The 56,900-nt window shown below is 50.2% G+C and carries 59 protein-coding genes and 1 other RNA gene (2 of these 60 only partly in view); 47 read left to right on the top strand and 13 right to left on the bottom strand.

From position 1 onward, the window contains the following. The 22 genes from SYN6312_RS15935 to SYN6312_RS15845 form a co-directional block, all read left to right on the top strand. A protein-coding gene (locus SYN6312_RS15935; protein ID WP_015125925.1) for an IS630 family transposase crosses the window boundary here: on the top strand, positions 1–58 show its 3' end. 788 nt of this gene lie to the left of the window's left edge; only the last 58 of its 846 coding nucleotides appear in the window; its start codon lies beyond the left edge, outside the window; the stop codon is at positions 56–58. A 52-nt stretch (positions 59–110) separates the two neighbouring features. Then, positions 111–716 carry a hypothetical protein gene (locus SYN6312_RS15930; RefSeq protein ID WP_015125924.1) on the top strand — a complete coding sequence of 202 codons (606 nt, stop codon included), beginning with the start codon at positions 111–113 and terminating at the stop codon, positions 714–716. A 38-nt stretch (positions 717–754) separates the two neighbouring features. Next, positions 755–2,650 carry a type IIL restriction-modification enzyme MmeI gene (locus tag SYN6312_RS15925; RefSeq protein ID WP_051021057.1) on the top strand — a complete coding sequence of 632 codons (1,896 nt, stop codon included), beginning with the start codon at positions 755–757 and terminating at the stop codon, positions 2,648–2,650. Further along, on the top strand, positions 2,643–3,551 hold the full coding sequence (locus SYN6312_RS20410; protein WP_051021056.1) for an Eco57I restriction-modification methylase domain-containing protein: 909 nt from the start codon (positions 2,643–2,645) through the stop codon (positions 3,549–3,551). Before SYN6312_RS15925 ends, SYN6312_RS20410 begins: the two co-directional genes overlap by 8 nt. 41 nt (positions 3,552–3,592) lie before the next feature. Continuing rightward, positions 3,593–3,802, top strand: coding sequence for a DUF2281 domain-containing protein (locus tag SYN6312_RS15920; RefSeq protein ID WP_041430902.1), 210 nt, complete (start codon positions 3,593–3,595; stop codon positions 3,800–3,802). Beyond that, entirely contained in the window at positions 3,799–4,182 is a 384-nt protein-coding gene (locus SYN6312_RS15915; RefSeq protein ID WP_015125922.1) for a type II toxin-antitoxin system VapC family toxin, read from the top strand. Before SYN6312_RS15920 ends, SYN6312_RS15915 begins: the two co-directional genes overlap by 4 nt. Before the next feature lie 6 nt (positions 4,183–4,188). Further along, positions 4,189–4,533, top strand: a complete 345-nt coding sequence (locus SYN6312_RS20405; RefSeq protein WP_051021054.1) for a hypothetical protein — start codon at positions 4,189–4,191, stop codon at positions 4,531–4,533. A 273-nt stretch (positions 4,534–4,806) separates the two neighbouring features. After that, on the top strand, positions 4,807–5,478 hold the full coding sequence (locus SYN6312_RS20400; protein WP_051021053.1) for a hypothetical protein: 672 nt from the start codon (positions 4,807–4,809) through the stop codon (positions 5,476–5,478). Positions 5,479–5,516: 38 nt separating this feature from the next. Then, positions 5,517–5,753, top strand: a complete 237-nt coding sequence (locus SYN6312_RS15905; protein ID WP_015125921.1) for a hypothetical protein — start codon at positions 5,517–5,519, stop codon at positions 5,751–5,753. Beyond that, positions 5,750–6,157, top strand: a complete 408-nt coding sequence (locus tag SYN6312_RS15900; protein ID WP_015125920.1) for a type II toxin-antitoxin system VapC family toxin — start codon at positions 5,750–5,752, stop codon at positions 6,155–6,157. The genes SYN6312_RS15905 and SYN6312_RS15900 overlap by 4 nt, the downstream gene beginning before the upstream one ends. A gap of 43 nt (positions 6,158–6,200) precedes the next feature. Then, complete coding sequence (locus tag SYN6312_RS15895) at positions 6,201–6,449, top strand: DUF433 domain-containing protein (RefSeq protein ID WP_015125919.1); 249 nt, start codon at positions 6,201–6,203, stop codon at positions 6,447–6,449. Continuing rightward, positions 6,446–6,832 (top strand): DUF5615 family PIN-like protein, encoded by a 387-nt coding sequence (locus SYN6312_RS15890; protein ID WP_015125918.1) that lies wholly within the window; start codon positions 6,446–6,448, stop codon positions 6,830–6,832. The genes SYN6312_RS15895 and SYN6312_RS15890 overlap by 4 nt, the downstream gene beginning before the upstream one ends. Continuing rightward, on the top strand, positions 6,829–10,236 hold the full coding sequence (drmA, locus tag SYN6312_RS15885) for a DISARM system helicase DrmA (protein ID WP_015125917.1): 3,408 nt from the start codon (positions 6,829–6,831) through the stop codon (positions 10,234–10,236). The genes SYN6312_RS15890 and drmA overlap by 4 nt, the downstream gene beginning before the upstream one ends. Next, complete coding sequence (locus tag SYN6312_RS20395; RefSeq protein WP_216594157.1) at positions 10,233–10,904, top strand: hypothetical protein; 672 nt, start codon at positions 10,233–10,235, stop codon at positions 10,902–10,904. The genes drmA and SYN6312_RS20395 overlap by 4 nt, the downstream gene beginning before the upstream one ends. Before the next feature lie 30 nt (positions 10,905–10,934). Continuing rightward, the gene (gene drmB / locus SYN6312_RS20390; protein WP_371257408.1) at positions 10,935–12,125 is read left to right on the top strand and encodes a DrmB family protein; all 1,191 of its coding nucleotides are present in this window, start codon (positions 10,935–10,937) and stop codon (positions 12,123–12,125) included. Further along, entirely contained in the window at positions 12,125–12,925 is an 801-nt protein-coding gene (gene drmC, locus SYN6312_RS15875) for a DISARM system phospholipase D-like protein DrmC (protein WP_015125916.1), read from the top strand. The genes drmB and drmC overlap by 1 nt, the downstream gene beginning before the upstream one ends. Before the next feature lie 869 nt (positions 12,926–13,794). Further along, positions 13,795–14,205, top strand: coding sequence for a hypothetical protein (locus SYN6312_RS15870; RefSeq protein WP_015125914.1), 411 nt, complete (start codon positions 13,795–13,797; stop codon positions 14,203–14,205). A gap of 244 nt (positions 14,206–14,449) precedes the next feature. Beyond that, positions 14,450–14,785: a hypothetical protein gene (locus SYN6312_RS15865; protein WP_253276374.1), complete on the top strand. Its 336-nt coding sequence runs from the start codon at positions 14,450–14,452 to the stop codon at positions 14,783–14,785. 370 nt (positions 14,786–15,155) lie between these two features. Beyond that, positions 15,156–15,371, top strand: a complete 216-nt coding sequence (locus tag SYN6312_RS15860; protein ID WP_015125913.1) for a hypothetical protein — start codon at positions 15,156–15,158, stop codon at positions 15,369–15,371. 363 nt (positions 15,372–15,734) lie between these two features. After that, positions 15,735–16,904, top strand: coding sequence for a GNAT family N-acetyltransferase (locus SYN6312_RS15855; protein WP_015125912.1), 1,170 nt, complete (start codon positions 15,735–15,737; stop codon positions 16,902–16,904). Positions 16,905–17,052: 148 nt separating this feature from the next. Beyond that, a complete protein-coding gene (locus tag SYN6312_RS15850) occupies positions 17,053–17,436 on the top strand; it encodes a hypothetical protein (protein WP_015125911.1) in 384 nt (127 codons plus the stop codon). 96 nt (positions 17,437–17,532) lie between these two features. Further along, positions 17,533–18,261 carry a peptidylprolyl isomerase gene (locus SYN6312_RS15845; protein ID WP_015125910.1) on the top strand — a complete coding sequence of 243 codons (729 nt, stop codon included), beginning with the start codon at positions 17,533–17,535 and terminating at the stop codon, positions 18,259–18,261. Positions 18,262–18,848: 587 nt separating this feature from the next. Here the strand turns inward: SYN6312_RS15845 and ychF are convergent. Next, positions 18,849–19,940 (bottom strand): redox-regulated ATPase YchF, encoded by a 1,092-nt coding sequence (gene ychF, locus SYN6312_RS15835; protein ID WP_015125909.1) that lies wholly within the window; start codon positions 19,938–19,940, stop codon positions 18,849–18,851. A 61-nt stretch (positions 19,941–20,001) separates the two neighbouring features. Beyond that, positions 20,002–20,697, bottom strand: coding sequence for a Crp/Fnr family transcriptional regulator (locus SYN6312_RS15830; RefSeq protein ID WP_015125908.1), 696 nt, complete (start codon positions 20,695–20,697; stop codon positions 20,002–20,004). 554 nt (positions 20,698–21,251) lie between these two features. On the opposite strand from SYN6312_RS15830, the gene SYN6312_RS15825 reads away from it, so the two are divergent. The 4 genes from SYN6312_RS15825 to SYN6312_RS15810 are packed head-to-tail and all read left to right on the top strand — an operon-like array spanning position 21,252 to position 26,651. Beyond that, positions 21,252–21,716 (top strand): hypothetical protein, encoded by a 465-nt coding sequence (locus tag SYN6312_RS15825; RefSeq protein ID WP_015125907.1) that lies wholly within the window; start codon positions 21,252–21,254, stop codon positions 21,714–21,716. A gap of 14 nt (positions 21,717–21,730) precedes the next feature. Then, positions 21,731–23,026 (top strand): sensor histidine kinase KdpD, encoded by a 1,296-nt coding sequence (locus SYN6312_RS15820; protein WP_015125906.1) that lies wholly within the window; start codon positions 21,731–21,733, stop codon positions 23,024–23,026. Further along, positions 23,020–24,240, top strand: coding sequence for an anion transporter (locus SYN6312_RS15815; protein ID WP_253276373.1), 1,221 nt, complete (start codon positions 23,020–23,022; stop codon positions 24,238–24,240). Before SYN6312_RS15820 ends, SYN6312_RS15815 begins: the two co-directional genes overlap by 7 nt. Positions 24,241–24,251: 11 nt before the next feature. Further along, positions 24,252–26,651, top strand: a complete 2,400-nt coding sequence (locus tag SYN6312_RS15810; RefSeq protein ID WP_015125904.1) for an NAD-binding protein — start codon at positions 24,252–24,254, stop codon at positions 26,649–26,651. Between the two features lie 50 nt (positions 26,652–26,701). On the opposite strand, the gene SYN6312_RS15805 is transcribed toward SYN6312_RS15810, so the two are convergent. Further along, positions 26,702–27,337, bottom strand: coding sequence for a response regulator (locus SYN6312_RS15805; protein ID WP_015125903.1), 636 nt, complete (start codon positions 27,335–27,337; stop codon positions 26,702–26,704). Positions 27,338–28,040: 703 nt separating this feature from the next. Here SYN6312_RS15805 and SYN6312_RS15795 point away from each other — a divergent pair. From SYN6312_RS15795 to dacB, 11 genes are all read left to right on the top strand, one after another. After that, positions 28,041–29,714 carry an alpha/beta hydrolase gene (locus SYN6312_RS15795; protein ID WP_015125902.1) on the top strand — a complete coding sequence of 558 codons (1,674 nt, stop codon included), beginning with the start codon at positions 28,041–28,043 and terminating at the stop codon, positions 29,712–29,714. An 89-nt stretch (positions 29,715–29,803) separates the two neighbouring features. Beyond that, complete coding sequence (recR, locus tag SYN6312_RS15790) at positions 29,804–30,406, top strand: recombination mediator RecR (protein WP_015125901.1); 603 nt, start codon at positions 29,804–29,806, stop codon at positions 30,404–30,406. Beyond that, complete coding sequence (locus SYN6312_RS18500) at positions 30,403–30,711, top strand: FAD-dependent oxidoreductase (protein ID WP_051021052.1); 309 nt, start codon at positions 30,403–30,405, stop codon at positions 30,709–30,711. Before recR ends, SYN6312_RS18500 begins: the two co-directional genes overlap by 4 nt. 107 nt (positions 30,712–30,818) lie before the next feature. Continuing rightward, positions 30,819–31,649, top strand: a complete 831-nt coding sequence (locus SYN6312_RS15785; RefSeq protein ID WP_051021051.1) for an FAD-dependent oxidoreductase — start codon at positions 30,819–30,821, stop codon at positions 31,647–31,649. A gap of 172 nt (positions 31,650–31,821) precedes the next feature. After that, positions 31,822–32,319 carry a hypothetical protein gene (locus SYN6312_RS15780; protein ID WP_041430899.1) on the top strand — a complete coding sequence of 166 codons (498 nt, stop codon included), beginning with the start codon at positions 31,822–31,824 and terminating at the stop codon, positions 32,317–32,319. 118 nt (positions 32,320–32,437) lie between these two features. Beyond that, the gene (locus tag SYN6312_RS15775) at positions 32,438–33,334 is read left to right on the top strand and encodes an ROK family protein (protein WP_015125899.1); all 897 of its coding nucleotides are present in this window, start codon (positions 32,438–32,440) and stop codon (positions 33,332–33,334) included. A gap of 60 nt (positions 33,335–33,394) precedes the next feature. After that, positions 33,395–33,578: non-coding RNA, 6S RNA (gene ssrS / locus SYN6312_RS19170), on the top strand. Positions 33,579–33,680: 102 nt separating this feature from the next. Then, positions 33,681–34,310 carry a hypothetical protein gene (locus tag SYN6312_RS15770; RefSeq protein WP_015125898.1) on the top strand — a complete coding sequence of 210 codons (630 nt, stop codon included), beginning with the start codon at positions 33,681–33,683 and terminating at the stop codon, positions 34,308–34,310. Positions 34,311–34,370: 60 nt separating this feature from the next. Beyond that, the gene (locus SYN6312_RS15765; RefSeq protein WP_015125897.1) at positions 34,371–34,808 is read left to right on the top strand and encodes a DUF29 domain-containing protein; all 438 of its coding nucleotides are present in this window, start codon (positions 34,371–34,373) and stop codon (positions 34,806–34,808) included. A gap of 134 nt (positions 34,809–34,942) precedes the next feature. Then, positions 34,943–35,497, top strand: coding sequence for a pentapeptide repeat-containing protein (locus tag SYN6312_RS15760; RefSeq protein ID WP_015125896.1), 555 nt, complete (start codon positions 34,943–34,945; stop codon positions 35,495–35,497). A 60-nt stretch (positions 35,498–35,557) separates the two neighbouring features. Then, positions 35,558–36,931, top strand: coding sequence for a D-alanyl-D-alanine carboxypeptidase/D-alanyl-D-alanine-endopeptidase (gene dacB / locus SYN6312_RS15755; RefSeq protein WP_172636063.1), 1,374 nt, complete (start codon positions 35,558–35,560; stop codon positions 36,929–36,931). On the opposite strand, the gene bioD is transcribed toward dacB, so the two are convergent. Continuing rightward, complete coding sequence (bioD, locus tag SYN6312_RS15750) at positions 36,899–37,633, bottom strand: dethiobiotin synthase (protein ID WP_015125894.1); 735 nt, start codon at positions 37,631–37,633, stop codon at positions 36,899–36,901. The genes dacB and bioD overlap by 33 nt on opposite strands. A 238-nt stretch (positions 37,634–37,871) precedes the next feature. Between bioD and SYN6312_RS19165 the strand changes: the two genes are divergently transcribed. From SYN6312_RS19165 to SYN6312_RS15715, 7 genes are all read left to right on the top strand, one after another. After that, positions 37,872–38,198, top strand: coding sequence for a hypothetical protein (locus tag SYN6312_RS19165; RefSeq protein WP_015125893.1), 327 nt, complete (start codon positions 37,872–37,874; stop codon positions 38,196–38,198). Between the two features lie 162 nt (positions 38,199–38,360). Beyond that, entirely contained in the window at positions 38,361–38,675 is a 315-nt protein-coding gene (locus SYN6312_RS15740) for a DUF760 domain-containing protein (RefSeq protein WP_015125892.1), read from the top strand. 122 nt (positions 38,676–38,797) lie between these two features. Beyond that, positions 38,798–39,925 (top strand): A/G-specific adenine glycosylase, encoded by a 1,128-nt coding sequence (mutY, locus tag SYN6312_RS15735; protein WP_015125891.1) that lies wholly within the window; start codon positions 38,798–38,800, stop codon positions 39,923–39,925. A 135-nt stretch (positions 39,926–40,060) separates the two neighbouring features. Beyond that, positions 40,061–40,768, top strand: a complete 708-nt coding sequence (locus SYN6312_RS15730) for a sigma-70 family RNA polymerase sigma factor (RefSeq protein WP_015125890.1) — start codon at positions 40,061–40,063, stop codon at positions 40,766–40,768. A gap of 43 nt (positions 40,769–40,811) precedes the next feature. Beyond that, positions 40,812–41,408, top strand: a complete 597-nt coding sequence (locus SYN6312_RS18495) for an anti-sigma factor (RefSeq protein ID WP_172636062.1) — start codon at positions 40,812–40,814, stop codon at positions 41,406–41,408. Between the two features lie 455 nt (positions 41,409–41,863). Next, on the top strand, positions 41,864–43,078 hold the full coding sequence (gene speY, locus SYN6312_RS15720; protein WP_015125888.1) for a deoxyhypusine synthase: 1,215 nt from the start codon (positions 41,864–41,866) through the stop codon (positions 43,076–43,078). Between the two features lie 71 nt (positions 43,079–43,149). Then, positions 43,150–43,731, top strand: a complete 582-nt coding sequence (locus SYN6312_RS15715) for a DUF924 family protein (RefSeq protein ID WP_015125887.1) — start codon at positions 43,150–43,152, stop codon at positions 43,729–43,731. 15 nt (positions 43,732–43,746) lie between these two features. Here the strand turns inward: SYN6312_RS15715 and SYN6312_RS15710 are convergent, their stop codons facing one another. The 5 genes from SYN6312_RS15710 to SYN6312_RS15690 all read right to left on the bottom strand — a co-directional run bounded on the left by SYN6312_RS15710 (position 43,747) and on the right by SYN6312_RS15690 (position 51,146). Next, a complete protein-coding gene (locus tag SYN6312_RS15710; RefSeq protein WP_015125886.1) occupies positions 43,747–44,376 on the bottom strand; it encodes a tetratricopeptide repeat protein in 630 nt (209 codons plus the stop codon). 349 nt (positions 44,377–44,725) lie between these two features. After that, positions 44,726–47,344 carry a trans-splicing intein-formed DNA polymerase III subunit alpha N-terminal partner DnaE-N gene (locus tag SYN6312_RS15705; protein WP_015125885.1) on the bottom strand — a complete coding sequence of 873 codons (2,619 nt, stop codon included), beginning with the start codon at positions 47,342–47,344 and terminating at the stop codon, positions 44,726–44,728. Positions 47,345–47,438: 94 nt separating this feature from the next. Continuing rightward, complete coding sequence (locus tag SYN6312_RS15700; protein WP_015125884.1) at positions 47,439–49,082, bottom strand: AarF/ABC1/UbiB kinase family protein; 1,644 nt, start codon at positions 49,080–49,082, stop codon at positions 47,439–47,441. A gap of 110 nt (positions 49,083–49,192) precedes the next feature. Continuing rightward, on the bottom strand, positions 49,193–50,791 hold the full coding sequence (locus SYN6312_RS15695) for a diguanylate cyclase (RefSeq protein ID WP_015125883.1): 1,599 nt from the start codon (positions 50,789–50,791) through the stop codon (positions 49,193–49,195). Between the two features lie 49 nt (positions 50,792–50,840). Continuing rightward, positions 50,841–51,146: a hypothetical protein gene (locus SYN6312_RS15690; protein WP_015125882.1), complete on the bottom strand. Its 306-nt coding sequence runs from the start codon at positions 51,144–51,146 to the stop codon at positions 50,841–50,843. A 167-nt stretch (positions 51,147–51,313) separates the two neighbouring features. Between SYN6312_RS15690 and SYN6312_RS15685 the strand changes: the two genes are divergently transcribed. Then, positions 51,314–51,955, top strand: a complete 642-nt coding sequence (locus SYN6312_RS15685; protein ID WP_015125881.1) for a DUF305 domain-containing protein — start codon at positions 51,314–51,316, stop codon at positions 51,953–51,955. On the opposite strand, the gene SYN6312_RS20800 is transcribed toward SYN6312_RS15685, so the two are convergent. The 4 genes from SYN6312_RS20800 to SYN6312_RS20670 all read right to left on the bottom strand — a co-directional run bounded on the left by SYN6312_RS20800 (position 51,952) and on the right by SYN6312_RS20670 (position 54,171). Continuing rightward, positions 51,952–52,077 (bottom strand): hypothetical protein, encoded by a 126-nt coding sequence (locus tag SYN6312_RS20800; protein ID WP_256377481.1) that lies wholly within the window; start codon positions 52,075–52,077, stop codon positions 51,952–51,954. The two genes, SYN6312_RS15685 and SYN6312_RS20800, sit on opposite strands and share 4 nt — an antisense overlap. Positions 52,078–52,154: 77 nt before the next feature. Then, positions 52,155–52,751: an ATP-dependent Clp protease proteolytic subunit gene (locus tag SYN6312_RS15680; protein ID WP_015125880.1), complete on the bottom strand. Its 597-nt coding sequence runs from the start codon at positions 52,749–52,751 to the stop codon at positions 52,155–52,157. A 115-nt stretch (positions 52,752–52,866) separates the two neighbouring features. Beyond that, positions 52,867–53,676: a 4-hydroxy-tetrahydrodipicolinate reductase gene (gene dapB, locus SYN6312_RS15675; protein ID WP_015125879.1), complete on the bottom strand. Its 810-nt coding sequence runs from the start codon at positions 53,674–53,676 to the stop codon at positions 52,867–52,869. Positions 53,677–53,844: 168 nt separating this feature from the next. Further along, positions 53,845–54,171: a DUF3146 family protein gene (locus tag SYN6312_RS20670; RefSeq protein ID WP_015125878.1), complete on the bottom strand. Its 327-nt coding sequence runs from the start codon at positions 54,169–54,171 to the stop codon at positions 53,845–53,847. Between the two features lie 126 nt (positions 54,172–54,297). Between SYN6312_RS20670 and SYN6312_RS15665 the strand changes: the two genes are divergently transcribed. Continuing rightward, the gene (locus SYN6312_RS15665; protein ID WP_015125877.1) at positions 54,298–55,773 is read left to right on the top strand and encodes a hypothetical protein; all 1,476 of its coding nucleotides are present in this window, start codon (positions 54,298–54,300) and stop codon (positions 55,771–55,773) included. Positions 55,774–55,979: 206 nt separating this feature from the next. Beyond that, positions 55,980–56,900 carry the 5' portion of an argininosuccinate synthase gene (locus tag SYN6312_RS15660; protein WP_015125876.1) on the top strand. 285 nt of this gene lie beyond the right edge of the window, so only the first 921 of its 1,206 coding nucleotides appear in the window; the start codon lies at positions 55,980–55,982; its stop codon lies beyond the right edge, outside the window.

The raw sequence follows: 56,900 nt of genomic DNA, 5'->3' as shown, positions 1-56,900 counted from the left end.
AACGCCAGACACCGCCATTGATGACATTATTCGAGACTATGCCAACCGCAATCTCTAAGACTTATTTGTAATTACTATACTTCTGGGATACAACAAGCCAAGAAAACTGGATGGAACCCTTCGCAGTATCCTTAGGCATAGACAAGGCATCCTTTGAAGAATGGAAAGAAATTATCTTTAAGAACTCAGATGAGTTGCTTCTGGTTGAGGGTGAAATTGATAAAGAGTATTTTCATCTTCTGTCTGAAGGTATGCATGCGGAAAAGAAACTTGACTTAAACGGAGAAGTATTTGTATATGGAGGAGTTGGCTTCTTTGACAATTTAATTCTTCTTAAATTTTTGCTCAATCGCTTTACGCGCATAATCATTACGTATGATCTGGATGCAGACGACAAAGTCTCTAATGCACTTTCAAAGCTTCAATTAAAACGTAATGAAGACTATTTTTCTGTTGGCAAGAATGAATCCGGCAAGAAAGATATAGAAGGATTATTGCCAGATTCTGTGAATAGTGAAGTATTTTCAGAGTTTCCTGACCTTGCTGTTCAGGCAATGGGAAGCGAAAAGAATTTGGCAAAAAGTGCCAAGCAAAAGCTTAAAGCAGAAAGGCTAAAAAAGTTTAAAGAGAAGGCGACCATCGAAAATGGCTACTTTGATGAGTTCTACGTTTTGGTTAGCAAGATCAATAAAGCGATGAAGAAAAAACGTAAATAGCTTTAAATCTACTTAAGTCGCACATTGAAGTAACGCTAATGCCCTCCACCGATCTCGACACCTTTAGACACCAAGAATGGCTTGGACTACTGCAACCCGTTGGCTTAGTCGTTTCGCCGCCGGCCCTCATCAAAGCTCAGGCTGTGATCGATCGCGCCAAGCTTGTAGATATTCAAGAGCGCTTGCAGGCCATTGTTTCCACTGAGGCTATTTCTCCCCAGCGAGATGAAGGCATTGCTTGGATTAAGGACTTCCCGGCTTTTACCCAGCAGGTGCTCAACTGGATGCCCCAGGACTTGGTGGCCACAGCAGACCTCCCAGACAACCTCTCGGCGGTGTTACCCAGTTATGGGGAGACTCTGCGGCCGACCTATGGTGTTAAAGACCCCGACAGCGACCAGTGGATTTTGCTGATTCAGGAACTGTCTCCAGGCCTGCCCTTTGACGAGGATGACCCAGCGGCAGTTTCAGGGCAAGGGTGGCAGGCAAGTTTCCAGGCCAAGTTTGAGCGGCTACTGCGGGAAACGGGCATTGCAGCAGGGGTACTGGTGAATGCCACTGAGATTCGGTTGGTGTATGCGCCCAGTGGTGAGTCGTCGGGATACCTAACGTTTCCAGTGCAGGCGATGACAGAAGTACCGGGGCGGCTAATTCTGGGAGCGCTGGACTTACTCTTAGGGGCTGATCGCCTGTTTAATGTGCCGGAAAACCAGCGGTTAGGTCGCCTGCTTGTGGAGAGCCGCAATTACCAGGCCCAGGTGTCAACCCAACTAGCACAACAGGTACTCGATGCCCTGTGGGAACTGCTGCGGGGTTTTCAAGCGGCTGATGCGGCGGTGAATGGGAATCTGCTGCGAAAGCTAGCGGAAAATGACCCGCAACATATCTACGGGGGCCTGATTACCACCTTGATGCGGTTGGTGTTTCTCCTCTATGCCGAAGACGAGGGGTTGATGCCAGATGATGAGGTTTACCAGCGTCACTATGCTGTCTCTGGTCTCTACGAAAAGCTGCGGGAGGATGCAGGCAACTACCCCGACACGATGGATCAACGTTATGGGGCTTGGGCTACACTGCTGAGTTTGTTTCGGCTGGTCTATGACGGGGGTGGGGCCGACGCAGCATATCTCCCCGCCCGTCATGGGCAACTGTTTGACCCGGATGAGTACCCGTTTTTAGAAGGACGACCCCAGGCCAGCCAGTTTCAGTCCTATGGCCGGGTAGCCGCGCCTCGTATTCCCGATGGCGTGATTTACCGGATGCTGGACAAGCTGTTGATGCTGAATGGCGAACGCCTCTCCTACCGCGCTTTGGATGTGGAGCAGATCGGCTCGGTGTATGAGGCGATTATGGGCTATGAGGTGGAGGTAGCTGAGTCCCTCTCGATTGCGGTGAGGCCAAAGGATGTGGTGGTGAATTTAGAGGCACTACTGGCCGAGAAGCCGGGAAGTCGGGACAAGGTTCTGAAAAAAGAGGCTGACTGCGAGCTGACTGCCAAGGGAGCAACGGCACTGAAGCAAGCCAAGACGGTTGACGACATCATGGAAGCGCTGGGCAGTCGGGTGTCATCGAGAACCCCCAATCTTTTGCCACCGGGGTCTCTTTATCTTCAGCCGGGGGAAGAACGCCGCCGGACAGGGTCGCACTATACGCCTCGGAAGTTGACTCAGCCGATTGTAGCGACGACACTGCGCCCCATTTTTGAGCAGTTGGGTGACCATCCCACGCCAGAGCAAATTTTGGAGTTGAAGGTGTGCGACCTAGCGATGGGTTCGGCTGCATTTTTGGTGGAGGCCTGTCGCCAACTAGCGGAGAAGCTGGTGGAGGCGTGGGATACCCATGGCCAGCCCGCCGATCTACCTGCCGAGATCGAACCCCTCCTCTATGCCCGTCGCCTGGTGGGTGGCCCAGCGGTGTCTATATGGGGTGGATAAGAACCCTTTTGCGGTAAATCTGGCAAAGTTGTCGCTGTGGTTGGTGACTCTGGCGAAGGATCAACCCTTTACCTTTGTCGATCATGCACTGAAGTGTGGGGATTCACTGGTGGGGCTGACGCGGGCAGAGATTGGCAGCTTTGGCAAAGACCCGACGCAAGACCTACCGCTGTTTAAGTACTTGAAGGAGAAGGTCGATCGGGCGAAGGCGTATAGAACGCAGATTCAAGCGCTGGATACGCGGACGGATGAGGATGCCGAGGCAAAACTGTCCCAATGGCAGCGGGCAGAACTGGAGCTAGAGGAAGCCAAGCTGATTGGCGATGTGAAGATTGCGGCGTTTTTTAATGGCAGCAGCAAGAAGGAGCGTGATGCCAAGCTCTCGGAGTACACTGCACTTGTCCGTAACTCCCGGCAAGCAATCGATACTGAAGACAACGAAGCCTCTATCCAACTCAAAACTATTTCTAATGCTCTCCGCCAGGCCACCAAACCGATCACGCCGTTTAGTTGGGACATTGAGTTTCCAGAGGTGTTTGATCGAAAGAATCCGGGGTTTGATGGGATTGTGGGAAATCCACCGTTCGCGGGTAAAAATACCACCATCAACGGTAATCCTGAAGGCTATATCGATTGGCTCAAAATCGTGCATCACGAATCCCATGGCAACGCGGACGTGGTGGCGCACTTTTTTAGGCGATCCCACACGCTTCTACGGTCTGGCGGCACTATGGGACTCATCGCCACCAACACCATTGCCCAGGGCGACACCCGCAGTACAGGGCTCCGGTTTATTTGCAACAATGGCGGCATGATTTACAACGCGACCCGCCGTTATAAATGGCCCGGATTAGCGGCAGTGGTTGTGAGTTTAGTGCATATTATGAAAGTCACTCGCTGAATGCCAGTGTGCTAGGTTTTGGCTACTTAGGTAAAACGGTCATGATTGTTCTTACTGCAACGTGTCAAAACGGCACGATTACCTTAAATACTCCCTTGCCGGAAGCGCTGGAGGGTAAGCAGATTCAAATCATCGTACAAGAACTGCCACCCACCAAGAAACGCCGTCAGAGTGGTAGTGCCGCAGGACAAATTTGGATAGCTCCTGACTTTGATGCTCCTCTAGAGGATTTTCGAGAGTATATGGAATGAGAATTCTACTGGACACACATACATTTCTATGGTTTGTGAACAACGATCCTCAATTGAGTTCAGTCGCGAAATCTCTGATCGAATCTGATGTGAATATTTGGGTGAGTGTGGCCAGCCTTTGGGAAATCGCCATCAAAGTGAGTATTAGCAAACTCACGCTACCGAAGCCATTTAACGAATTTATTCCGTTGCAACTCCAGAACAATGAGATGGATATTTTACCTATCGCGATTCCGCATCTCAACGCGATCTCAACTCTTCCCTCTCAGCACCGTGATCCCTTCGACCGATTGCTCATCACTCAATCCCTGGTCGAGCAAGTTCCTTTAGTTAGTGCCGATGTTGTATTCGATCTCTATGGTATCAATCGGATTTGGTAAATTATTATGCCTTACAGACCCTGGATCATTCTCGACGGCAAACCTGTTGAAAAAATTACGGCGTTTTTGTTTGCCAAAGGCGGAAATGATGATCCACAGGTTTTGTTAGCAAATCAAGGTAAGAGTTTTATCGGTAGCTATGTGCTGGGCATGGGCTTTACCTTTGATGACACCAACCCAGAAGCGACCCCCATTGCCGAAATGCACCGTCTGATTGAAAAAGACCCCTGCAATGCCGAGCGCATTTTTCCCTACATTGGCGGTGAGGAGGTGAACAGTAGCCCGACCCACGCCCATCGTCGTTATGTGATTAATTTTGGGGAGATGACCGAGGCAGAGGTGCGACAGTAGCCAGATTTGATGGCGATTGTTGAGGAGAAGGTTAAGCCAGGAAGAATTACATTGCCACCCAAAAATAACTGGAATCGCACTGTAGCAGCTAAGTGGTGGCTATTTGGAGCAGATAGAAGAGAACTTGCTAGAGCGATAGCGGAGTGTAATCGAGTTTTAGTTATACCTGCTGCCGCTACAAAATATCTGAACTTTGTTTTTTTACCTTCCAAATTAGTTTTCAGTCACAAGCTGGTTGTTTTTTCACTTGATCAACATTCATACTTTGCATCAATGCAGTCTCACGTTCATGAAATTTGGACACAATTCTTTAGTGCAACATTAGAGGACCGATCTACTTACAACCCCTCTGACTGCTTTGAGACCTTCCGCTTTCCTGCCAACTGGGAAAACAACCCCGCCCTCGAAGCCATTGGCAAAACCTACTACGAATACTGCGCCAACCTGATGATTCGCAATAATCAGGGTCTCACCGACACCTACAACCGCTTCCACAACCCCACCGAGAACAACCCCGACATTCTCCATCTCCGTGACCTGCACGATCAAATGGATCGCGCCGTCCTCGCTGCCTACGGCTGGGATGACATTGACACCACTTGCGGTTTTGCCCTCGACTATCTCGATACAGACCCCGATGACCTACCCGCCACAGCCCAAGACCGCATTGCCTCCGGTGACCTCTTTTTCCCGACCGCCGCAGAAGCCACCGCCTTCGATGCCCTCGTCAAAACTGGCAACCGCAAACTTCCCTGGCGCTACAAATGGCCTGAAGCCACCCATGATGAAGTCCTCGCTCGCCTCCTTGAACTTAACCAGCAGCGGCATTTAGAAGAAGTGTGGGGGCATAAAGCAGCCCAGAAAGCTAACACCTCAACCGCTAGAGGCACCAAAAAGGGTAAGTCCAAGGCAGAACCTTCCACAATCCCTGGCCTGGAGATGTAGCCCCATCAGTAAATCTATGATGGGAGAGGAATCCCAGTATGCAACGAGCAGAGCAAATGGAAGGAACACCCATTGTTTTACCCAAGCCCCTCCAGGATAATTTGGAAGCCATTGCTAAGAATCAAGACAAAACCGTCTCCGATTTAGTACAAGAAGCCCTAAATCTCTATGTTTTTGCCCTACAGAGAGTACAGGCTAAGTCAGTCGGCCTGGGCGAGAGTGAATATTCTGACTTGTCTGAACGGGTGGATGATTTGCTGTGGCAAGAACCATGAAAATGCTGGCTGACACAAGTGGTGTTATAGCCCTTATCAATCGAAAGGATCGTCACCACGCCGATGTCGTTAGACTTGTTAGCCTATTTGAATTGGTTGTTCCTGTTTCTATTTTGCCGGAAGTAGACTACATGGTCACTAAATATTTAGGAGAAAGAGTGTCGAGAGCCTTTTTTGAAGATGTCAACTCAGGTGCCTTCAGCTATTTAGGTATGGATGCGTCAGATATCAGCAAGGCAATAGAAGTTATGAGGGCTTATTCTGACATCCCCATTGGATTTGTAAATGCCAGTCTCGCTAGTCTTGCAGATCAACACAAAATTCAAAATATTTTGACGTTAGATCGGAGGCATTTTGACATCATTCAGTCAAATCAGTTTCCATATTTTGCTCTCTTACCTTGATAGCAGACTCTGATTAAACACTAAATTGCGAAGAATTTGACATATGAACCGACAAGAACTACTACAACGTATTTCCGTCAACCCCAACATTTGCTTTGGCAAACCCTGCATCAAGGGACATCGGATTTGGGTGTCGTTGATTTTAGACTTTATGGCGAGCGGTATGACCACCTCAGAAATTCTAGAAGAATATCCGCAGTTGACCACAGACGATGTTTTAGCCTGTCTAGCCTACGGAGCCGAAATGGCGAGAGAACGATTTGTAGATGTACCCATTGAATCAGCCGCATGAAGTTTAAGCTAGACGAAAACATTGGTTATCGTGGGCAAAATCTATTGCGACAAGCCGGGTATGATGTGGCGACCATTGTTGAGCAAAATCTGATCAGTGCTCCTGACACGAAAGTGATCTCGGTATGCCAGCAGGAGCAACGATGCTTGGTAACACTAGATTTAGATTTTAGTAATCCACTTCAATTTAAGCCCTCACTCTATAGCGGCATTGCCGTCCTACGGTTACCCAAACAACCCAGTCACTCGGATTTGTTAGAGGCGATACAAACCTTAGTGAATGCCTTAAAGACAATGGATATCACTGGGAAATTGTGGATCATTCAGAAAGGGACTGTTCGCATTTATCAAGAAGAACCCGCCCCACAAGAGCCTTTGCCATGACTACCTCCGCTGAAATTCGCGCCACCCTAGTAGATGCGCTCAACATTGACCTGGTTGGCCCTGCCCCCAATGACACCAAGCACGCTAATGAAGTCCTCACGCAGGCCCCTTCCAAGTGGTACCTCACAGGTTTCTTAGCCCCCTATGGCGCACCACCCGATATTCGCTCCGACGATGATGCCGACGATAACATCCCCGAAGAAGTCACCCAGAGCGATTCCAGCGAAGACAGCAGTAATCCCGAAAAGCCCGCTGCCCGCAAGGCCCTATTTCCATCTTCTATGGGACTCAGCGTTCTAGTCTCCAGCAAAACTGAAACCGTCGAAGCTAATGTGACTTGGGGCGACTATCTGCCCATGTCAACCAACCTTGAAGAGCATTTTGAGGAAGACCCCCAGGAGCGGGGTAAAAGCAAGAAAAAGCCTGACCGCTGGCAGCGTGTCCCTCAGAAAGCGGTTGTTCCTGTCCGTATTGAAGAAAGCTCAGAACCCTACGCCATTGATCTTCCTGGTGGTAGTGGCCTCAACCTAGTGGTCATCTGCCGGCCTGTGCTAGACGATCGTTTTCCCTACGGCACTAAGGCAGTATCAATCTTTTTAGTCAACTATCGCCAGCTTACCTCTGGAGACCGTGACTCTACCTTTGCCTTTCAAACCCATCTCAACATTCGTTGCCCCGAAGGATTTGTGCCCCGACCCGACCCTCGAAGCGTTAGCACCGACGATTGGGATGAGGCTGTGGCTGCTCTTCAGTACCGTGACGACTACGAATTTGCCGTGGGCCACAACGTTTCGGCTTTAGCTATAGAGCCTGATGGCAGTCACTGCACCGAGGTTTGCACCACCTGGATTCCTACCGCTGAAGTGCCCAGGGTGGCCCCAACAGCACCCAAAGGGGTACAACTCGGCATGGAATCTCTCGCTCTAGCCCGCGATGCTGCCACCATTCGAGGCATGGTAGGGCCATTAGTCACCGAGTACCGGGCCTGGATTGCAACCCAGCGGGCCATGGCCATTAGTCCCCAGGAAGCCGCTGACGTAGCTAGAAATCTACTGGATCGGGCAAATGGGGTTTGCGATCGCATTGAGTCCGGTCTCAACGCCCTGGCTGACCCCCAGATACTAGAGGCTTTTCAGGTGGCCAACCGGGCGATCGCCACCGCTCGTCGCCACCAACTCAGCCAAGAAGAGGGTAAACCCCCTGAGAGCTTTTTAGAACCCACATGGCGGCCCTTTCAGGTAGCCTTCATTTTGCTCAACCTAGTCGGGTTGGCCAATCCAGAGCATGATGATCGCAAGACAGTAGATCTCCTGTTCTTCCCTACCGGCGGTGGTAAGACTGAGGCCTACCTGGGCCTGGCAGCTTTTACCCTGATTTTGCGGCGGCTCAAGTACCCCGGCATTCAAGCTGCTGGCATGAGCGTGCTGATGCGCTACACCCTACGCCTACTCACTCTCGACCAGCTAGAACGGGCCTCGCGTCTGATCTGCGCCCTGGAGTTAGAACGACAAAAAGTACCGGACAAGCTGGGTACCTGGCCCTTTGAAATCGGCCTCTGGGTTGGCCAAAGCTCCACCCCCAACCGCATGGGTAAACGGGGCGATAAAGATGAGCATTCGGCTCGCCAGCGTACTCTGGACTTTAAGCACGACAGCAAAAGCAAACCTTCACCCATCCCCCTAGAGCGCTGCCCCTGGTGCGGCGAAGGCTTCACCACCAACTCCTTTCAGCTCTTACCTACAGAAGATGCTCCCAAAAACCTTAAGGTCGTATGCGTCAAACGAGATTGTGACTTCCGTAGCCATAATCCCTTACCGATTCTGGCTGTAGACGAGCCGATCTACCGCCGTCTGCCCCGCTTTATTATCGCCACGGTCGATAAATTTGCTGGATTGCCCTGGGTCGGACAAACTGGAGCTCTGTTTGGCCGCGTTACTCACTACCAGGAAAACGAAGGCTTCTACAGCCCTGGCGACACGACCCTGGCTGGACATCCCCTAGAAGGCTATCTGCCCCCGCCTGACTTAATCATTCAGGATGAGCTGCACCTGATCTCTGGCCCCCTAGGTACCATGGTGGGACTCTATAAAACAGCGATAGATACGCTGTGCTGTCGCGAAGAAAATGGCCAAACTATTAGACCTAAGGTAATTGCCTCCACCGCCACCGTGCGCCGCGCCAGCCGCCAGATTCAGTCCCTGTTTGGCCGCAACCATGTGGATATCTTTCCGCCTCCAGGCCCAGATCGCCATGATTCCTTCTTTGCTAAAACTGACTTTTCAAGTCCCGGTCGGCTCTATGTAGGGGTTGCTGCCCAGGGCCGCAGCTTGAAAGTAATTTTGCTCCGGGTTTATCTGGCTCTGTTAGCTGCCGCCCAGAAACAATGGGTTGAGGCCGGAGGTAAACGTAAGAAAGACAACCCTGCTGACCCATACATGACCCTGATGGGGTACTTCAACTCCTTGCGGGAGCTAGGGGGTAGCCGGCGCATTGTTGAGGACGAGGTCAACTCTCGCCTCAATAAGTACGGTGAGCGCCTGCGGGAGGGGGAATCAGTTGGCCCATTCTATAACCGGAAGATTGATGAGGTGCCTGAAGAACTAACTTCACGGGTGAGTACTAACAAAATTGCGAACACAAAACGCCGCCTCTCCAAATCCTTTCATGAAGATGAGCGAGTCGATATTGCCCTGGCCACCAACATGATTTCGGTTGGTCTCGACATTGTACGCCTGGGTCTAATGGTAGTGCTGGGTCAGCCTAAGACTGCTGCTGAATACATTCAGGCCACCAGCCGGGTTGGGCGGGCTCAGAATAAGCCCGGTTTAGTCGTAACGCTGATGAATATTCACCGGCCCCGCGATCGCTCTCACTACGAGCGCTTTCAAAGCTGGCACAACAGTTTCTACCGGGCAGTAGAGGCGACCAGTGTTACCCCATTTTCCCCTCGGGCGTTAGATCGGGGGCTGGCTGGTGTCACCGTTGCCCTTGCCCGCCTCGGAGTGCCAGAGATGACCTCCCCCCTAGGAGCCTCTAACCTAACTGACCAACGGGCAGCGGTAGCTCCTATGGTCGAGGCCATTGCCCGTCGGGCCGAAGGTCACAGCTCTGACCTAGATGGTGAAACGGCAAATGACCTGCGGATAAGAGTGCGAGCGCAAGTTACCGACCCCCTCGATACCTGGGAACGAATTTTGACCCGCGACCCCCGGCTACAGTACCAAAAAGAAGCAGACCTAGCTCCTGCCCTTCTGGTCGATGCCCTAGATTTATCTGCGGATCAGCGCCCTATCGATGAGCAAAAGTTCAAGGCCCAGCGTAGTCTGCGCGATGTGGAAGCCACCGTCAACCTCTGGATTCGAGACCCGTACACCATGGAAGGAGTTAAAGGAGACGACGAATGAGCCAGCTCAAGAAGGCCAGTGGCGAACTTCGCCAGAGCCAGATACTCACTACCTTTGGCCCCGGTTCGATGGTAGATTTGCCCGCCCGGTCGGTGATTATTTCAGGACTCAGTTACTGGAAAGGCGAAAAACAATTCATCCGAGAAGACTGGCTAAAGTACAAGGTTGCAAGGAGCCTGAACCTTCCCGACGGGCATGACATTAAACTATTTGCCCCCCCTTGCAAAGCCAGTGACCCAAAAGTGCCCTTCAGTGGCGTTGATGCCTTGGTCTTCCCCATCTGGTTTCTCGCTCAGATTGATCGCACGATCGAGCGGGCTGGCAAATCCTACCGCACCCGCCCCTTGATTTCCTGGAGTTCCGTGAAGGGAGGAGCGAAATTTGAAGGCAAACGAGTGCAGGCAGTTCCAGTACGGTTTGTGCAGGACTGCACCAATGGCCACCTTAGCGACATTAACTGGAATGCCTTTGTCCACAATGATTTCCAGTCTAGGTGCCGGGGTCAGCTCTGGTTAGATGAAGCTGGTTCAGGCAACGATTTTGAAGAAATTTTCGTGCGCTCTGAGCAGTGCGGGAGCCTACGTCCCTTATCCCAGGCTAAAGTCACGGATTCTAAGGTACTGGGTGTTTGTGAAGGACACCGCCCCTGGCTTGGCCCTCAAGGATAAGAACCCTGCCGTCGCCATCGAGTCACCAACATCGGCGAGATTATCGCCACAGACCAGCCTGAGTACAACCGACTCTTAGTGCGATCAGCTAGTAACGCCTACTTTAGTCAGATTCTTAGTGTCATCTCGATGCCCGATAAGGACGCTGATCTGAAGAAGGCGGTTGACCGCTTCTATGTAGAAGACCTGCAATACACAGAAGACATTGCTGATGTCATCAAGGAACTGCGGAAGCCCAAATTTTTCGACCTAGCGGAGTTTGGAGCTGATGCTGTCTGGACTGAAATCCAGTGCCGCAAAGCCGGGCTTTCTGCCCCTGAGAAAAGTATTAAACAAGTAGAACTAGAAGCCCTGCTGGCCTGCCCCGAAGAACGAGGTAAAGAAGCCCTATCCAGCGACAAGATATTTGAAGGCTATACTCGAAAACCCAGTTCTTTAGAGTCTAAATGGCGACCCTTCATCGATAAGGTTGTCCTGGTGCATCGCCTTCGGGAGGTGCTGGCCCTGATCGGCTTCACCCGCTTTGAAGCAGCCCAAACCAACATTGAAGGGGAAATCGATGACCTCGCCATTGGTGTACGGCGGGCGGCACTAGACTTTGAACCTAAGTGGGTACCAGCCATTGAGAACCTAGGAGAGGGTGTTTTCATTAGCTTCCACAAAGAACAGGTCGAAAACTGGCTGCAAGATCTAAATGTCAAAGACCGTGGTGAAGCCCTCCGTCGTGGCTTTAGACGCTGGACTCAGAACCGTGGCATCCCTGAGGATAAGGCCAAATTTCCCGGTGAAGCCTACATCATGCTTCATTCTCTATCTCATTTGCTGATCACAGCGGTTTCCCTAGAATGTGGCTATGCTTCTAGCGCTATCCGGGAGCGCATCTATGCCTTTCCAGAGATTGGTTATGGCATCTTGCTTCACACGGGCGCATCTGGTTCTGAAGGCACTTTAGGAGGCTTGGTAGAGGTTGGTAGACGCATTGAATACCATCTCGGCAAGGCCCTCGAGCAAGGTCGCCTCTGCTCTAATGACCCCGTTTGTGCTGGGCACCAACCCGATAGTGTTCAGGAAGATCGCTTTCTACATGGGGCCGCCTGCCACGGTTGTCTGTTGATTGCCGAAACCTCCTGCGAACGGCGCAACGAAATGCTCGATCGCGCCCTAGTTACTAGCACTGTTGAGGGTTTGGGGGCCGAGTTCTTCCCTAACAGGTTGTATTAATGTCTCCCTTTGTGCAGCTAAGTCGTCCAGCGCTCATAGGTATCGCTGAGGCACTGAAGGCTGGCAGACTCAATCTACCGGTTTCAGCGGTCTCTCTATGTAGCTATGTCCCCGAACAGGGGTTAACCGCAGTTGTAAAGGAAATTAACCACTTACACCAGCAGGGCCTGGCTCGCACTCAACTCGCTTACATACTGGAATTACTCGCTAAGGAACGTGCCGCATCCCAGTCCAAGCAAGATCAGGTAGACCTGGTTTGGACTGGGCCAGAAGTACCTGGTACAGAAAGCCGAGACACCGGCATCGTGGTTCGCGAACTTTTTAGTAGTGCCCAACATAGCGTCCTTATTTCCAGCTTTGCTATTGACCAGGGAATAAAAGTTCATAACCTCTTTCGTCCTCTAGCGAGCCGTATGGATGCCAATCCTGATCTTCAGGTCAGAATGTTCCTCAATGTCCAACGCAAATATCAAGATCGCACCCCATCCTCTATCCTGTTACGGGAATTTTCCGAAACCTTTCGCCACCACGTCTGGCCTGGGCAGCGTCTGCCAGAAGTCTTTCACGATCCCCGTACCATGCTGATGACAGCAGAGTCTAACGCGTGTCTTCATGCTAAGTGCGTTGTTGTCGATGAAGAGAGTCTGCTAGTTACTTCGGCCAATTTCACCGAGGCTGCCCACGAGCGCAACATTGAAGCTGGATTATTAATGCGAAATCGCACCATAGCTAAAGCCATTCGCTCTCAGTTTGAGATGCTAGTTGCTAGAAAAATAATCGAGCGAGTGCCAGGCTTATAGGCTCTGTTTGACTTCTTTTTTTCATGCAATGTGGCGCTTTCAGGAAACAGATAAAAACAAGGTGTCTACAAGACTTACAACAGCAGAATCAAATCTCAAATGGGTTCTGTAGCATTACGCAGACTGTTCTGAGCAAATTTGAATCTCACAAGCCTTGTCTAAAAGCCTTTCCTGACTTGTCTGTATCTGGTCTTAAATGTGTAGTGCTATATAGTGACGCTTTCCGCGCAAATTCGTGCAACAAAGCCAGCCTTTCCAACTCGCTTCTTCCAGATTTTTTGATATTTTCACCCTGCACTTGATACCCAAAACTCCTAAAGTGTAACGCTTCTTGAACATAAAAATAGAGACTCCAGAGAGATCAATGAGATTTGCAACAAGAATGTCCTATTTTTCAATGGTTAGTACCAAAATTGAATCTCAGCAGACTTACAAAGATCAGCCCCCAGTCTATATCGCCTCTCACAACACGCTTAGGACAATTACGGCACTCAATAACTTAGCCTTAAACACTTCCTATCATGCTCACCCCTAAGACGTTATGAGTGAAACTACTTGGCGTTCTTAGCTAATAAGAACTGCTCACACCACAGATTTATGGAGAAGGACACAGCTTGCAACTGTGGTTAGCAAGAATTGCTATGCCCTAGCAGTCAGATGAATAGAGGCATAAAGCAATAGGTCATGGCATCTAAGCCCATTGCCTGTCCTCCCCTACTCCTGTCATACAAGGGCCACTTCAGATAGTCCACAGCCTTTAACCAGAAGGACTTTTGGATAATTTTGCCTTATTTTGCTCTTTGCGTACACATTTAGTTTTTAATATGTTTCGATAAAAGTGTATTTATAACTCCTTGGGAGGAATTGCAATGACACAAGGCAAACAAGTAGGCAGCCGTGAGATTAATGCCGTTATTAACGGGCGGAAGTTGCTGACGCATCAAGAAGCATTCAAGCAGACGATTGAGTTCTACAACATTCCGCAAGCGGAAATCTGTCAGCGGGTCACGTTCTTGAATATGTATGGCTATGGCCGGGCAATGGACTCAGCCCAGCTTTCTCGGTGGCTGCAAGGTAAACGGGACATGGAGGTCACGACTCTTGAAACACTAGAGCTAACTTTGGCGTTTCCTGATCAGCCTCATGCTTATCTCTACTACCGTCAGCTTCGGGGAGAGGCTGATCTTTCCATCCTGGTGAGTACCGTCTTGAAAACTGCCAGCTTGAAAATGTCGGTGATTGGCCCTCAACGGCTACGGAAGCGGAGGCGGCATCCCTAGAGGTTTGCGTCTATCCCAGGTGGCGAGGTGAAACCGTTTTAGCTCCCGATTTCAAACGGAGGGGAGGTTTTCGGCTCCATGCTGGACTTCCCCTCTTCATGCTTCAGGTTATTCTTGCTGGGGTGACCTACTACCAATTGCTGTTAACGACAATTGGGTAGGAACAAGGTGGGTAATCCAGATAAAAATCTGAGTAGAATTTATATCTGCCTACTCCTGTTCCGACAAAATGAGGAGGAAGACCGTGACTTCGACTCATGCCTTTGCAATCCTAGCTCCTGTCCCTGAAATGCACCTAGCTTCTGGGTTAGAGGCTGTTTCCATACAACTTGATGCTGAATTGAGTCCCAAGATAGCTTTTGGTAGCAACGCCTTTGAGTTTTTCCGTGAAGTTGACAAGTTAAGGGGCGAGAAGACCGTAGATGTCTTTATTTATGCCTCACATTCCCAGGAGGAGCAGTCTTTAGACCGGATGGTGACGTGGAAGGCCACTTATATTGGTCATGTTGAATCTCGGCGGGGACACTATCCAGGGAATGCCATGTTTCGTCCTGAGTCAACAAAGACTGATTCGCCGTAATGGGCTGTCTTTTGGGAAGTTAAAGGACTGGAGCAACTAAGAACTCCAATTCCGATTGGAACTCTGATGGGGCTGGACTCTACAAGGCTGTATGCCCCCCAGTTTGCTCCAGAGGGGCCTGTACTCATTGAGCATCCGATGCCGTAGATAGTCAGACTACAAGAACCAACGATTGCTGTTAACCGCAATCCAAACGGCACGTTACTTGATCAAAACAGTCATCCCAATTGCTGTTAACCGCAATCATCAAGTAGTTCTTAGCCAAAAACCTAGACTTTTGCGCCAGACCCTTCCGCACTCCAAAAAAACCTAGTAACCAGGAAATACTATGCTATAGTTGATCTCGGACTGATGAACCCCTAATGGAGCTATGGCTAATCCTACCCCTGTCCTTACCCCCGAGTTTGTGGCCCAAATCCGCAAACCGATTGGTGCAATGCCTGACGAGCCACTTGAGCAGCGTCCCCTTGCATTAAAGGTTGGCAAGTCTGTTTTTGCCGCTATCCATCAACTTCCTCAAGCTGAGCGTATAACGTGGCTGCGGCGGGTCATTACTGAGGCGGCTCAACGGGAACTTATGAGTTGAGTTACAAGATTTGATGAAAGTTGCCAGATGTATAAGGAGTCTAGCCATAAGTACATAGAGATAACACGATCCAAAACTGAATACGGGCTGACACCCTACTGTCCATACCAGTTCTGGGGCTGGCAGATGAAACGCCAAAGACAGGGAATTTAACCCCGGCGGTATCTTAAAACTCTACTCTCCCATTTATTCAAACAATCACTACTTGGGGGCACATCTAATCAGAACCCTTGGATCAACCCTTTTGTATCAATGGTTTTAAGCTCTATTTGTAATGATTGGTGTTCCTATCAAATCTAGGCAAGAAACTTCCCAGAAAAAATATGTCACACTAGATGGGCAGTCATCGCGAACAATCCGGTTATGGGTGAAGGGACAGGAAGTCTAGTTTTGCAATGGGTGGACCGGATTGAGCAAATTCCCCAAAGGGCCTGGGATGCCTTAGCCTTACCCCTAGCAACCCCGTTTTTAGAATGGCATTGGTTACGAAATCTGGAAAACTCTGGCAGTGCCATTCCCCAGGCCGGCTGGTTACCCCGACATCTCACCGTTTGGCGACAGGGAACTCTTATTGCTGCTGCCCCGCTCTACATCAAAGGTCACAGTCAAGGGGAATTTGTTTTTGATCACCAATGGGCTGATTTATCCCAACGATTGGGGATTCGTTACTATCCCAAACTCCTCGGCATGACCCCCTTTACCCCGGCCCAAGGCTATCGGTTTTTAATGGCTCCTGGGGAGGATGAAGCCAGTTTAACCGCAGCAATGTTGATGGAAATTGATCGGTTTGCCCAGGCCAATCACTTCTCTGGCTGTAACTTCCTCTTTGTGGATCCGAATTGGCAACCCTTGGTTGAAGCCTGTGGCTACCGGGCCTGGTTACATCACAGCTATATTTGGAAAAATCGCAATTACACCACCTTTACGGATTACTTAGCTGACTTTAATGCCAACCAACGCCGGAATATTAAACGAGAGCGGAAAGCAGTGCGCCAGGCCGGGCTTGAGATAGCTGTTCATACTGGGGCCGAAATTAGTCAGACACTTTTAAGTCGGATGTATCATTTCTATGGGGATACCTGCGATAAGTTTGGCTGGTGGGGGAGTAAATACTTAACTAAAGCCTTCTTTGAGCAACTCCATCCAGACTTTCAAGAGCGGGTTGTCCTTGCCACAGCCTATCGGGAGGGGGATCGAACGCATCCAGTCGGAATGTCATTTTGTATTCGTAAAGCTGAGAATTTGTATGGTCGCTATTGGGGCAGCCTTGAAGAAATAGATTGCCTCCACTTTGAAGCTTGCTATTATCAACCGATAGACTGGGCTATTTCCCAAGGCATTCAAATGTTTGACCCTGGAGCGGGTGGTCGTCATAAAAAACGGCGTGGATTTCCGGCAACACCCAATTACAGTCTGCATCGGTTTTACTCCCCCAGATTAAGCCAAATTCTCGATCACTATATTGAGGAAATTAATCAGCAAGAACAGGCCATCATTGATGAAGTCAACCAAGATTTACCCTTTAAGGCCTAAGTCGCATCGGGATACAAGGGTAGCTTTTCCAGGGTTTTAATCATGTTCAGCTTGTCGGTTAAGGTTCTCTCTCGCCTGAAACCCTGCTAGCTTTACCAGAACAATCATCGCCTTGGCATACTGAAGAGGAGACATCCCCAGGCCTGCTATGCTCGGTAACTTTCAACGTAGCCAAATCCGCATCGAAATTCCGGCCACTGAAATTCAACTCTATGACAGCCTGACGAAGCCAGAGTTGATGGAACAGTGGTTGTGGCCGCAACGCCTCAGTGCTGGATTACCGGAACGCCTCTACCCCGGCCTAACCTTTACAACTTGGTTGGGGCCCATTGCCGTTGAACATCAGGTGGAACAGGTCGCTAGTCATGGTTTGCAATTAATCCTGCGCCGGGGGATTGATGGTATTCACGAATGGTACTGGGGGGAAGGGTGGGTGCAGTCTAGCTTGGAGGGCATTTCCCTACTTCCCTTAGATTTAGGGCAATCCCTCACCCTCCTCCGCTTGCGAGATTTTATCCGCCGTTACTTCTAGCTAAACTCTCCCTCTCCTTAACTCTCCAGCCCTAAGGAAGACAGCCAGACCCAATTTAGGGGATGATAAACGTTGGTATTTGTGGAGAATCTTACTGTGCTAGGTCAACGCTGGTTCAAAATCCTCAACGTAATCCTATTGATTGCCTTGACGGGGTTGATTGTGGCTTGTCAGTCTCCTGCCTCTGTAGCCGATACCAGTTCTGTACCTGGAGCGCAAAGCCCAACCCCTATGAATGGACCTCGTTTGAATGGTGATGCCACTGTTGTTTTAACGGTCAACGGTCGGCCGATTACGATTGTGGTCAATGGCCAAGATGCCCCCTATACCGCTGGAAACTTCGTTGATCTTGTTGAGCGCGGTGTTTATGATGGCACCATTTTTCATCGGGTCATTCGCAGTCCGCAGCCCTTTGTTGCCCAAGGTGGAGACCCCCAGTCCAAAGACCCCAATGTTAATCCCCAGGCCTATGGCACCGGTTCCTTTGTAGATCCCGCCACTGGTAAGCCCCGTTACATTCCCCTAGAAATTTTGCCCCAAGGTGCCACTGAGCCCGTCTATAGCAAAACCTTTAAGAGTGCTGGCATTACCCAACCTCCCAAACTATCCCATACCCGTGGCGCGGTCGCTATGGCTCGTTCCCAAATGCCTGATTCAGCTTCAGCCCAGTTTTATATTGCCTTGGGAGATGTCCAGTTTCTTGATGGAGACTACGCTGTCTTTGGCTATGTCACTGAGGGGATGGATGTTGTCGATAGCATTCAACAGGGTGATAAGTTGCAGTCAGGGAAGGTAACGGCGGGCCTGGAAAACTTGCAGAAATAATCTTACTGTCTTATTCATCTTCAAAGACAACTAAATATGGGGCGTAGGAGTACACCCGATTCCGCTTTTGTCCAGTAATTTCATGTAAAAGACCTATATCACTCAAATCCTGGATTAAGGTGTTGGCATTAGCAGGGGATAGACCTGTGATTATTTGCACGTACTCTACCTTAAAAATTGGTTTGGAGTAGAGGCTTTCGAGTAACTTTATGGCGTTCCCTGATCTGCGCCCCATAGTACTCAAAATTAATTGACGATGTTCCTCTTTTAATTGGACAATTTTAGGGGCACTGCATCAGTTGCTCTATCTAGTCGGCCTAAGGCTCGATCAGCTTGAGATCATAAATTCCACATTGCCTGATCGATAATAATTTCAGGATTGGGCGGCAAGTGGTTAGGGATAAAGGCTTTATAACCCTCTATTTGCTGTATATATCTTCCTGAGCGAGAAGACTGCTCCATATAGTATTGATTCCGATACCACTGAATATGCTTTGAATATATTTTTTTGAAAAAGAACTTTTTTATTAATGTTTATTTTGATGAAATTTGAGACTCGACCGATAATCCTAATCACAAGTTTCTAGTTAGACATTAAAGCGAAAGAGCATGACATCGCCTTCTTCGACAACGTATTCTTTGCCTTCACTTCGCACTAAGCCCTTCTCTTTAGCCGCAGTCATTGATCCTGTAGTGACTAAATCTTGGTAAGCCACCGTTTCCGCCCGGATAAAGCCGCGTTCAAAGTCCGTGTGAATGGTTCCGGCTGCTTGGGGTGCTTTGTCCCCTTGGTGAATCGTCCAGGCCCGGGTTTCTTTTGGCCCCGTTGTAAAAAAGGTGCGTAACCCCAGCAAATCATAGGTGGCCTGGATTAGGGATTGTAAGCCGCCTTCGGTCACACCCAAACTGGCTAGATAATCGGCTCGCTCTTCGGGGGATAATTCGACTAACTCAGCCTCCACTTGGGCCGACACCACCACCACCTGCGCCCCCTCGGCCTGGGCAATTGTTTTAACCTGTTCAACCCATTCATTCCCGGAGGCTAGTTCCGTTTCTGCAACATTAGCGGCATAAATAACAGGCTTAGAGGTTAACAGTCCTAAAAATTGAGTAGCGGCCGCCTCGTCTTCAGTTAGCTGCGTTTTCCGGGCCGGTTCACCATTATTCAATGTCTCTAACAGCTTTTCCAGGCCCGCTAATTCGACTTGGGCTTCTTTGCTATTCCGGGCTGTTTTGCGAGTGCGTTCAATCCGGCGTTCAATTTGGGACAAGTCAGCTAGAGCCAATTCTAGATTAATCACCTCCATATCCCGGCTGGGATCCACCGAACCAGAGACATGAATAATATCGTCATCGTCAAAACAACGCACCACATGGACAATGGCATCCACTTCCCGGATGTTGGCTAAAAATTGGTTGCCCAGGCCCTCCCCTTTACTTGCTCCCTTCACTAGGCCAGCAATATCAACAAACTCAACCCGGGTAGGGACAATTTCAGCGGATTGGGAAATAGTCGCTAAAACCTGTAAACGGGGATCGGGAACTGCAACCACGCCCACATTGGGTTCAATCGTACAAAAGGGGAAATTGGCCGCCTCGGCCTTGGCATTGGCAACTAAGGCATTGAATAAGGTAGATTTCCCGACATTGGGCAACCCGACAATTCCAGATCTGAGCATAGATTAAACGACTGAGCGCAGCAAATGGCACAACCTCCACTCTAACCGAAACATCCCAAACCTATAGCAAAAGATTTTCTAAGGCTCGGGGATCGCTGATGCAGAGGGTATCTTGCCCCCGTTTAATCATCCCTTTGCGCTCCAACTTACCTAAGACGCGAGTCACCGTTTCCCGGGCCATGCCACTTAAACTACTCAACTCCCGATGGGGAAGGTTAGGAATTTCAATACCCCCCGTACCTTGTTTGCCCTGGCCATCGGCCAAAAACAACAAAATATCAGCCACTCGCGCCGTGCTATCCGCTTCCCGGAGTCGTAATCTGCGATTGAGTTGCCGTAAACGCCGGGCCATGAGTTTTGCAAGGCGGATCCCGGCCTGGGGTTCGGTGTTGACCAGATTAACAAAATCCAAAGCAGGCAAATTCGCCACCACTGTCGGGGTAAGCGTAATCACATCCGTAGAGCGGGGGACTTCTTCAAGAGGAGCCATTTCCCCAAATAGTTCCCCACGTCCAATGATATTTAAGGTGACTTCTTTGCCATCAATATTATAGGTGCGAATTTTTACCCAACCACTGAGGATGAAATAGACTGAGGTTCCCCAATCATTTTCCAGAAGAATGACCCGATTGGCTGGATGTTGTCGGGTTACGACATGGGCGAGGGCTTGTTCTACCACATTGGCCGGCAGCCCACGAAAAAAAGGACTGTCCGCTAGGGATAAATAAGATTCGGTATGGCCTCGAGCTTCAGGCATAAATAAATGAGATGGCAACCATCCCCAGAAATAATTTCTTTACTTCAGCAGCAAGGATTAAACCTTTAGAATACTCGCTCAATTTCAAAAATTCTAGAGAATGTTAAAAAAATTCGTTTAAGTCTTGGCTCATCCTCACTGGGATTAGCTTCTCATCAGGGGCATCAGGCTCAAGGCTGGAGAAATGATTGATGACCACAATATAAGAAACATAGAGGTGATACTCCTGGCCGAAACCATCCTAGCTCTATAACAAGCAGGCCGGGACAATCGTTTAATTTGTTACAGTCCGCCAAGGATGGTTCTGTCACCATTGGCTGGGTTCCTGGGGGTTGTTGGTACCAGGAAGGAGGTTATATCCAATATCCATCTTTGATAAAACTCAATCTTAGGTATTTCTTAATGTTTATGAATTTTTGACTGGTTTTGACCGAGTTAGGGGCAGAGTTGACCTGAATTGCCCCCTGGCGTTGTTTAATCCAGAAGTTGATCCCCCAATTTTCCCCCTCAGATTCGCTATAACGTACCTAAAGCCTATTGCCCTAGTAAAATTTATGAGTAATACTGCCCACCGTTATCTGCGCCTGTGCCAAGCCTATGTGCAGTTAGCCGATAAGTTTACCCAGTTGGATGTCGAGCAAATGACCTTACGGGAAAAGCTAATTCCATTCCTATTGGCATTCAAACATTACAAAGAATTGTCAGAACAGTTGGCCAACGAAAATACCAGCCTCCAGGCCGAGCTAGAGGATCTCCGGCAACGCTATGCCCAACTGAACGCGGCTGAGAACCAATTTGCCCCAGAATTGACCTCGGAGTTAGAAGCAGCCCTGTTAGAAGCCGAGGAGCAGATGGCCCTTGTGGAAGAAACCATCCAAGAGCAAAATATGGATCCCGATCCCGATCTATTGCCTGTGGAGAAGCTCCTCCTGGATGAATATGTGACCGGAACGGGTGAGCTTGCCGGCATGCTTCCTGAGGCTGGGGTCAACTCGAAATTAGCTGAATCCCATTTCTAAGTGACGTTATTCCAATGTTGTGGCCCGCTAGTCCGGAATATGTGGCACTGTGTCGTTCCCAGGCCCGGCTAACGGTCAATCACTTAGGCATTAGTAGTTTTGGGGTCTATCTGACGGAAGAATCAGGAGATCGCCGCAGTTGGTTGCCGGTGTTGGTGTATCCCGATGCCAATGCGACTGCTAACCTCGACTCTTTACCCTTCTCTGCTCTGCCACCCCAGTCTGTGAGTTTTCGAGAACCCCAGGGTTTATCTGCCAGTTCTGAGGGAATTTCAGCCCCAAGTCGGCCCTTACCCAGCCTGCCCCCGGCTTCTGGATCCCCACCTTCCTGCTTAGAGACTGAGTTTTGGCAACGGATGTCCCCTGAGTCAGAGCATTTGATTTTTCCGTTGATCTATGAATCTCTCCCCTTGGGTGTGCTGGTGGTGCGGCGACTGGGGGGAAATTGGCAGGCCTGGGAAGAGGAGCAATTACAGCAGGTGGCAAATACGTTAGCAATTGGTTGTGTAATGGATCAGCGGCATCAGTGGCTATCGCAGGCCCAGGCCCCCACTTTGGCGCAGCAACAGGATGTTTTAGGCAATTTACTCCACCAGTTCCGCAATCCCTTAATGGCCCTGCAAACTCTGACAAAACTCCTCCTCAAACGCCTCCAGGCCCCGGATAAAAACCGCCCAATTGTGGAAAGTATCTGGCAGGAAGGGCAACGCTTACAATCCTTAGTGGAACAATTTCAAGCCACCTTAGAAGCCTCCCCCCACCCATTAGCCCCCGTGACCACCGCCAGCCTCAGTCTAGCCCCTGCGGCCCTCAACCTTAGACCAACGGATTTAGTGGGCACAATTCAACCCCTCCTCACCGCTGTCCAGGCCCGGGCCAGTGAATCGGAGATTACCCTAAAGGTCGAATGGGCCCCCCAGCTTCCCCCGGCTCTCATTGATCCAATTGCCCTCCAAGATATTGTGGGTAATCTCTTAGATAACGCCTGTAAATATACGTCTCTAGGGGGAGAAATTCATCTGCAAACCCGGCTACTGAGCCCGACGACCCAAGGCTTATTAATTGTGGATACCGGCCCAGGAATTCCCCCCGGAGATCTCCTTCATCTCGGGGAGCGGGGCTATCGGGGACAACAGGCCCAGGGCACGATTCCCGGTACAGGCTTAGGGATCGCCATTGCCAAAAACTTAGTCGCCCAAATGGGAGGAAGTTTGACCATCCAAAGTCCCTTTCCCCCCGATTCCGGTCAGGGCACGGCCGTTTTGCTAGCTCTCCCCAATGCCTCTGAAGGTCATCTACCTGAATGCTGATGCCCTGGCTACAGACAGGTTTAACCATGCTTGTCTTAGGGATTACCTATTTAGGGTTAGCAATGGGGCAGTGGCCAGGATTGCCCTTAAATCGGGCGGCCATTGCCTTGGTGGGGGCGGCGGCCGTCATGGGCTTAGGGGTGGTCACGTTACCCCAGGCCTGGCAGGCCATTGATCCCACAACCATTGTTTTCCTCTTCAGTTTAATGATCGTCAACCTCTACCTGGGCTATGGTGGTTTTTTTAACCTAGCGTTACAACAAATGCTGGGCTTAACCCGCAGCCCTTGGGGCCTGGTGGTGCTGTTGAGCGTGGGCAGTGGACTATTGTCGGCTTTCTTTTTGAATGACACCCTGGTTTTGGTGGGAACACCCTTAGTGCTGGCGATGACCGCGGCCTTAAACCTGAACCCAATTCCCTATCTCTTGGCCCTGGCTGGTGCGACTAATATTGGCTCGGTGGCTACTTTGAGTGGCAATCCCCAAAATATTTTGATTGGTTCTTTGTCGGGGATCAGTTATGGGCTGTTCGTAAGGCAGTTAGCGCCTGTAGCCATCTTGGGGATCGGGATTCAACTGGCTTGGCTCTGGTGGCTCTACCCCGAAATTCGGGTCTGGGAACCAGTTCCGGTCATGGCCTTGCCCAAACTGCGCCTGTTACAGCCATTGCTGACTAAAAGCCTGTGGGTTGCAGGTCTGATGTTAGTGGGGTTTATGGTGGGTTTACCCTTGGGGCCCGTTGCCTTGACCGCGGCGGCGGTGTTGTTGGTGATTAGCGGGATCAAGGCCGAACGAGTTTTAAGACAAGTAGATGGAATGTTGTTGCTGCTTTTTGCGGGCTTGTTTATCTTGACCCAGGCCACGCGCCATCTCAACCTCTTACAATCCCTGACTCCAGTTGTGGCCAATCCCTGGGGCCTGGCGGGACTAACGGTGGTTTTATCCAACCTGATTTCTAACGTCCCAGCGGTGCTGTTGCTTACGCCCTTGATTGCCCCAGATGACACCCAGGCCTGGTTACTCCTCGCTGCTAGCTCCACCTTGGCTGGAAATTTGAGTTTATTTGGTTCGGTGGCTAATTTAATTATGGTGGAGGCGGCCCGGAGTAAAGGCCATCACTTAAGTTTTCGGGAACATTTACGCTTTGGCTTGCCCCTGACCTTAGTAACTGTGGGACTGGCCTATGTTTGGGTGTATAACGTGGAAATATCCTGAGGGCTTTGAGGATGGTTCAGTCCCGCGAGCGTTTTATTCCTGCCTTTGGTCAATGGTTAAGGGAAATCTGGCCGGACGCAATCGTGGCCTGGGAACCGACTCATCATGGTTTATATGGTTGGATTACGGCCCAGGATTTTCCAGAACCGGAAGCCCTGAATCAACAGCTAGGGGACTATTGGGTTTCCCTGCGCTCTCGATCGGGTTCTTGGCCTCCACCCCCTGTGACCCTATTTGCCGCTCGCCCCAATGAAGCCTTTCCCCGTTGGCAGGTCAGACATCCGCCCCTCTCTCCCCAGCGGTTACATCGGCCGTTAGATCCCGGTGGCGATACGGAAATTCCCTCCGAAATGCGTCTGGCAAACCATTTCATCATCTGTGGCCTAGGCAGTTTGGGCCAATATTGCTACGACTGTTTACAGCAATTTGCCACGCCAGCTTTCCCCGTCCAATTGACGGCGATTGAAATGTCCCAACCGGAGGCCTGGGAGGTGCAGGGGATTGCCGATACCTTGGGGGCCAATTTAATTATTGGGGATTGTCGTCAGGCTTCAGTGTTGGAGCAGGCCGGGATTGGGGACTGTCGAGCTATCTTACTAGTCACCAGCGATGAGGCAACCAACGTAGCCGCAGCCATTGCCGCCCGGCGATTAAACCCCAACGTCCATTTAGTCGTGCGCTCGGCCCGGCAGAATTTGAATCATCTCCTCCGGGAAAAGTTAGGCCGTTTTGTCGCCCTCGATCCCACGGAATTGCCAGCCCCGAGTTTTGCCTTGGCTGGACTGGGGGAAGGAACCTTGGGGTTGTTTGCCATTAATAATCAGCAATTACGGGTGGTTGAACATCGGATTACAACTGCTAATACCCGCTTTTTGGGAGTTAATGCCTACCAATGGCCCCGCCGCCATCAACGTCTGTTTAGTATTTTTGAACCTGCCAATAGCATTCAGACTTCCAGGCCCAGTCGCCATGCCTGTTTTTTCCCTGCCTCAGAGTCTCGCATTTTTCATCAGTGGCGGCCGGATCATACCCTTGGCTTAGGGGATCGCCTGGTTTGGGTGGAATTGGTCTCTGGGGGATTGGGAGTACAGGGAGAAATACCCACGAATCGGGCCAAGCAACAATTTCTGCAGCAATTATTGAATCCCTGGGCCTGGGGGCAAAACATGAATGCCAGTTGGGACTGGTTACGGCGAGAAGAACGGCGCTGGCTGATTGCCCGAGGCCTGGGCCTGGGGTTAGTGTTGTGGGGTATTTCAACCCTCCTCCTTCGGTTTAATGTCCCAAATATGACCTGGCAAAAGGCATTTTTCTCAGGGTTTATTCTTTTGCTGGGTGGTTTTGGTGATGTTTTCGGGGGCCTGGAACCGGAGGCGATTCCCTTTTGGGTGATGGCCTTTTGCCTCCTGGTGACCCTGATGGCCCTGTTGTTTATTTTGGGAGTCTTGGGCTTAGTCACTGAGCAACTTTTGCAGTCGCGCTTTAGTTTCCTCAAACGCCGTCCCCCCCTGCCCCAGGCCGGCCATGTCATTTTGGTAGGCTTTGGTCGCTTAGGGCAACAGGTGGCGGATATTCTCTTAAGGATTCGGCAGCCCTTAGTAATTATTAGTAATTCGGGAGAAAATATACCTCCCCTGACCATCCCCTATCTCAGTGGTGACGTGATTCGGACAATGGAAACCGCTAACCTAGCCACTGCCAAAAGCATCATCCTGACGAGTGATGATCAAATGTTGAATTTGGAGGCGGCCCTAATTGCGAGAGATCAAGCCCAAGGGGATCTCAGCCTGGTGATTCGCACGTTTGATCAACTCCTGAGCGAAAACCTAGGGGACTTACTCCCAGGGGCCCGTTCTCTTTGTGCCTACGCCTTAGCTGCCGAAGCCTTTGCCGCCGCTGCCTTGGGGGAAAATATTCTCGGATTGTTTCGCTTACAGGATCGCACGATTCTGGTGACGGACTATCAAGTTGCCATGGGAGATAGCCTCCTCGGTCTGGGCCTGGCAGAGGTGGTTTATGGTTATGGGGTGGTACCGATTTTCTATGAAAAGCAAGGGGAAACGATTGGTGGTGAGCGCAAACAGAAATTTTTTCCTACGGATGACATGATTCTCGGGACTGGAGATCGCTTGGTGGTTTTGGCTTCAATTCAAGGGCTACAACGGATTGAGCAGGGTAAGTTAATTCCCCCCCGATTATGGCGACTTTGGGCCGATGCTCCCCTTTCCTCGGAAGTAGCTTTAGATGCAGGGAATATCCTCACCAATATCTCCGGCTGCCATCTCAACCAGGCCCGGGATTTTATCCAATCACTCCCTCGCACTATCGAACTCAAGCTTTACGATCATCAGGCCTATCGCTTAGGACAACAATTAAGCCATCTTCTAACAATCCGTCTCTATCCTGTCTAAAAGCAGAGTTGTTCTCAGGCTATCTCAGTTTCAGAATAGGTTGGGCTGACTTAGTAACTGGAACCTCGATAACGCCGTCGCGTTGAACTATCACCGACTGGAGGTGACTCAGGAGGTGTTTCCCGGACTTCTGTGCCTCGATATTTACTGGGAGTTTCCGGCGGGGCAGGGGGAACTTTCGGTAACGGCGGCAAAGAGGGCAATTGGGGGGGAGATGAAACAGCCTGTTGCAACGCACTAATTTTACTGAGGGCAGCCATGAGACTCTCTTGCTGGAGTGGTTCTCCTAAAAGTTCCATAACGCGGCTGAGATGGGTGACAACACTGGTAATCAAGGAGTTTTGTTGCAGGCCAGGCAGTAAATCCAATGCCCCTTGATGAATGGCCCAACGCTTTTCGGCGGGACTAATGGCGCGCTCTTCCCCAACGGTAATGACAATTTTTAAGCCCGGATAATCCTGCTGACAGGACTGGCAGAACCGATAGGGATTAGTCACCTCCATCCCCATATCAATCAGGAGCAGATCGGGTAACTTTAGACCCACTGCCTGCATTTGCGCTAACACTTGGACCAAATCCGCACTATTAGACTCCCAAATCACGGTGATCCCCTGGGAGGTCAACGCACCATGCCAAAGTTCGCCCTGTTTGGAAATGGCCTGGGTCATGAGGATGGTTTTAGTCATGGGTCAACGGGGCCGCAAAAAGAACTAGAGCTAAAAACGCGCCTACTTTCTACTAAAATGCCACTTTCACTCCCAGCTAACTGTTCATTTAGAACACTCTAGACAGATTCGCATGTCAAGTTAGATGAGCATCGGATCTCCAAGCTCTATCGAGAGATCTTAATGCCTATTTTAATTCCAGTTATTCCTAAACAGGTAAGGTTATGCTCTCTACCTCAGGGGAAACGCATACTCAAGCGACAAGTATCCAAAAGAGGTAATCATTGTTCCATCCAGCTTTGAGTCATTTTGACTTCAGTCCGGCCTGGGTCGAGGGATCTTGTTGGAAGAGATTGAGAACTCTATGTCGAATCAAAGCAACGCTTTTAGGGGCATGGTCTTTGCGCATGCATGAATGCTCTTTCCTAAAGGCCACATCCAAGACCCAATGGCGTTGATTCTCAATTCCCCAATGGCTAGGCACCGCTTGGGCAAAAGTTTGTGCTCCAACAAGGTTGCTGCTCTCGGTTCCCCTAGTGCTTGAAAGTGCGATAGTAAGTTGGATGTGGGGCTGATGAGGGTAGTCATGGAAAAGTCTTGATTTGGGCATTCCCATCTTTACCTCTTTGGGTATGCGTTTGCCCTGGTCAACTATCGGTGTATCTTGATTCATCTCAATTAAACAGAGTATGGTAGCGAAAGTCTTTCTAAGGCAATCAATCCTATGCGGTGGTTATCTCCCCAATTCCCTAACGTTATGCCTATAGCCTTTAAACATCACTCTCGAAAATTAGAAAAACTTTGGAGTTGGAGCCTTGGTTTAGGGGTATTACTGGGAGCAGTTGTGAGCAGCCCAGCCTTGGGAGCGGATTCCCTAACAGTATCTTTAGCCGGCATTACAATCACAGCCACAACCCAAGACTTGACCGGTTTTAGTCAAACGGGAGAACTGCCAGCCAACTTAGCTCCTTTGGGGACATTTCTGAGTGCAGGTGATTTGGCAGCATTGCGTTCGGCGTTACAGCAAAAAATTACATTTCCAACCGAAGGAACATCCCAACTTCTCAATACACCGGCCGGTCAGCGAGTGTTAAATGTTTTGGGCCAGTTTATTCAAACCAGTAATCGGCAATCAGGTGCTAGTGGCTTAAAAACAGCCTTGATTCAGGCAGCCCAGGCCCCCCAAGGACTAACACTTTTGGGTGTCATCGAGAATTTTCCTGATGCCACAATTAATATTGATGCTGCCCAGGCCATTCCCCTGGTCAATGCCATTTTCAGTGAAATTAGTACCACTAAAGCAGTCATTAATATTGTTAATCAACAGAGTCAAACTGCCCTCGCTAAATCCCCTAATCTTCCCAGTACCCTTGTGGATCTAACAGCACCTGGCCCGAATACCTGGCAAGTTCAATCCCTAACCCTGAATAACAAGACAGCTAACTTTCAATTTCCTGTTACCCTCTATGTTCCTAATATTTCTGGGACAATCCCCTTAGTTGTCATTTCACCAGGCCTGGGGGAAGACCTCAACACCTTTGCCTATTTGGCTGAACATTTGGCTTCCTATGGATTTGGAGTGGCCATTCTTGATCACCCAGGCAGTGATGCAACCCGGCAAACGGAGTTTCTGGCTGGTAAAATTCCCGAAGAAATTCTCCCTCAAGAATTCATTAATCGGCCCCAATCCATTTCCGTCACCCTTGACTATCTGGCTCAACTCTCTAAGGTGAAATTCAACACCCAAACCGTTGGGTTGCTGGGACATTCCTTTGGCGGTTACGATACCTGGGCCTTGGCTGGAGCGACCCAAGATAGTACCACCCTGACTGCTGCTTGCCAAAATCCAGAGACAATCATTAAGCCTTCTGTGATTCTTGATTGCAAAGTCACTAGACTACCTGGCCCCCTACCCAATTTTCGCGATAGTCGGATTCAAGCAGCGATGGCGATTAACCCCATCGGGGGAACAATTTATGGCTCAACCGGCTTTCAAGCAATTCAAATTCCGATGCTGGTTCTAGCGGGTAGTGAAGATTTTATTGCTCCCCCCTTAGTTGAACAATTTCAACCCTTTTCCCGCCTGAGTTCTGCCCCAAAATACTTAGTCTTGCTCAATGGTGGGACGCATATGTCCACAATGGGCGATTTACCCCCAGAGAACAGCCCCAATGCTCTACCCCCCTTTGTTGTCGGTTCTGATCCTGGGATTGCCCGCAATCAACTCCAGGCCGTGACTGTGGCCTTTATGCAGGCCTATATTAATGGTCAGTCCAACTTCCAGGCCTACCTTTCTCCCGCCTATCTGGCCAAACTCAGTCAACCCCAAATGAAGGCCACCCTGACTCAATCCCTCACTCCGGACCAAATTGAGGCGGCAGCATCCCCCCCTAAGTAGAGATTCCTTTCGGGACTTGGAAGCAATTAAGGGAGAATAGAGGGGGCCCGGGAGTCAGGTTGAAGGGCAGTTGAGGATTAGTAAAGTTTATGAGTACGGTTTATACGCGTCCGTTGGCTCGCTTAATCGAACAACTGCAACGACTCCCTGGCATTGGCCCCAAGTCTGCTCAGCGACTAGCCTTACATTTACTGAAACGTCCCGAAAGTGAAATCCAGGCCCTTGCCCAAGCTCTCCTCGATGCCAAACAACAAGTAGGGGTCTGCGGGGTCTGTTTTCATCTATCGGCCGAACCGGTTTGCGACATTTGTCGGACTCCAACCCGTGAGGATAGCCTCATTTGCGTGGTTGCCGACTCTCGCGATGTGATTGCCATTGAGAAAACCCGTGAATATCGGGGCAAATATCACGTTTTAGGCGGATTGATTTCACCAATGGATGGCATTGGCCCTGAACAATTACAAATTCATCCCTTGATCCAACGGGCCAGCCAAGCACGGGTCATCGAGGTTATTTTAGCTATTAATCCCAGTATTGAAGGGGAAACTACAACCCTCTACTTGGGCCAACTCCTCAAGCCCTTTGTCAAAGTGACCCGGATTGCCTTTGGTTTACCCGTGGGTGGGGATTTAGAATATGCCGATGAGATGACCTTAGCAAAAGCTCTGGAAGGACGGCGAGAATTGGAGTGAGACGACAGCGATTCTTAACACTGCTCGGTGGTGGGGGTCTGGGGTTAACCTTAGCCAGTTGTTGGGATCAGGCCAAACCCTTGCGTGAAGCAACCAATCTGGATCAAATCTGGGATGTGATTGTAATTGGGGCAGGGGTGGCGGGCCTGGCCGCGGCCAGGATACTTCAGGATCAGGGTCAGCGGGTCTTGGTCTTAGAAGGACGGAATCGAATTGGCGGGCGGGTTTGGACTAATCGAAGTTTAGATGGCCTGCCCTTAGATTTAGGTGCATCCTGGATCCATGGGATAGAGGGGAATCCTTAGTTGACCAGCAAGACCCCCCGACCCAGCAATCTCTCCAAGAGGGAATTAACCGAGTTCTCGCAAACCAAACGTTAACCTCCACTCAGCAACGCTATCTAAACTATGTCGTGAACACCACCATTGAGCATGAATTTGCTAGCGACATTGGAGATTTATCGGCCCGCTATTGGGATGCTGGTCAGGCTTTTGATGGGGGTGATGTTCTCTTTCCCCAGGGGTATGCCCAAATTGTCCAAGTCTTAGCCCAAAAACCAACGCCCCTCTCTGTTGAGTTCCGACAAATTGTCCAGGCCATTGACTACTCAAATCCCCAATCAGTTCAAATTAGGACAGACCGCCAAGGTTTCCAAGCCAATGCTGTCCTCATTACCGTCCCCTTAGGAGTTTTAAAAAAAGGCAGTATTCGTTTTACCCCTCCTTTGCCCAAAACTAAGGAAGCAGCAATCCAACGCTTAGGAATGGGGGTTTTGAACAAAGCCTATTTTCGGTTTCCCCAGGCCTTTTGGGCAGAATCAGATCTCCTCGGCTACGTCTCCCCCGAAAAAGGGCATTGGTGTGAATGGTTGAATCTCTATCCGGTGATCAAGGAACCCGTCCTACTCGGATTTAATGCGGGCACCTATGGGCAATACATTGAGAGCTTGGGGAATGCAGACATTATCAAGGCGGGCCTGGACACGCTCCAAACCATATTCGGCCCCAAGATTCCCGCACCGACTGGAACCCTCATCACTCGCTGGGGGCAGGATCCCTTTAGCTGGGGGGCCTATTCCCATCTTCCACCGGGGGCCAGTCCGGCAGATTATCAAACCTTAGCCCAACCCATCGGTCAACACCTGTTCTTTGCTGGAGAGGCGACCCAGGAGCAATACCCCGCCACTGTCCACGGAGCCTTACTCAGCGGTCAACGGGAAGCCCAACGAATTTTGCAACTCTAAATTTTGTGCCTGTGCCACTACTGTCACACCCCTGTTTTCGCCCCTCTTCTACTGGACTCATGCTAGTGGGTGAAGCCGAGACTGCCCTCAAATCCCTAGAGTTAAAACTAGGTAGCGGTCAACTCTATTCCAGACTCACGAAGCATGACAGGTTTATTGGGTGGGTAACAATATGTTAAGAATTTCATGGCCAGGCCTGGTGGGGATAGCAACTTTTACACTTGCAGGAGCATTAAGCACCACTGTGCCAGTTCAAGCCAATCCCGGCCCTAAGCCACTACTGGCCATTTCCAAACCCACCACAGGGATGCCAAACCTGAAAAATGGCATTTATCTTTATGGCGAATCATCCCGACCCGGCCAACTCCGCCAAACTTACATGGTTTTTGAGGTTAACAATAATGGGATTACAGGTGCAGTCTATATGCCCCATTCTTCCTATGATTGCTTTCAGGGAACCGTCCAAGCGGGAACCATTAATGCCCTAATGTTGGATAGCTTTGAGGCCTCCAGTTATCCAGTGACCGTGAATTTAGGAGAACTCCACCCCTTGCAAGCGAGCGCAGCCGATCAAACCCTACTCAAAAGTTGCCAGGCCAGCCTAGCCCCCCAATTCCAGGCCGCGACAGAACCAAACTTGGCCCAAGCTATCCCACACCTCCAGCCCTAAGTCACCAGGTCAATTTTGGGGATTAATCAGCCAAGATCACGGAATCACAAACAGAATATGGCAAGATCCAAGCCAGCAACCTGGGGGATCACTCTCTCAAGATAGATGGATAGCCGCTATGTCTGGTAAAGAGGTACTGGGGATTGATCTCGGTGGTACAGCAATTAAATTTGGCCGGTTTAACCCGGAGGGAATTTGCTTAGAAAAGCTCACTGTGCCAACCCCACGCCCGGCCTCACCCACAGCAGTCATTCAAACCATTGTCGAAACCCTCGAAAAGCTGGATCCAGACAACAAAACCTTAGGCATTGGCATGGGAGTCCCTGGGCCCACAGATCGGGCTGGCAGAATCGTGCGAGTGGCGATTAATCTCGATAACTGGCAGAACGTCCCCATGGCCGAAACCCTGGAAAAACTCACCCATCGCCCCGTCATTTTAGCTAATGATGCCAATTGTGCCTTAGTCGGCGAGGCCTGGTTGGGAGCGGGTCGGACATTCAAAGATGTCATTCTCTTGACCTTGGGCACAGGGGTGGGGGGCGGTATTTTGTTAGATGGAAAGCTCTTTATCGGTCGCCATGGTACAGCTGCCGAACTGGGGTTAATTACCGTTGATTTGCATGGCCATCCCTGTAACAGCGGCAATCAAGGCTCTCTGGAACAACATGCTTCTGCCACGGCCATCAAAAGACGTACCGGGATGGATGCAGCAGCCTTAGCGGCCCAGGCCCGGGCGGGAGATGGGGATGCCTTAGCCTTCTGGGCCACCTTTGGTCAAGATTTAGCCGCTGGCCTGGCCACCTTTTTGTATGTCTTAACTCCAGAGGCAGTTTTGATTGGCGGGGGGGTGAGTGCGGCGATGGACTTATTCTTACCGTCTCTCTGGGCGGAAGTGGAGCGGCGGGTGCTTCCGAGTTCGCGAGAGGGCTTAAAAATTATTCGGGCCGAGTTAGGTAATCAAGCCGGGATTGTTGGCGCGGCAAAGCTGGCCTGGGATTTAATTGAAGCATCTTAACGGTCGCCACGACAACCAGAGACTTGTCAGCCCAGTAACCTCTGTTAAAATAGCCCATAGGTTTGACTGCGGCGTTGGTGACTGCCAATATCGTTTTTTGATCTATAACTTAAAACAACGGGAGCCAAATCCATTGGTGGCGGTACACTGGTCTTAGTTGCCAGAAACTTTAAGCCGATGCCAGCGTTCCCACCTGGTTCATCCCAGGTCATAAACTGCGGTAAAACGGCGTTGTGGTTAACCTTTCATAATTAGTCGGATCAATAATTGACCACTTAAACAGATTGCAAAAATTGCTAAGGCTGCTCATGGTCGTCTTGAACCGGTAGCTATTGGGTCTTAAATCATGAGATGGCCCCGTTGGATTCCATACCCTGTCAACTGGATACGCTCTGGGCTGGCTTTGTTTTTTGTGATGGTGGTGGTTTATGCCATGATCGCCACTACTTCTATGGCTGCAATAGTTTCTGGATCAATCAAGCATCCCGCCCCCCTAGCCATTGGGGCATTGGTAGGGCTAATCATCCCCATCTTTTTTCTGGCAGTAGTTCATAAGTCCCTATTCCGCCGTCAACTCCCTGGCTGGTTTCCCCGGTGGTCATCTTGGTATGAGGGAACAGCGATCATCGTGGGAAGTATCCTAACCTTTCTGGTGATGTCACCCTTTGCTCTTGCGTCCTGCAGTCGATATTTTCGCTATTATTCTTCCTATTGCCACTACACAGATCAAGAGATTGGGATGATTCTGACCATTGGGCTAGTGTTTGGGGCCTTCTTTTTCCAATCTGAATACCTTATTAGGGAAGCCATTGGCAACAGACGGAAACCCTCAAAGCCTAAAACCACTCAGCCAGTGCAGCAAACAACCGAGTCATCGGCCCCAGATGTTGGGCCACCCCAAAAACTACAAAGTAATTCCCTTCTATCCGAGTTAGAGCGACTCAAAAAAGAGTTAGGCCAATCTAAACGCTCATAGTCAGGACTATCTAAAATTAGCAAATTAGCAACCATCAGGAAACCATAACGGATTACCAAAATGGGAGAGTCAAGTAAACCATTGTATGAGCAGGATTTTGGCCTCTGGGCAGAAACGATGGCTGATTTATTGGCCCAGGGTCGATTTACCGAGTTAGATATTGAAAACTTGGTGGAGGAGGTGCGGGATTTGTCAAAACGGGAGCGGGATCGCTTGTTAAGTAGTCTCCGGTTGATTGTGCATCATCTCCTCAAGTGGGAATATCAACCCCAAAGACGCTCTCGAAGCTGGCAGGTGACTATTCAACGGGAACGCAATAACATCCGGTTTTATCTTAAAGACAGCCCTGTCCTAAAGCGTTATTTAACTGATGAGTGGGTTGCAGAGGTCTATGAAAACGCTCGCTTGGATGCATACAAAGAAACAAATTTAGATTTTCCGAAAGATTGCCCCTACAACATTGCAGCGGTGTTGGAGCGACCCATTGAGCTAGTTTAAAATTTTTGTACTAGCATAAAATTAGACAGGTCTTACCCCAGTTAAGATTCTGGCCGGATTGCCTGACGAAACTAGGAAATTGAGATTAAATAATAGGGTGAAGCAGTTTGCCACAGGACAGGATGAGGTGTGAGATGAAAGGGTTTGCCATTAAGGTGATTGAGGTATTGGGCATTGGCCTGGCCTGGAGTAGTAATGTTCTGGCTGCTAACCCGGATCATGTGGCCCAATTGCTGACAACCAATACTTGCCCTAGTTGCGATTTGAGTGGGGCTGACTTAAAAGGCTACAACCTGTCAGGGGCCAACTTAACTAATGCCAACCTCAGTGGGGCAGACTTGAGCAATGCGGTTCTCACCCAGGCCAACTTGCAAGGAGTTAACTTGAGCGGGGCAAACCTGACGGCGGTGTATATGGATCGGACAAACCTTCGCCAGGCCAACCTAAGCCAAACCAAACTGATCATGGCTTCCCTGCGGCATTCCCTCTTCAACCAGGCCAATTTTCAAGGCGCGGATTTAGCCGGAGCCGATTTGCAATATACAGATTTACGCCAGGCCAATTTTCAGCAGGCCAACTTAGAACAAACCAATCTCTTATTTGCCCGTTTGAATCGTGCTAATTTGACCCAGGTGAACTTAGAGGGAGCCTATCAACCGAAAATGCCCTATCGTCTGATGTTTCATTAACTCCTATCAAAAATGTTGAGCAAATGGGCTGAAATTCTGGTAGGGCTGCCTTTCCTTGTTTTGGTTCCGACCCCAATCTGGGCCATTTGTCCTGCTAATTTATCAAAGAATCTGGATGCCTTAGTAACCACACCCGCCTATGCTCAGGGACAGTGGGGAATTGCAATTACGACTCTGAATGATCCCAATGGCAGCAGGACTCCCGACTGGCTCTATACCTACAAGAGCAATCAGCGGTTTTTAGTCGCATCTAATCTCAAACTGATTACAACGGCCGCAACTCTGGCTCAATTTGGCCCGAATTATCAGCTATCTACACAGGTTTTTGGAGAAGGTGCAGGAGCAGATTGGGCCTGGGTGCGATTGGTGGGAGGAGGAGATCCGAGCTTGAAGACTTCTGATCTAGAAAAAATGGCCCAATCTCTCTGGCAGCAGGGAATTCGCCACATTGACACTCTTGAGATCACCAGTCTGCCTTTTGCCGATCCGCCCTTGAATCCGACTTGGTCTTTAGCTGATGTTGCCGATGGTGAAATTGCCCCAATTACCCGCTTGGCCTTGAATCGTAATGCTTTACCGTTAGTTGTTACTCCCCAAGAATTAAATAAACCTCTCCACCTGGCCTGGACATACCCGGAACTAAGTCAGGACTGGCAGATTGTTAATCAAACCCGGACTGTGGCAACCTCCGATGAGGAGTTTATTGACACCAAATTAGATGAAGCGAAGAAAATTGTCCGGGTTATGGGGCAACTCCGAGTCGGCAGCGAACCAGAACCTGTGGATATCCCATTGCTCAATCCCTATCCTTATATCCTCAATCAGTGGCGGGCTGCCCTAAGCCGAGTCGGGATTCAGATCAACCGCGTCCAGATTCAAAACAGCCCCAGCCGGCCAATGGGACAACGTTTGTATAGCTTGTCATCGCCGCCTTTAACAGAGCTAATTAACCAGACCAACCGCCAGAGTGATAATTTTTACGCCGAAACCCTGAAGCAAGTCACCGCAACTATTCAACCTAGTCAAATCACACAAATTTTAAGCACCTGGGGCCTGGCATCAAATAGCTATCATCTTGAAGATGGTTCTGGGTTATCGCGAGCTAACTGGGTGACTCCACAAGCTCTCATCCAACTCCTCCAGATGCAGCGATTGCAGCCCTACTGGCCAGTCTTTCAAAACTCTTTACCCCAGGCCGGAGTTAATGGAACCCTCAAAAACCGCTTTAAGAATACGATTGCTCAAGGAACTATCTGGGCAAAAACAGGAACCTTAGAGGGTGTTGCTGCCTTATCCGGCTATGCCTATCCCCCGAATTTCTCGCCTTTGGTGTTCAGTATTGTTGTCAATCAAAGCAATGTCGAAGGGAGTAGTTTACGCCCACGTCTGGATCGAATTGCTTTAGAGATGATGAAGCTCCAGGCCTGTCCCTAGGATTTCGGGAAAGAGGGCTTCTAACTGTAAATTTGCCGCCGCATTGGCAAGCGTGGGGATGTCATCTTTTTCTACATTCTTTCCTAAATAGGGTAATGTCCCCAGTACGGGCCGATGGGTTAAGGTTTCTAAAAGCTCTGGATTAGCCCATTGTGCAAGTTGCATATCGGTGCAAGGAGTCAGGCAATTCCGGATCAGGCCTCGGACAGTGAGTTTTTTCTCTCTTGCCAATGCTAGGTTTGCCACCGCTTGTCCCATCGCCCCTAACCTAACGGGAACAACTAACACAATCGGAATTCGCCAGGCCCCGACCAAATCTGCCACTGTCCATTCCCAGGTAATCGGAGACCCTAAGCCGCCAATGCCTTCCATGAGGACTAAATCGTAATTGGCCCGGAGATGTTGCAGGGTTTGCCAAATGGGAGCTAAATCAATCTCTTTATTTTCTAGGGCCGCCGCTAAGGGAGGAGCTAAGGGGGCCTGGAATGAGACGGGATTAACCTCTGCGGGGGATTGCTCTAAGTCAAATAACCAATGATAGTGCTCTTGGTCTCCCACTGCTCCAGATTGCAAGGGTTTGAACAGTGCGACTCTCAGCTTAGGGGCATGGGCTTGGAAATAGGCAAATAGGGCTGAAGTTACCCAGGTTTTACCCACCTCTGTATCGGTACCAGTAATTAAAACAACGGGGCCTGGAGTCATGAAAATCCCTATGCTAAAGGATTGCAACGATCGATCGAGCAAAGCTCTAACAAACAAATCAAACCAGTGTATTCAACACAACAACCCTCCAAATTATAGCGACCAGGCCTGATCAACATCTCAGAACCCACAGCGGATATTTAGCTTTTGTAAACTAGGGGAATGATCAGTTTTCTCGAACTACTGCCCCGCGCCCTGACCACATTTTTATTTGCTCTGACTGCACTATTGAGGTTTTATGGCAACTCCGAATCTATCCCCATCACCCGTTTCCCCCTCACCTAACTCCAATGGAGCTTCTGGACTTTCCTCGCTGCAACAACGGCTTTGGTGGTTAATCTCGGCCTTGAGTGGCACGCTGGACATCAACGCCGATATCGAGAGACTGAAGCACGAGAAATTGCTATTGAGACAAGAGAAACTGCTATTGAAACAAGAGAAATTGCAGCAAGAGAGCGAGATCGAGCGGCTTATCGAACTCGACTCCAAACTAAATGCCTTGCAGCAATCATGGGATGCCAACTTGCCCCCAGTGCCCGAAGTAAACAGCGACTCCGAGACATGATAACTCTGCTGGAGGAATATTCTGATTTGCTGTAGGAAACATTTATGGATCGGAAAACCGTCAACGTTTCTATGGTTTTATCCCCCCAGGCCCTGTCGCTGCACTTGTTAAAGTAGGGTTAAGCCAAAACTAGGGCTAAGATTGCAGAAGGATGGCTATCTTATGGATCAATTCTTAAATTCCATGTCCGACCCCGCGACCCCAATTAGCTTAAGTGACTATCTCCAAGGTCTTGATCAGGAAACCGTGTCCCGGATGTCTCGCCCAAGTTCGCCAGAAGTGATGGCCCTAATGGATCAACACATCATGAGTTTGCTCGGTCATTTACCTCCCCAGGAATTTGATGTCACCATCACCACGAATCGAGAAAACCTTGGCCGACTCCTAGCCACTGCCTTGATGAGCGGTTATTTCCTCCGGGGAGCTGAACAGCGTCTAAAAATGGAACAGTCCTTAGCCAATAGTCATGAACTCTAGATGGATAGTTATTTTGCTTAGGAGTGAAACACAAAAATAACTGTTACGGGTGGTACTCTTGAATGTCTCAGTTTTGGCAGAAATGACTATATTGAGGTAAGCCTGAGATTTCAAGTGAGTGGATGGCGATAGTCAAAGATAGTTCAGGACTTTACAGTTCCGCATTATTGCCAGTTCCCCAACTGCGCCAGGCCTTATTAGGTTGGTATGCTGAATTTGGTCGAGATTTACCGTGGCGGAATACTCAAGATCCATATGCCATCTGGATTTCGGAAATCATGCTCCAGCAGACCCAGGTGCAAACAGTTATTCCCTACTATCAACGTTGGCTAGAAGCTTTACCAACTCTCCAAACTCTAGCCCAGGCCAGTCAGCAACAGGTGCTCAAACTCTGGCAAGGATTAGGCTACTACGCCCGCGCTCGTAATTTACACACCACTGCCCAGAAAATTCTCAGGTCATACAACGGCAAGTTTCCCCAAGATATTGAACTGGTGATGGGCTTACCGGGTATTGGTCAAACCACCGCTGGGGGAATTCTCAGCGCGGCCTTTAATCAACCCCAGCCCATTTTGGATGGCAATGTTAAGCGGGTTTTAGCCCGACTCTATGCGGTGAAACAGCCTCCCCAAAAAGTCCTAAAATTACTTTGGCAACTGTCCACCACGCTCCTGGATCCCTCTTTCCCCCGTGAATTTAACCAGGCCTTGATGGATTTAGGGGCCACGATCTGCCTACCCAAAAATCCCCATTGCCAGGCCTGTCCTTGGTTAAACTATTGCCAGGCCCATCAAGAAAACCTGGTTAGCAAACTCCCCATGACGATTCCCAGTCAGCCAATTCCCCACAAAATTATTGGTGTTGCGGTCATTTGGAACCCTCAGGAACAGGTGTTGATTGATCGGCGGCCCGCAGATGGGTTACTAGGGGGGTTATGGGAATTTCCGGGGGGCAAAGTTGAACCGAACGAAACAATTCCGGCCTGTATCCAGCGGGAAATCCAAGAAGAAATTGGCATTGAGATTGCCGTGGGAGATGAATTTATTCGGGTGGATCATGCCTATAGCCATTTCAAAGTTACCTTAGTTGTGCATCACTGCCAGTATCTATCGGGAGACCCCCAACCCCTAGCCTGTGAGGAAGTCCGTTGGGTGACGGTTGCAGAGTTGCCTGATTACCCGTTTCCGAAAGCTAACGAAAAGATTATTACTGCCCTCTTAGCCCAGGCCCCAGGGGTTAAAAATGGTTAATGAGCGGAGGGCGACTGGGTGACTCTTGGGCTGGGTCTGGGAACAATTGCCGCTCTTGACGGTCTGAGTAAGTAGCTCGCCCTCGGGATGATGGCCGGCCGCACAAATTGACCCTACTCTAGACTAATGACAGCCATGACCTCTACTATTTCCTTATCTTGGCCTGGTGTTGGAGAGCAAAGATCGCTCGCTGGAGAGCTTCGCTCGTTCGCAGAGGAGACCTGTTCTGGGGTGGCTGTTCCGGTATCAAAACTTGCAAATCCAGATTTAGTCCTGCGTTGCCAGGCCGGGTTAAGTCCGGATCGGGCTGCTTTTACAGAACTGTTGCGAAGACACCAATCCCACGTGGAGCGGGTTATCTATCACCTGGCGCCGGATTGGGATGACCGGGCAGATTTGGTGCAGGAGGTTTGGATTCGGGTGTATCGGAATATTAAACGCCTGCAAGATCCCCATAAATTTCGGGGTTGGCTGGGCCGAATTACCACCAATCTTTTCTATGATGAACTGCGTAAGCGCAAACGCCACCAGGCCCCCTTGTCCCTAGATGCTCCCTTAGTCACCTCTGATGGGGAAATGAATTGGGAAATTGCGGCGGCAGACCCCAGTCCCGATGATGTTCTTTCTACGGATGAGTTTTACGCCCAACTCCACCAGGCCATCGCAGATCTGCCAGAGTCCTTTCGGACAACCATTGTTTTACGGGAAATTGACGGCCTGGCCTATGAAGAAATTGCCGCCATTACCGGAGTCTCTCTTGGAACGGTCAAATCTCGCATTGCTCGCGCCCGCGCCCGCCTCCAAGTCCAACTTCAGCCCCATCTGGATGCTCAAAACTTTTAATTTTCCCTCCCGCTAACTCCTAATGCCTACCCCCACTAACCCTATGGACAGCCCGACCCCCTTTTCCCCCAAATCCACCCCGCCGAATAGCCCAGACCGCAGCCAGGCAGAACGCTTTGAACTTCTCAGTGCTTACCTGGATGGGGAAGTCACACCCGCCCAACGGGCCCAAGTCGAGGCCTGGTTAGCCACAGAACCGGATTATCAGCATCTTTACCACCGCCTCCTGAAACTACAACAGAGCTTGCACCAGGCTCCTTGTCCTCTGACAACTTCAGCGGAAACCTTGGCCAATCAAGTCCTTGCTAAAGCCCAAAATCGGCCCCGCACCCTCTTGGCCTGGACAGGGGTTGGTGCAGTGTCCGCAGCCGCTTTGGTCGGAGTCTTGAGCAGCATTTTTCCAGGCCTGCTCTCTCCCATCCCCTTAAACGAAACGGCAGCGGCCGACTTGACCCCAACCGCCATCAGAACCACTCCCAGCGGTAATCTCTATCAACCTCAAAATAACTTAGACTTGGACAATACGGCTAACTTAATGCTGACCTTAGATCGCCCCCCAGTCGCGATTCCTGTTTCTACCCAGACGGAACCTGGCCTGGATCGTCGGACATTGGATTTGAGTCCCTCCCCCCAACCCTAAATCCGTCTGACTGGCTCGAACCTTAGTAAAACTTAGTCTATTTATGTCATAGTGGTATCGCATCTGTGTCACGTCTAGGCAAAGCAGTGAAAAATTTGAATTTGACTCTGATGGGATACATCCGATTCACGATCTGGGATTTAACCGTTGCCCTCCAACAACGGCGATTATCAGACCCAACCCTATCCTGGGTAGATGGCTGTGAGGGGCCCAGTATCACCTGATCGGCCTGCAACTACGGGTTTGTTTGAGCGTTTTTCAACAAACTGGGTCGGTCAGGGGTAGCAGATGACTGCCCATTGCCCAAGCTAGGTTTTCAGTCAATTAAGTCTTCTAAGTTGCTGTTGTATTTCGAGAATTGATTGTAACAGCGTTCTAGTTGGACTGTATTTCAATGTTGTTCGGGAAAATTCAGGGTACAGGCCTGGTTCTCGATTCCTTTGGAGGTTTTTTTCATGTCTCAAACTTTTACACAACCGATTACCCCAACTCCCATTAGTGCTGACGTGAGTGTTGTGGATTTAATTAATAACTATTTCACCGCTTACAACTCTGGACGGTTACGGGAAGCCTGTCAGTTACTCACCCAATCTGTCTTTCAACCCGGTGTGACGGTGGGCTTAAGTTTGTCTGGGGCCATGACTCCGACCGGCCTGGGGATTTCCGCCTTAGCACCCCTGTTGCGGGCCGGCTTTGTGGACTACATCATCAGCACCGGAGCCAATCTCTATCACGACATTCACTACGCCTTGGGGATGGATTTATACGCCAGTCATCCGTTTGTGGATGATGTCCAACTGCGTCAAGAGAGCCAAATTCGCATCTATGACATTATTTTTGACTATGACGTGCTCCTGGAAACCGATGCCTTTATTCGACAAGTGTTGCGCTCGGCTCCTTTTCAACGGCGGATGGGGACAGCGGAATTTCATTATCTCTTGGGCCAATATGTCCGGGAAGTAGAAGTTAAGCTGAATCGCCCCCACACCTCGTTGTTATCCACAGCCTATGAATGTGGCGTGCCCATTTATACCTCTTCCCCTGGGGATAGTTCCATTGGCATGAATGTGGCGGCTTTGGCATTGGAAGGCTCGCAGTTGATTTTAGACCCGGCCATTGATGTGAATGAAACCGCCGCCTTGGCCTATTTTGCGCGGGAGTCGGGGATTCCGGGTGTTCCAGGCCAGAGTGCCGCCTTGATTATTGGTGGGGGGAGTCCCAAAAACTTCCTGCTCCAAACTCAACCCCAAATCCATGAAGTCCTGGGCCTGGAGGAGCGGGGTCATGATTACTTTATCCAAATTACGGATGCACGACCCGATACTGGGGGATTGTCCGGGGCTGTTCCCAGTGAAGCCGTCAGTTGGGGCAAGGTAGATCCGCAAGGGTTACGGGATACGGTGGTTTGCTATACCGACAGCACGATTGCCTTACCGATCCTGACCGCCTACACCCTCAACCAATGTCCAGCCCGTGCCCTGAAACGGTTATATGATCGGCGAGATGAGTTGATGGCCGCCCTCCAGGCCCAATACCTCCAGGCCCAGTTAGTCCGCCGCCAAGCCCAGGCCGAGGAATCAAGCTTAGGGGTTTCCCGCAAAGAAGTTGTCAATACCACTGTGGCTACCTATCCCTGTGGGACTCCAATCAGGCGGTCAAATTCCTTTTAAGTGGTTAGAACAGAGATCAACACAGAGATCAACGCAATCTGAACACAACACAATTACGACAGGCTACCATCATGGGCCAACCTGATTTTCGAGATATTTTGGAATTTTGGTTTGGCCCAACCGATAGCCCAGACTATGGTCAGCCCCAAGACTTTTGGTTTGTCAAAGATGCTGCCTTTGATCTCGAAGTAACAACGCGATTTTTAGCAGTCTATCAACAGGCGGCCCGGCATGAACTCATGGCCTGGGAAAACACGCCCTTAAGCAGCTTGGCCCTAGCGATTGTGTTAGATCAATTCCCCCGGAACCTGTTTCGGAATACCCCCCAAGCCTTTGCCACTGACCCCCTGGCCCTGGCTGTTGCCCGTAATGCTATTGCCCAAGGATTTGACACTCAAGTTTTGCCTGTCCAACGCTGGTTTTTCTATTTACCGTTTGAACATAGCGAAATGCTGACGGATCAAGAAATGAGCTTACAACTTTGGGCACAATTACGGGGTGATCCAAACAGTGAAAATCCCATTCACTACGCCTATCGGCATTGGGAAGTCATTGCCCGTTTTGGTCGCTTTCCCCACCGCAATCCAATTCTTGGCCGGCCAAGTACCCCTGAAGAATTAGGGTTTCTCCAGGAGCCTGGGTCTCATTTCTAAATAAATTCCTCAGGACTACTGATCCCCACCCCCAGTTAAGGGTCGCGGGGCCTGGTCGTAGTAGGCGGCGGACATGGTGGGGCTGAGGCTGAGGGAGCGGTTATAGTCTTGGCGGGCCAGTTCAATTTTGCCCATGTCGAAATAGGCCATCCCCCGGCTATAGTAGGCAGCCACAAATTCCGGGTCTAAGGCAATGGCCTGATCAAAGTTATTGACAGCAGCGGGAAGGTTTTGTAAGGCCAGGTAGGTCATCCCCCGGTTATAGAAGGCACTGGCAAAATTCGGATCAAGTTCAATGGCCTGATTATAGTCATCTAGGGCCTTCAGGTGATCCCCTAGGTCGGCCTGGGCTAATCCCCGTGCAAAGTAGTAATCGGCCAGGCCCTGTTGGGTAATGGCTTGAGTAAAGTAGGCAATGGCCTGGGGAAAATCACCCTGTCCTTGGGCCACTAAACCAAGATTGTAATAGTCCTGAGCGGTTTCTGGTTGAATTTGTAACTGCTGTTGGACTTCGGCCGGGGTAAGAGTGGCCACCGCGACAGAAGTGGGCAGGGGAGTTGAACGGGGTTGGGCCAGAATAAGAGGGGCTAAGGCTCCAGCTAGAAGAATACTCAAACCCAAAGTACGAAGCACCAGACGAGACATAGTATTTATTTGTGGGGGTTAGGGGTTTTAAGTGTAGAGGGAGCGTTATTGAACTGCAAATAAGACGTTAGCCAAGAGTTATAAATAAGTTTGGTTTTGGAAACGAACAACATAACTGAATCTATGTTTAATCTAGCTTGTTTTCTAAGGGTTCACTTCCCCCCATTGGATGAACTTAACCCGGCCTGGGCAGGGGTTTTTAAGGGTTAAGCAATTTCCCACATACCAGTTGCTTGACATATCAACTTACGCAGATTGTTTTGAGCTATAAAAATCTGAAAGGCTCTCTCTGAGAAACGGCCTTTAATATGTCTATCTTTAATCTTAAATGTGTAAAATGTAGTACCCCCTACACCTTAACGACTTGAGGTTGATCTGTTGTCAGTTCCCAAGGACTGAAGCGGTCTGGTGGTAATTGCCAGAGATCTAACCCTCGCTGAAAAATATCCTCAATTCGGTACATCTGTCCATCGGTCGTGAGGAATTGGTGATCGGTGGTGGCTTTAATCGTGCCTCCAGTCTCCAGTTGATACTCAAAGACTTCCTGCCAGGCCCGGCGATGCCATTGGGCAATCGGTTGACTATAGACATGGCCGTGGGCATTGACGCTGAGAACCTGACATTCAATCTGTTCTTCCACAAGCCGTCCAATTGGAAGCCAGCCATACTCAACGGTATAAAGTTCCGTATCGGCACTGAGGCAATATTCCGCAAACATGACCATTTGTTGGAATAAGTCTTGGGCCGTTTTTCCCGGCACGCCATTTTTCGCCGAACCATCCACAAACATCTGCTCGTGTTTCTGCATTTCCGAGACTTTCTTTTTCCCCATCGCCCGCCGCAGCAAATCTGCCTGTCCTAAGGAATATCCCGCCAAGTCCTGGGCCATTTTCATAATCTGTTCTTGGAAAATTAAGACCCCATAGGTTTCATCGAGAATCGGTTTGAGCAAGTCGTGTTCGTACTGAATCCGTTCCCGCCCGTGTTTGCGATTGATAAATTTGGGGACAAGTCCGGCATCAAGGGGGCCTGGGCGATAGAGAGCGAGGACTGAGGAAATATCTTCGAGGTTGGAGGGCTTAAGCTCCCGGACAATTTGCCGCATTCCTGAGGATTCCAGTTGGAAAATCCCTTCTAATTCCCCCCGAGACAGAAGGGCATAGGTTTGGGGATCATCTAAGGGCAATGCGTCCACATCAATTTCGTGGTTTTGGAATTGGCGGACGAGGTCTTTGGTTTTTTGGATCATGGTCAAATTTCGCAGACCCAAAAAGTCCATTTTTAGCAGGCCCAGCGACTCCAAATCTTCCATGAAATATTGGGTGATCACGGTTCCGTCATTGTTGCGTTGAAGGGGGACAATTTCAGCTAAGGGTTCCGAGGCAATCACCACGCCTGCCGCATGGACGCCATAGGTTTTGTTGGTGCCTTCAATTCGCATGGCCAGATCTAGCCAGTGACGCACCCGTTCATCGGTCTCATAGATTTTCTTAAATTCTGGCTCTGGTGTGTCATCAGAAATCATCACCTTCAGCTTGGTCGGTTTGCCCCGGACAATCGGAATCATTTTGGCCATTTTGTCGGCTTCCCCATAGGGAATATCCAACACCCGCGCCACATCTTTCAGAACCGCTTTAGAAGTCATCCGGTTAAAAGTAATGATTTGGGCCACCCGTTCCGTGCCATATTTTTGGGTGACGTATTGAATCACTTCATCCCGGCGTTCAATGCAAAAATCTGTATCAATATCCGGCATGGACTTCCGTTCTGGGTTTAAGAAACGCTCAAACAACAGGCCATGGTGGACCGGATCAATGTTCGTAATGCCCAAGGCATAGGCAACTAATGACCCTGCCGCGGATCCACGGCCTGGCCCCACGGGAATCCCATTGTCCCGCGCATATTTGATATAGTCCCAAACCACCAAAAAATAAGTCGAAAAGCCCATTTTCTGAAGCATTTCTAACTCGTATTCCAAGCGCTCTCGATAGCGGGGTTCGATGTCGGCTCTATTGCCAAAATTAAAGCGTTTGAGCAGGCCATCCCAGGTGACTTGTTCCAGATAGGTTTCGGCGGTATGGCCGGGGGGCAGGGGATAAGCTGGGCTTTGGGGTTCTCGGAAAATATCGTAGGGTTCAATTTTGGCCGCCACTTCTAAGGTATTGGCAATGGCAGTTTCGATAATGTCCGGCTCTAAATGATCCTGAAATAATTGGGCCATTTCCGCGGCGGATTTGAGATATTCCGTGCCGCTATACCGTAAGCGTTTATCTTCTGTAATTAACTTACCCGTTTGAATACAAAGCAGCGCGTCATGGCTTTCCACGTCATAACAGGAAATAAAGTGGGAGTCGTTGGTGGCGATAATTTTAATCCCCAGTTCTTGGCTGATTTTTACCAGTTCCACATTCACGACCCGATCCTCTGGAGAACCGTGATCCTGAATTTCTAAATAAAAATCTTCACCAAAGCGTTCTTGATACCAACTGGCCACCCGTCGCGCTACATCAGGTTTGCCGTGCATGATGGCCTGGGGAATTTCACCGCCTAAGCAAGCACTGGTAACGATTAGACCTTCCCGATATTGCTCTAATAAATCTTTGTTGATACAGGGCCGGGAAAAAATCCCTTTGCCTTGCACCCCTTCTAAGTGGGAAATAGTCGTTAATTTGGCCAGGTTCCGATAGCCTTGAGTATTTTTCGCTAAGACAACTTGATGAAATCGGGGCCGTCGTTCTTGTTTGGTAATATCCCCGTTGATCACATACATTTCGTTGCCAATAATCGGCTTGAGATTTTTACCCCGACACAGTTTCAGCAGTTCCACCGCCCCATACATCACCCCATGATCCGTCAAGGCGACCGCGGGCATTCCCAATTCCATGGCCTGGTTGACGAGATCTGGCAACTGACTGGCTCCATCAAGCAAACTATAGTCACTGTGAATATGCAGGCCAACAAAAGACATAGGGAAAAATTTCCAGGCCGAGGGTTGATTGACTCTTTATCTTAAACCATCTCTTCAGGGACATTTATCGGGAATCAGGTTTAAAATCGGAAAACTAAAATAAGAGTCGCCAGGCCAATCGTCCCAGGCCAAGGATCGCTAACCCCGTCACCATAAACAGAAAAATGGCCCCGCCCCAATAGTGTCCCAAGAGTAGTAAGATGCCCCCCAGTAAGGTGAAGCCCGCAACACAGGTCAGTAATAAACATTGCAGGGTCAGATAAACTCGCCGCAGCATGATCTCCGTTTCTGGGGCGTTAACCCGGACTTTAATCTCACCGCGCTCCAACCGGGCCTGGAAGTTTTGGAGGAGAATTTCGGTGCGACTGGGTTGATTGAGCCGATGTTGGATAAAGTCTTGGGTTTGTTGGGTTAGGGTTCGCCAACTGCGTCCAGGCCTGGTGCTCAGGGCTAATTGTTTGACAAAGGGTTGGGCGGCGGCCACGAGGTTATAGTTCGCGTCGAGAGTCCGGGCAATGCCATCTAAGGTAGTGAGGGATTTAAGAATATAGGTTAACTTTGCGGGGAGTCGGAAGGGCTGTTGTTGGAAAAGTAGATAAACGTCTTGGCGCATCTGGCTAAAAAATTCCACATCCAGAGGGCGTTCTGTAAATTCCGTTAGAATCACTTGCATGATCCGCTCCACGGTGGACATATCTGAGACAGGTTCAATTAATCCCAACTGGGTCAGGGTGACAATGACTTGCTGGGTGTCTTTCTTGAGCACGGCAAAAAAGGTGGCCACCATTTGTTCTTGGTTCAGGGCCGGGACTTCCGTCATCATGCCGTAGTCATAAAAAATTAAGTCTCCCGTAGTCGTCACGGCTAAGTTACCTGGGTGGGGATCCGCATGGAAAAAGCCATCAATTAATAGTTGTTTCAGGTAACAGCAAATACCCAGTTGGTTCAGGGCCTGGGGGTTGAGTCTGTGGGCAGCGAGGGCGGCAGGGTTGTCAATGCGAATCCCAGGTAAATATTCCATCGTCAGGACGCGACTGGTGGTGTAAGTCCAGTAGATTTTGGGCACGCGGATTTGGGGTTCGGCCTGGAAGTTCTGGCGGAAGCGGTCAGCATTTTGTCCTTCCCGAATATAGTCAATTTCTTGCAAGAGGATGCTAAAAAATTCTTCGTAAATGGCAGGTAAATCGTAACGGCGGCTGGTGGGGATTGTCCGATCGAGTAGCTTAACCCAGGCCCCGATCACTCGATAGTCCAATGACAAAAGTTGCTGTAAATAGGGCCGCTGGACTTTGACAACGACAGCCTCACCACTGTGTAATGTGGCCCGATGGACTTGCCCTAAACTGGCTGCGGCAAGGGGTTCGGTGACAAATTCGGCATAGAGTTCTGGTAATGGGTAGCCTAATTCACGGGTGACAATCTCCAAGGCCTGGCGGGGATTAAAAGGAGGAACCCGATCTTGGAGGTCGCGCAGGGCTTCTACATATTCCCAAGGGAGTAAATCTATCCGTGTTGAAAGAAACTGACCAATTTTAATAAAGGTCGGCCCCAAATCCAGCAGGGTTTGCACCAGATGGCGGGCCCGTTTTTGGCGCAGTCGAGCAGAATCGCGATGCCAGGCCCAGTCCCAAACCCAACGCACTAGTAGCCCTAAAATTGCGGTGGTGATTTGCCATTGTCGGGACAATAAAGATTGTGACCGCTGCCAACGAAATGGTTTTTCGGCTGGGATGGGCATTGGCTAGACAGCTAGGAAATAGGCTGATTTTTGGCAGGAATGGCCGGAAGTACCATCGCTCCCCACCTATTGAACCATTAAGCCAGCCTTTACAGGAAACCAGGCCGCGGCTAGGGTAATGCTTGGGCGGCTAAGACTTGATTCCGACCATTGGCTTTGGCGGCGTAGAGGGTTTCATCGGCCGTTCGGTAGAGGCTCATTAAATCCTGGCCATGTTGGGGAAATTCGGCTACACCGGCACTAAAGCTGACCTGAAAGGCCTCCCCCTGATCCGAGGTAAATTGCCGTTTTCGCAGCTTTTCGAGGACAAACCCCATCCGGGCGGCGGCGGCCCTTTGCCCCAGGCCATACATCCCAATTAAAAACTCTTCGCCTCCCCAGCGGGCCACCACATCTTCTGGACGGAGGGATTGGCGCAGTAAACGAGCGGTTGCGACCAACACCTGATCACCGCTGCTGTGGCCATAGGAATCATTCACCTGCTTAAAGTGATCCAAATCTAGCATCACTAAAGACAAGGGTTGCGCCTGGGTCTGGGCGAGGCTAATGAGCTTCTCTAGCATTTCCTGGGCTTTGCGGCGGTTAAAAATTCCAGTGAGTGGATCGGTTTCTGCCAAACTGCGTAGGAGCCGCGTTCGTTCCAGGCGATTCAAAATCCGCGTCACCAGTTCGGGGCCAATAATCGGCTTACTGACAAAATCATCGGCCCCAGCAGCAAATAAACGGGTGACTAAATCCGGTTCGGTACTGGCGGTAAAAAAAACAATGGGCAAGCGGCCCCAGCGGGGATCTGAACGCACCATCTGACACAGTTCAATCCCGTTAATCCCCGGCATTTGCACATCTAAAATGACGAGATCGGGAATGATACTTTCAAGGGTCTGCCAAAACTTCTGGGGATCCTGAACCGCCGTGATTTCCAGGCCCCAAGGGGCAAGCACCCGTTTCAGAACTGTAATTGCGACCGGATCATCATCCACAATCAAAACATGGGCCTGGGTGTTCTCTTTGCGATGGAGGAGATCACTGATGGCCTGCCAAACTTGATCCGCACTGACAGGCTTTGCCAAACTGACCCGACTCCCCAAGCGAATTGCCGCTAAACGGGCCCGCCAACTGTCTTCATCGGTGAATAAAATGGTCGGAATTGCCGGACTGGCCTGGGATAGGCGGGAAAGTAGTTGAGAATTGGCTTGGCTGTCGGGGGCCAGATGGGGATTAATCACCACTAAACTGGGCCGATGATCCGCAAGATAAGCCAGGCCCGCTGTCCAGGTTGTGACCGTAACCAGTTGCATTTCCCAGTGCTGGGCATCTCGTCCCAAGGCCTGGGCTAAATCCGAATCGTCATCTATTAATAAAATCTCAGGTTGATCCGGGGGCGCATCCGGGGCAGGGCTGGTTAATTCTTTAAGCTTGCCCCCCCAACGATTGAGTTCTTTTAGGGTCTGGGGCGTGAAGGTCAGGGTTTCGGTGAGGCGTTGGGCAATCATCCAGGCCAGTTGGGTTGCATCGGTGAAGCCCAGGCCCCCCAGGGTCAAGCCTAATTCTGTGGCCAGCTTTTGGGCTGCTTGTCGTTGCCCATCGGGGACAACTTCATGACTCATCTCCGCCAAGAGAGTATGTAATCGCTGGACTTGGGCCTGATAAGTGACCTCATGGGGCGGGAGGATAGTCTCAGGGGTATGGTCGGCAGAAGATCGCAACACATCATCCTCCAGGCCCAGATATTCCTAAGCTACTATATCCGCTCGACGCCTATCCAATATTGAGATATTGAGCAACAAACCCCTCCCAGGTGAGATTTTGCTCTAGATATTGGGGTTGGTCGGGATGGTAAGGGCTAGCAAGGCGATCAATGGTCAGGATTTCGGCCTGGGTTGGTAAAACAGGTAAATCGGGATCCACCGCCGTCGAGTGCATCAGGGAACTGGAAAACCCCTTAAAGACCATCACACAATCTTCCTGCTCCCTGTTAGCCCCATCCAGCCAGCGGGCACTGACGAGTAAGACTTCTTGGGGATGCTGCTGGGAATAGGCTTCGAGTTGTTGGAGGGGAGACATGGCCTGACAAACTCTGTATAGGGGCTTGCTTTATATTTTATAGGCCTAAAGTCTTGGATGTTTTATAAAAACTATTGCCCAGATTGACCCTGAACCTATCACCTATTGGGTTAAAACTCTAAGCAGGGGGTATTGCTATAATTAAATTAAATCAGGGGGTAATTATCATGTTAATTAGCAACCCAAAACGGCTCATTACTCTAGGAGTTGCGGCCGCTGTTTGGGGTGGGGGGATTTTTGGGTGGCCGTTTAACCACCAAGGCCTCCAAGCACAGCCGGAATCCCTATTGGCAATGGGACATTCCCGAACTCCCATGTCTCACGGTGGCCACATGATGATGGTTACGAGTGAAGAACATTACATTGCGGAAATGATCCCCCACCATCAAGAAGCGGTTGAAACTGCCACCCTGATCTTCAATCGCAGTCCACGTCCAGAAATGCGCGCCTTTGCCCAGGCCATTATTGATGTTCAATCAGCAGAAATTTTACAACTCCAGGCCTGGTTAAAAGACGGGTATCCCCAAGCAAAACCGGAAGTCAATTATGTGCCGATGATGCGAGATTTAACCCGGTTACAGGGAGATGCCCTCGATCAAACTTTTTTAGAAGATATGATTATGCACCACCACGGCGCAGTGATGATGTCTGAGCAGTTATTAAACAAGGGCCTGGTGAAACATCAACCTGTCGGCGCGTTCGCAAGATCTGTCATTACTACCCAGTCGATTGAAATCAACCAAATGCAGGCCTGGCTCAATCAATGGTTTGGTACAGCAAAAAATTCTGGTTCAATGCATCATCATTAACCAATCAAGGAAATTGAAGCTCGTCTTGATAATCCAACCGTAATTTTGAATCGCTTGATTCTGGCCTGGACAGAATTTAAGAACTTGGCCTGGGGTAAGACCCAACCAGAACTGGCAGCCATGCACACCCTAATTTATGAGGAACACTACGAGGAACTGCATTCAGAGGTTATGAGAATTAGTAAAAATTAGCTGATGATTAAGCAGGCCGGTCTTCAATGACCCGATCAATCAGGCCATAGTCTTTGGCTTCTTGGGCCGACATAAAATAATCCCGATCCATATCTTTTTCAATTTTTTCAAGCACTTGCCCCGTGTGATGGACATAGAGATTATTCAGTTGGCGACGAATCCGCAGAATTTCCCGCGCTTCAATTTCAATATCTGTTGCTTGTCCACGAGTGCCACCGGAGGGTTGATGGATCATAATCCGGGAGTGAGGCAGAGCGAGGCGTTTACCCTTTGTGCCTGCTGCCAAGAGAAAAGAACCCATCGAAGCGGCCAGGCCAACGCAGATGGTCACTACATCGGATTTGATATGCTGCATCGTGTCATAAATCGCCATTCCAGCCGTGACCGATCCCCCAGGGGAATTGATGTAGAGCATGATGTCTTTGCCTGGGTCTTCTGAGTCAAGGTAAAGCATTACCGCCACAATTTGGTTCGCAATTTCATCATCGACATCCCGCCCCAAAAAAATAATCCGTTCCCGATAGAGGCGGTTGTAAATGTCAATCCATTGGGTGTAAGGTTCACCGGGCATCCGGTAGGGGACTTTCGGTACACCAATTGGCATAGGAGGCTCCTGGGGGCTAGACTTCCTTTATCTTAACCTGTTGCTCCAATCCGAGAGTTAGCCCCCAAGGAAGAGACGATGCTTAGAACTGAAAAAGACCCAGGGGCGAGCAAACCTAGAGAATTTTTTCCAGGCCCACAATCAGCCGTTTAAGTTGGGTAACTTTGCGAATGGCTAAGACCACACCAGGCATATAGCAGGCCCGATCACTGGTGTCATGGCGGAGGGCATAAATTTGTCCGGTTGCGCCAAAAATCACCTCTTGATGGGCAATTAATCCGGGCAGACGAATACTGTGGATATGGATATTTTCAGCGGCGGTGGCTCCCCTGGCTCCGGGTAGATGTTCAGTTTCGACAACTTGGGCAGGGTTAAAGGTTTTCCCGAGTTCGCTGAGCATTTGGGCCGTTTGGAGAGCAGTCCCACTGGGGGCATCGGCTTTTTGGTTGTGATGCAGTTCAATGATTTCCACATGGTCAAAATATTGCGAGGCTTGGATCGCCGCCTGCTGGAGTAAGACCATCCCAATAGAAAAGTTCGGAATGATCAAAACTCCCATCTCGGCTTTGTCAGCAAAATCTGAGAGATCCTGTAACTGGGCTGGACTGAGGCCGGTTGTTCCGACCACTGGATAAACCCCATAGGCAATGGCCATCCGCACATTTTCATAAACCGCATCGGGATGGGTAAAGTCCACCATGACTACGGGCTGTTTTTCTTGGGCGGCGGCGACACAAAGCTCTTGCAAGGTTGGGCTGATCACAACCTCTAGGGTTCCCAGGCCAATGAGACTGCCAATATCCTCCCCCTGCCCGGTTCGATCAACGACGCCATAAAGCTCCACATCCGGGGTTTGCTGAATCGTTTTAACCACTTCGCGCCCCATCTTCCCCAGCGCACCAACAACAATTACCGGAATGGGCATAGCAACTCAGTCCTAAATTTAAGAGTTTCACGATGGTCGGGCCTGGAAGCAAAGGCAACCTTCTCTTCAAAAGCAAACTTAATATTTTCTCGACCCTTTTCTCTAGATTGATCCTATCAGGGGCCTGGGGCCATCGGGGAATATAAAAGCTGTTGAATAGCCATAGGCCTAAAACTTAGCCCGCACCGTAAAGGTATAGTCCCCCCCAGGTTCCAGTTGGTAGTCTTTTTGCTCTAAAAAACGGCTTAAGGGTTCTTTAATTAGGGCCCGCCCCAAGGCTGGGGTAATATCCAGGGCTTTGTCCTTAAACCGCCAGTGAAAATGCCAGGTATATTGACTCGCCAAAACTTCCCCAGTCATCTGCCCCAACGTCCAGGAATGCTGAGTAATCCGCACATAGGCTGTGGTTTCTGGTAAATTTCGCCGCCGACTCACACCAACCTCTTTAAGAAATGTCACAGGCCAACTCGGCAAAGTGTCTGGCACTTTCTGCATAAACAATCGTGTTCATGGTAACTACTTTTCGAGTAATTGCTAGGCCCCTGGGGTCATCCAATTTCTGAGATTTAGTCCACAGGCCATTTTACAGAATTGTCTTTTAGAAAAATTAGGGCAGCACCCATGACCGTGACCACTCCCGCCTCCCCCTCCGAAGTCCAGGCCCGCTTAAAAGCCGCCGTTGCTTGTTTGAACCTAAGTCTTGAGGCCGAGTTAACCCAATATCGCTGTCACCGCTTAGTCCAAAGCCTTTCCCCGTTTCCGGCCGCGGCTATTCCCACAGTCAAGTCTAGCCAGGTGATCTCCCCCGCCGATTCATCCCCGACACCGACCCAGTCCCAACTCCCCCCCGTGGCCGAAACTCCACCTGTCCCGGAACCTGTCGCAGCCGTTCTGACCACCAGTGTCCCCACTTTCAAGCAAATCACAGAGCCGACACTGCCTGGAGAATCCCCAGAACTAGCCCCGGAATCGATCACGGAACTCCTAGCTGAATTGGAAGATCGCCCCCGCCCTGCCCCCCAAGAGGCTGAATCTGAGATCACACCACTCCAGGCCTGGTTTGCCCCTATTTTTCCCAAGGAAGCCCCGGATCCCGTTACCCCTGCCGCCATCACGGTGGAAGACTTGCCCCCTGGACCCTTCCCGGAACCTACAGAAGAGGATGCCTTTTCCGCAGTCCCAACGCTGCCTAAACCCTCCGACTCACCCCAAATTCCCGAGCCCAGGCCAACGTCCGCCGAGACCCCAGTCATCGAGCCGAGTGTGGATGAAGTCTGGTTTGACCTGGGGGATTTTCAGCCCTTTGACTCAGATATTCTGGAAACTGCTGCAAGTGCCCCAATCCCTGAAGCTGATGACCCGGAACTGCCCGCCCGCTCCCCTGCTACCCCTCTAAGTAGCCCAACCGTAAAGCAATTAGATGGCCCTAACACCTACTTTGATTCCGCTGCGGCACTGCTGGAAAATATTCCGCAACTGGACAACCCCACCCCGGCCACGTCTCCCTCCTATTTGACCCGTGGCTTAACCATTGGCTTAGTTTTAGCTGGCCTGGTGACAACGGCAGGGGCGATGGGGTACATCTGGTGGCAAGTGCGCTCAGAACCCACTCCTGTGGCGAATCAGGTCGATCCCATGAACCCAACCCCAGGCCTGGTAGACCCTGATGTCCTCCCACCCATCAGCCCAATCTCCCCTAGCCCAAGTGCCGCTGTTCCTTCCCCAGTCGATCAGGTGCTGCCAACCCAGGCCTCAACAACCACGACTGTGCCTCCAAGCCCTGCACCAGCGGCCACTTCAGCCCCAGCCCCGGTAACGTCACGCCCCACTCCCGCTCAAGGTGCGGCCAGGCCAGCGGTTGAACCCATAGCGGCCCCGATGGGTGAAAAATCATTTTTCTATGTTGTTGCCCCCTACCAAGCTCCCCAAGAGTTATCTCAGGCGCGCCAAGGAATTGCCAATGCCTATTTAGTTCAATTTCCAGAGGGTGTGAGAATCCAGTTTGCGGCTTTTGAAGATGCCCTTTCCGCCCAAACCTTGGTTAACAGATTGGCTGAGCAAGGCATTAAAGCCCAAGTCCGCCCTCCCCAACCCTAAGCCTGGCATCAAGTCAGCCCATGACCCATTTGGTCTCAAAGTGGGACTGGATCAAAAGCACCTTCCACGCGGAACTCCTCAAAAATATCCTGCTGCTGTGGGCCTGGAAATCTTAGGAAATCCTGAAAAATCAAGCCAGGCCCCATGCGGAATCTAAACATTGTGCTGATAATAGTGGGGATGAGTCATTGGGTATAGGGTGAAACATGGGTCGCGCAAAAAAAGTTGTTCTTGCTTATTCCGGTGGGGTTGATACCTCGGTCTGTATTCCCTACCTCAAGCATGAGTGGGGCGTGGAAGAAGTCATTACTCTTGCGGCTGACTTAGGGCAGGGCGATGAGCTTGAGCCTGTGCGCAAAAAGGCCCTCGACTCTGGGGCTGCCCAGTCCTTGGTGATTAATGCCCAAGATAGTTTCATTCGCAACTATGCGTTTCCCTCCATCCAGGCCAATGCCCTCTATGAAAACCGTTATCCCCTCTCGACCGCCCTGGCCAGGCCCTTAATTGCCAAACTGTTAGTTGATGCAGCTGCAGACTATGGAGCCGATGCCGTTGCCCATGGTTGTACCGGAAAAGGGAATGACCAAGTCCGCTTTGATGTCTCCATTGCCGCCTTAAATCCGGATCTAAAAGTACTGGCCCCAGCCCGTGAATGGGGGATGAGTCGGGAAGAAACCATTGCCTATGGGGAACAATATGGCATTCCTTCTCCAGTCAAGAAAAAATCTCCCTATAGCATTGACCGCAACTTGCTCGGCCGGAGTATTGAAGCCGGCCCCTTAGAAGATCCCTGGACAGAGCCATTGGAAGAGATCTATCTCCTCACCCAGGCCGTGGACAACACCCCAAATTCTCCCGAATATCTAGAAATTGGCTTTGAACAGGGGATACCTGTTTCCATTAATGACACCCGTTATGACCCCGTTCGCTTGGTGGAATTACTCAATGAGCGGGCTGGGATTCATGGAGTTGGGCGGATTGACATGATCGAAAACCGCTTAGTCGGTATTAAGTCTCGGGAAATTTATGAAGCTCCGGCTTTGCTGGTTTTAATTGCTGCCCACCGGGATTTGGAAAGCTTGACCCTTACCGCAGATGTTAGTCAGTATAAACGGGGCCTGGAGGAA

It is taken from the genome of Synechococcus sp. PCC 6312, from assembly GCF_000316685.1.
In the GTDB taxonomy this organism is placed as follows: domain Bacteria; phylum Cyanobacteriota; class Cyanobacteriia; order Thermosynechococcales; family Thermosynechococcaceae; genus Pseudocalidococcus.
This window is presented reverse-complemented; position numbering and strand designations above follow the sequence as displayed.

Coding starts and splice junctions, on each gene's coding strand:
- SYN6312_RS15825 (WP_015125907.1), top strand. CDS start 21,252: ATGAGTAATACTGCCCACCGTTATCTGCGCCTGTGCCAAGCCTATGTG.
- SYN6312_RS15705 (WP_015125885.1), bottom strand. CDS start 47,344: ATGTCTTTTGTTGGCCTGCATATTCACAGTGACTATAGTTTGCTTGAT.
- SYN6312_RS15830 (WP_015125908.1), bottom strand. CDS start 20,697: ATGCCTGAAGCTCGAGGCCATACCGAATCTTATTTATCCCTAGCGGAC.
- SYN6312_RS20400 (WP_051021053.1), top strand. CDS start 4,807: ATGCAGTCTCACGTTCATGAAATTTGGACACAATTCTTTAGTGCAACA.
- SYN6312_RS20670 (WP_015125878.1), bottom strand. CDS start 54,171: ATGCAGAAAGTGCCAGACACTTTGCCGAGTTGGCCTGTGACATTTCTT.
- SYN6312_RS15820 (WP_015125906.1), top strand. CDS start 21,731: ATGTTGTGGCCCGCTAGTCCGGAATATGTGGCACTGTGTCGTTCCCAG.
- SYN6312_RS15765 (WP_015125897.1), top strand. CDS start 34,371: ATGGGAGAGTCAAGTAAACCATTGTATGAGCAGGATTTTGGCCTCTGG.
- SYN6312_RS15860 (WP_015125913.1), top strand. CDS start 15,156: ATGGCTAATCCTACCCCTGTCCTTACCCCCGAGTTTGTGGCCCAAATC.
- SYN6312_RS19165 (WP_015125893.1), top strand. CDS start 37,872: ATGGCAACTCCGAATCTATCCCCATCACCCGTTTCCCCCTCACCTAAC.
- SYN6312_RS20395 (WP_216594157.1), top strand. CDS start 10,233: ATGAGCCAGCTCAAGAAGGCCAGTGGCGAACTTCGCCAGAGCCAGATA.
- SYN6312_RS15915 (WP_015125922.1), top strand. CDS start 3,799: ATGAGAATTCTACTGGACACACATACATTTCTATGGTTTGTGAACAAC.
- SYN6312_RS15805 (WP_015125903.1), bottom strand. CDS start 27,337: ATGACTAAAACCATCCTCATGACCCAGGCCATTTCCAAACAGGGCGAA.
- SYN6312_RS15895 (WP_015125919.1), top strand. CDS start 6,201: ATGAACCGACAAGAACTACTACAACGTATTTCCGTCAACCCCAACATT.
- speY (WP_015125888.1), top strand. CDS start 41,864: ATGTCTCAAACTTTTACACAACCGATTACCCCAACTCCCATTAGTGCT.
- SYN6312_RS15680 (WP_015125880.1), bottom strand. CDS start 52,751: ATGCCAATTGGTGTACCGAAAGTCCCCTACCGGATGCCCGGTGAACCT.
- bioD (WP_015125894.1), bottom strand. CDS start 37,633: ATGACTCCAGGCCCCGTTGTTTTAATTACTGGTACCGATACAGAGGTG.
- ychF (WP_015125909.1), bottom strand. CDS start 19,940: ATGCTCAGATCTGGAATTGTCGGGTTGCCCAATGTCGGGAAATCTACC.
- SYN6312_RS15905 (WP_015125921.1), top strand. CDS start 5,517: ATGCAACGAGCAGAGCAAATGGAAGGAACACCCATTGTTTTACCCAAG.
- SYN6312_RS15870 (WP_015125914.1), top strand. CDS start 13,795: ATGACACAAGGCAAACAAGTAGGCAGCCGTGAGATTAATGCCGTTATT.
- recR (WP_015125901.1), top strand. CDS start 29,804: ATGAGTACGGTTTATACGCGTCCGTTGGCTCGCTTAATCGAACAACTG.
- SYN6312_RS15795 (WP_015125902.1), top strand. CDS start 28,041: ATGCGGTGGTTATCTCCCCAATTCCCTAACGTTATGCCTATAGCCTTT.
- SYN6312_RS15775 (WP_015125899.1), top strand. CDS start 32,438: ATGTCTGGTAAAGAGGTACTGGGGATTGATCTCGGTGGTACAGCAATT.
- SYN6312_RS15715 (WP_015125887.1), top strand. CDS start 43,150: ATGGGCCAACCTGATTTTCGAGATATTTTGGAATTTTGGTTTGGCCCA.
- SYN6312_RS15710 (WP_015125886.1), bottom strand. CDS start 44,376: ATGTCTCGTCTGGTGCTTCGTACTTTGGGTTTGAGTATTCTTCTAGCT.
- SYN6312_RS18495 (WP_172636062.1), top strand. CDS start 40,812: ATGGACAGCCCGACCCCCTTTTCCCCCAAATCCACCCCGCCGAATAGC.
- SYN6312_RS15700 (WP_015125884.1), bottom strand. CDS start 49,082: ATGCCCATCCCAGCCGAAAAACCATTTCGTTGGCAGCGGTCACAATCT.
- drmA (WP_015125917.1), top strand. CDS start 6,829: ATGACTACCTCCGCTGAAATTCGCGCCACCCTAGTAGATGCGCTCAAC.
- SYN6312_RS15760 (WP_015125896.1), top strand. CDS start 34,943: ATGAAAGGGTTTGCCATTAAGGTGATTGAGGTATTGGGCATTGGCCTG.
- SYN6312_RS15920 (WP_041430902.1), top strand. CDS start 3,593: ATGATTGTTCTTACTGCAACGTGTCAAAACGGCACGATTACCTTAAAT.
- SYN6312_RS15855 (WP_015125912.1), top strand. CDS start 15,735: ATGGGTGAAGGGACAGGAAGTCTAGTTTTGCAATGGGTGGACCGGATT.
- SYN6312_RS15685 (WP_015125881.1), top strand. CDS start 51,314: ATGTTAATTAGCAACCCAAAACGGCTCATTACTCTAGGAGTTGCGGCC.
- SYN6312_RS15740 (WP_015125892.1), top strand. CDS start 38,361: ATGGATCAATTCTTAAATTCCATGTCCGACCCCGCGACCCCAATTAGC.
- drmC (WP_015125916.1), top strand. CDS start 12,125: ATGTCTCCCTTTGTGCAGCTAAGTCGTCCAGCGCTCATAGGTATCGCT.
- SYN6312_RS15690 (WP_015125882.1), bottom strand. CDS start 51,146: ATGTCTCCCCTCCAACAACTCGAAGCCTATTCCCAGCAGCATCCCCAA.
- SYN6312_RS15900 (WP_015125920.1), top strand. CDS start 5,750: ATGAAAATGCTGGCTGACACAAGTGGTGTTATAGCCCTTATCAATCGA.
- mutY (WP_015125891.1), top strand. CDS start 38,798: ATGGCGATAGTCAAAGATAGTTCAGGACTTTACAGTTCCGCATTATTG.
- SYN6312_RS15850 (WP_015125911.1), top strand. CDS start 17,053: ATGCTCGGTAACTTTCAACGTAGCCAAATCCGCATCGAAATTCCGGCC.
- SYN6312_RS15890 (WP_015125918.1), top strand. CDS start 6,446: ATGAAGTTTAAGCTAGACGAAAACATTGGTTATCGTGGGCAAAATCTA.
- SYN6312_RS15730 (WP_015125890.1), top strand. CDS start 40,061: ATGACCTCTACTATTTCCTTATCTTGGCCTGGTGTTGGAGAGCAAAGA.
- SYN6312_RS15815 (WP_253276373.1), top strand. CDS start 23,020: ATGCTGATGCCCTGGCTACAGACAGGTTTAACCATGCTTGTCTTAGGG.
- SYN6312_RS15780 (WP_041430899.1), top strand. CDS start 31,822: ATGTTAAGAATTTCATGGCCAGGCCTGGTGGGGATAGCAACTTTTACA.
- dapB (WP_015125879.1), bottom strand. CDS start 53,676: ATGCCCATTCCGGTAATTGTTGTTGGTGCGCTGGGGAAGATGGGGCGC.
- SYN6312_RS20405 (WP_051021054.1), top strand. CDS start 4,189: ATGCCTTACAGACCCTGGATCATTCTCGACGGCAAACCTGTTGAAAAA.
- SYN6312_RS15930 (WP_015125924.1), top strand. CDS start 111: ATGGAACCCTTCGCAGTATCCTTAGGCATAGACAAGGCATCCTTTGAA.
- SYN6312_RS20800 (WP_256377481.1), bottom strand. CDS start 52,077: ATGGCTGCCAGTTCTGGTTGGGTCTTACCCCAGGCCAAGTTCTTAAAT.
- SYN6312_RS15925 (WP_051021057.1), top strand. CDS start 755: ATGCCCTCCACCGATCTCGACACCTTTAGACACCAAGAATGGCTTGGA.
- SYN6312_RS15810 (WP_015125904.1), top strand. CDS start 24,252: ATGGTTCAGTCCCGCGAGCGTTTTATTCCTGCCTTTGGTCAATGGTTA.
- SYN6312_RS15770 (WP_015125898.1), top strand. CDS start 33,681: ATGAGATGGCCCCGTTGGATTCCATACCCTGTCAACTGGATACGCTCT.
- SYN6312_RS15665 (WP_015125877.1), top strand. CDS start 54,298: ATGACCGTGACCACTCCCGCCTCCCCCTCCGAAGTCCAGGCCCGCTTA.